The following is a 52671-nucleotide window of genomic DNA, read 5'->3' on the forward strand; positions in this document are numbered from 1 at the left end:
TCGTTTATCATCAGAAGTAGCATCTATCTTACGCGGTAAAAATAAAGTAACTTATACACCACACGTTGACACAGGTGACTATGTAATCATCATCAACGCTGAAAAAATCGAATTAACTGGTAAAAAAGAATCAGATAAAATTTACTATCGTCACTCTAACCACCCAGGCGGTATCAAATCAGTTACTGCTGGTGAGTTAAAACGTAATAACCCAGAACGTTTACTTGAAACTTCTATCAAAGGTATGTTACCAAGTTCACGTTTAGGTGAAAAACAAGGTAAAAAATTATTTGTATATCGTGGCGCTGAACACCCACACGCTGCACAACAACCAGAAAACTACGAGTTACGTGGTTAATTAAAAGGAGGAAATTACATTGGCACAAGTTGAATATAGAGGTACAGGCCGTCGTAAAAACTCAGTAGCACGTGTACGTTTAGTACCAGGTGAAGGTAATATCACAGTAAACGAACGTGACGTACGTGAGTACTTACCATTCGAATCATTAATCTTAGACTTAAACCAACCATTCGATGTTACTGAAACTAAAGGTAACTATGATGTATTAGTTAACGTACACGGTGGTGGTTTCACTGGACAAGCTCAAGCTATCCGTCACGGAATCGCTCGTGCATTATTAGAAGCAGATCCTGAATACAGAGGTTCTTTAAAACGTGCAGGTTTATTAACTCGTGACCCACGTATGAAAGAACGTAAAAAACCTGGTCTTAAAAAAGCACGTCGTTCTCCACAATTCTCAAAACGTTAAGATTGGAAACGAACATGTTTTTATCAAGCACTTCTCAATTTCGAGAAGTGCTTTTTTGTATACAAAAAAGCTAGAGATTCTTAAAACCTCTAGCCTTTGAATAATATTTTACCTTTTAAATACTTCTTCGACTACTTCTGTCATATCATTATGAATGACTAAATCTGCTTTTCTATCATATGGTGTTTTATCTCGATTTATAATGACTAAATTATCTCCGGTAAAGTTTGAAATAAATCCAGCAGCTGGTTGTACTACAAGTGATGATCCTAATACAATGACAGTATCTGCTTTTTGAATTTTATCAAGTGCTTTAAACACAGTAGGTTGATCTAACATTTCGCCATATAATACGATATCTGGACGAATGACTTCACCACATTTTTCACAGTATCTTAAATGATGATCCATTACATGTGATTTAGAATATTTTTCACCACATTTAATACAATAAAATCGATTCAATGTACCATGGATTTCATCAATATTTTGACTTCCAGCATCTTCATGTAAGCCATCGATATTTTGAGTGATTACACCTAATGACTTTCCTTCTTTTTCAAGTTCGGCAATCCATTCATGAACGATGTTGGGTTTCTTATCTGCAACGAGTAGGCGTTTATGATAGAAATCAATGAAACTTTCTTTATTATCATTAAGATGATCTATACTTAATAAATATTCTGGTGAATAGCCATCTTTTGAAATTTCGTCAAACAATCCTCCTATTGAACGGAAATCGGGAATACCACTCGCTACTGACACGCCTGCACCAGTAAAGAAGACAATTTTATTTGAGTTATCTATAATTTTTTTGAGTTTTTCAATTTTATTAGCCAAAGTTGTCACCTCATTAAAAGTATTAATTTACTGAATAACCTTCACTTTATATATTATAGTACACACATTTCAAAATAACATTTTATTAAATTCTGCCATAATTAAAAGTTATGATATAAAAATATTAGAGTTCAATCGCTCAATGGTATAAAATTAGTATGCGCTGAAAATCTTTAAACTACATGTCTAAAACGATTAGGCATTTTCAAAATAAAAAAATAGCAATTGGGGGAAGTGAGGAATTGAATGAATAAATACGATCGTTTAGATGAAATTACTAAACTCGTAAATCAAAAAGGAACGGTTAGAACTAACGAAATCGTTGAGGAACTTAATGTATCTGATATGACAGTTCGACGTGATTTAGCTGAATTAGAAGAAAAAGGACTATTAACTAAAATTCATGGCGGGGCGAGAAGTAATTCAGTCTTTCAATTTAAGGAGAAATCACATCAAGAGAAACATACACAGAATAAAGAAGAAAAACGAGTTGTAGCTCAAAAAGCTGCTAAACTCATTGAAGAAGGCGACACAATATTCTTAGGGCCAGGAACAACGATAGAATTTCTAGCTGAGGTAATGGAACATCAATCGTTGACGGTTATTACAAACTGTTTCCCGGTATTTAAAATATTGTTTAAAAAGCGTTCGATAGATTTCAAAGTGTATTTGCTTGGCGGGGAAATGCGAGAACTTACGGAATCGTTTGTTGGAGAAATGACGAATACCTTACTTAAAACGAAACGCTTTAGCAAGATGTTCTTTAGTTGTAATGGTATTAAAGAGGCAGATGTACTTACCTCTACTATTGATGAAGCTTATACACAACAAATCGCATTAGAACGATCGGTAGAAAAATATTTACTTATTGATTCTTCAAAAATTGGAAAAGAAGACTTTACGCAGTTGTGTAAATTAGAAGACTTAACTGCAGTTGTCCTTGATACCGATGATGAAGAAAGTGTTTCGAAATTACAATTACATACAGAAGTAATTTATTAAATAAAGAAATCCTAAGATTGTTTGAAAGTAAACAATCTTAGGATTTTTTAGTTTATAAAAGTTTAATTAAACACAGAAATACATTGTTTTGTTTAAAACAACTAAATATCAAACAATATTCAAACATTTATTGTTGATTATTTGTTTGTTTATGTTTATAATTTAATCGTAAAGATTTGAAAGCGCTTTTTCACACAACAAATAAACATAATGCTGTGGAAAGATATCATCTTAAAAAGGAGAATTACTATGACAATTATTATTGGTTCAGACGTAGATGGCAAAAGATTGAAAGATGTTGTTAAAACATTTTTAAAAGAAAACAATCATGATGTGCTTGATGTAACTGAAGGTAAAGAATTAGATTTTGTGGATTCAACACTAGCAGTTGTACATGAAGTTCAAAAAAATGATGAGAACTTAGGAATTGCAATTGATGCCTATGGTGCAGGAAGTTTCATGGTTGCTACTAAAGTTAAAGGCATGATTGCTGCAGAAGTTTCAGATGAACGTTCTGCTTATATGACACGTGGTCATAATAATGCACGCATGATTACTATGGGAGCGCAAATCGTTGGAGATACTTTAGCTCAAAATGTTGCAAAAGAATTTGTTAATGGTCATTACGATGGTGGACGTCACCAAATTCGTGTAGATATGTTAAATAAAATGTGTTAATTGGGAGGATAATAAAATGAAAATAGCTATTGGTTGCGATCATATTGTAACAGATACAAAAATGGCAGTTTCTAAACATTTAAAAGAACAAGGACATGAAGTAATTGATGTAGGAACATATGATTTTACAAGAACACACTATCCAATCTTTGGTAAAAAAGTTGGTGAAGCTGTAACAAGTGGAGAAGCGGATTTAGGTGTATGTATTTGTGGAACTGGTGTTGGTATTAGTAACTCAGCTAACAAAGTGCCAGGCGTAAGAACTGCATTAGTTCGTGATATGACTACAGCTTTATATTCTAAAGAAGAATTAAATGCAAACGTTGTAAGCTTCGGCGGTAAAGTCGTAGGAGAATTATTTATCTTCGATATCGTAGACGCATTCATTAAAGCGGAATATAAACCTACTGAGGAAAATAAAAAATTAATCGCTAAAATCGAACATTTAGAAGCACATAATGATAAACAAGCTGATCCTCACTTCTTTGATGAATTTTTAGAAAAATGGAACAAAGGTGAATATCACGATTAAAGGTGGACTATCATGATTTTAACATTAACACTTAATCCTTCTGTAGATATTTCATATCCTTTGGAACACTTTAATCTTGATACAGTCAATAGAGTGACAAATACAAGTAAAACTGCTGGAGGCAAAGGTTTAAATGTAACACGTGTTTTATCAGAATTTGGTGAAGATGTTTTAGCAAGTGGATTTTTAGGTGGTCAGTTAGGTGAGTTTATTGAACATCAACTTGATGAGAACCAAATACAACATTCATTTTTCCAAATTAAAGGTGAAACAAGAAACTGTATTGCTATCTTACATGAAGGTCAACAAACTGAAATATTAGAACAAGGCCCTGCAATTAGTGAAGAAGAAGCTAAAGGTTTCAAATCACATTTAAGTCATTTATTTAGCAAAGCTAATGCAATTGCTATGTCAGGAAGTTTACCTAAAGGATTGAACTCAGATTATTATGCAGAAATTATTCAATTAGCTAATCAACAACACATACCAACTGTCCTAGATAGTTCAGGTCAGTCATTAATGGATGTATTGTTAAGCGATAGTAAGCCTACAGTGATAAAACCTAATATTGATGAATTATCACAATTGTTACAAACCACTGTTACTACAGATATAAATAGTTTAAAAGAAGCAGTCACTCAACCCATCTTTGAAGGTATTGAATGGATTATCGTTTCTTTAGGTGGCGACGGTGCTTTCGCAAAACATCATCAAACGTTCTATAAAGTTAACATTCCAAATATTAAAGTAGTAAATCCTGTTGGTTCTGGTGACTCAACTGTAGCAGGAATTACGTCAGGATTAATTCATCAAGATTCTGATAAGGATTTATTAAGAAAAGCAAATACATTTGGCATGTTAAATGCAATGGAAAGCCAAACTGGTCATATCAATGTAAATAAATTTGACGAAATATTCCAACAAATTGAAGTTATAGAGGTGTAATTCATGACTAAATCACAACAAAAATTATCATCAATTGAGCAATTAAGTAATAAAGAAGGGGTTATCTCAGCTTTAGCATTTGACCAACGTGGTGCTTTAAAAAGAATGATGGCTGAACATCAAACTGAAGAACCAACTGTTGAACAAATTGAACAATTAAAAGTTCTTGTATCTGAAGAATTAACTCAATATGCATCATCAATTCTTTTAGATCCAGAATATGGATTACCTGCTTCTGATGCACGTAATAAAGAATGTGGTTTATTACTTGCTTATGAAAAAACAGGTTATGACGTAAATGCTAAAGGTCGTTTACCTGACTGTTTAGTTGAATGGTCAGCAAAACGTTTAAAAGAACAAGGCGCTAATGCTGTTAAATTCTTACTTTATTATGATGTTGATGATTCAGAAGAAATCAATGTTCAAAAGAAAGCATATATTGAAAGAATTGGATCTGAGTGTGTAGCAGAAGACATTCCATTCTTCTTAGAAGTTTTAACATATGATGACAACATTCCGGATAATAAAAGTGCTGAATTTGCGAAAGTAAAACCTCGTAAAGTTAATGAAGCGATGAAGTTATTCTCAGAAGAAAGATTCAATGTTGATGTACTTAAAGTTGAAGTACCAGTCAATATGAACTATGTTGAAGGCTTTGCTGATGGTGAAGTGGTTTATAGCAAAGAAGAAGCGGCACAACACTTCCGTGATCAAGAAGCTTCTACACATTTACCATATATCTATTTAAGTGCGGGTGTTACTGCTGAACTATTCCAAGAAACACTTAAATTTGCTCATGAAGCTGGCGCTAAATTCAATGGTGTACTTTGTGGACGTGCAACTTGGTCAGGTGCGGTAAAAGTTTATATCGAACAAGGCGAAGAAGCAGCACGTGAATGGTTACGCACTACTGGATTTAAAAATATCGATGATTTAAATAAAGTATTAGAAACAACAGCAACATCTTGGAAATCTAAATAATTAAAGGAGGTTAATGATATGAATAGAGAAGAGGTACAATTACTTGGTTTTGAAATCGTAGCTTATGCTGGCGATGCACGTTCTAAATTGTTAGAAGCTTTAACTGCTGCTAAAAATGGTGAATTAGATAAGGCTGAGCAACTTGCTGAAGAAGCTAATGAATGTATCGCAAATGCGCACAAAGCACAAACTAGTTTATTAGCTAAAGAAGCGCAAGGTGATGACATTGCATATAGCGTAACTATGATGCACGGTCAAGACCATTTAATGACAACATTATTATTAAAAGATTTAATCAAACACCTAATAGAATTATATAGAAGAGGGAGTTGACCCTGATGAATAAGTTAATAGCATGGATAGAAAAAGGGAAGCCGTTCTTTGAAAAAATATCTCGTAATATTTATTTAAGAGCGATTCGTGATGGATTTATAGCAGCAATTCCAATTATCTTGTTCTCAAGTATCTTTATCTTAGTAACTTATGTGCCGAATGTATTTGGCTTTACATGGAGTAAAACAATGGAAGGTATATTAATGAAACCTTATAACTATACGATGGGTATTGTTGGTTTAAGCTAAAAAAGAGCTGTAAACGTTGGTATGAAGCGGTTTACAACTCTTGATGATATGAATTGAATACGTTTTGAATACGTGATTACTAAAAACTAACATAATTTGCGAACTTTTCGGCCACTTTCTCACGCTGCTTTTCTGTAACGTGTGCATATATTCCCATTGTCGTTTGTATATCCTCGTGACCTAATCTATCTTGTACCTCTTGAACAGATAAGCCCGCTTCAAATAATAAAGAACAGTGTGTATGTCTAAAGCCATGTACTGTTATCCTTTTAAATTTATTCTTTTTACATATCAAATTCAAAGTTTCATTAGCATATACTCTATTTAGTCGTTTATTCGTTTCTACATTCGTGAATATTTCTTGATGTTTGCTAGATGTATTATGACCGTGTTTAAGAGATAACACACGTTGTTGAGTACGCCACTCTTTTAATACCTCTAATGTCTTACTATCAACACTGATCGTTCTAATTGATGAACGAGTTTTAGGCGTATCTATAAACTGTCTATGATTTAAGCCCTCTGCAAGTGTCTTATTCACGCTTAACGTCTGATTAGTAAAATCTATATCATTCCATGTTAACGCCATTAATTCGCCACGTCTGATACCCGTAAAGGCAAGGGTACGAAATAAAGCATGATGTAATACATTATCTTTTACAAGCTCTAAAAACTGCTGCAATTCATCACTTGTATAGTATTTCATTGTTTCGTGTTTCTGATTACTTTTCTTACGTGGTGCTTTTATGTGATTAAATGGATTATCAGTTATGATTTTTAAACTAATAGCATACTCAAAGATAGTAGACGCATATATACGCCCCTTTTTCGTTTCTGAATATGTTCGATACCATTCATTCAATACTTTTTGACAATGTGGCACGGTAATATCTTTAATAGCCATATTCTCAAAGTGTGGAAGTATCATCATTTTAAATGTTGTCATTGCTTGCTGATAGGTGCTTTCTTTTACTGTATTTCTATATTGTTCTAACCATAGTTCATATATTTGCTTAAACGTCATTATTTCAGTATTTAAGAAGCCGTTAGCTTGTACTTCTGTTTGCAGCTTAGCTTCTGCAATTTTGGCTTCTCTTTCAGTTTTAAAGCCACGTCTTGTTGTCCGCTTCTGCTTACGAGTAATCGGATCAACACCGAGATATGCAACAAACATATACGCCGTTGAGCCGTCTTTCTTTTTATATTTCTTAATCATTGTAAATCAATCCTTTCTACTTGCCCGCATGCGTTTGATTGGATTGAACACACCTTTGAGAGTGGTTACTCATTGGTGCGGTAATAGTATGTATGAACTCGTAAGCAGGAGTGAAATAATAAAAACTAATTTTTATTAATCATACTTATCAATTCATCTATATTTTGAGGATATGTTTCTTTAAAAACTAAATACATTGGTTTATCTTTAATTTTTTGATAGTAATAATTCGGATAATTATAAATGCGTTCACTTATTTTTAAAGATTTTAACTTTAAATCTTTAGCACGTTTAACTAAGTTGTTTTTATCAAAGCTATCATCTCGAGCATTAAATTCATTCATTATCTCAATGTATTCATTTGTAAATGAAATTAATTCTTCTAAAGTAATAGGTTTCAATTTGTCGTTATTAGATTTATCATTATTTAATAATTCTATATATAAATCTTTTACATATTCGTATTTAATAGAAGAAATATCTAAACCTCTTTTTTTTAAAATATTTACAATTTCTAAAGCTTCTTTGTATTCATCAATAGAAGAAAAATATATATCTCCTTCCGTATAATAAGCTTTTAGAACATAATCATAAATTTTTTGAAAATCTTGAAATTGATCAAGTGCTTTACTAAAACCATTGTGAAATAAATCTTCACTAAAATGTACAATTAAATTATATGAAGTATTTAAACTATCAGCATAAGTATGTAAATCGTCTAAATCAATCTTTCGATTGCCATTTTCATGATTGGAAATAGTATTTTGACTAAAACCGGTTAATTCGCTTAATTGATGTTGTGTCATTTTTTTAGATTTTCGAATTCTTTTAATTACTTGGCCTAGAGTGTTCTGTCTTTCCGCCATTTTCCTCAATTCCTTTCTATGAAATAATAGCATATAGAAAAAAATATCTCAATTTGTTATAATTAGTGTTGAAATTTATATCTCATTTTGAGATAATTTATTTGGAGGTGGTTATATGTTGACTAAAAAAGTAGAATTAAAACAAAAATATCTTAAACCTAAACAACAACTTAGAGAAATAAGATTAAAAAAAGAGTTATCTACTAGTTATGTAGCTCAATTAATCGGGTTAGATAGACGGCAATATGTAGCTAAGGAAAAAGGCTTATTTCCTTTTCACGATTATGAAATAGTTACTTTAGTAAATGAGTTAGATATTGATAAAGAAGTATTTTTTATTTAAATTTATATATCTCAATTTGAGATAAAAAGGAGGCTTATAAATGAGTGCACCGATTTTAAGTGAAGCCGCTTCAATCGAGTTAGCAAACGGTATATTGAAACTTGCCGAGCAAATCGCCCAGCAAAAAATAGAACAACAACAGAAGCGGTGGCTTACACAAACAGAAGTAAGAAAGTTATACAGATGTACACATAGTGATGTTACAGAGTGGGAACGTTTAGGACTTACTAAACGTAAACAGGGGCGAAGCTATTACTATGATCGTCAAGAAATAGAAAGATTTTTAGAAAGTCAAAAATATTAATGAAATCTTGCCCGCAAGCGAGTGAATAAAAGTAATAGTACTAATCAATTTCGGAGGTTTTAAATGATAAAACAAATTTTTAACGATACGGAAATTAGATTTATAGAAAAAGACGGGGAACATTGGGCAGTAGCGAGTGATATATCAAAAGCACTTGGATATACACATACACCGCATATGTTAAGAATGATTGATGATGAAGATGTGACTACTCACATTGTGGACAGCACATCACTTAAAAAGAAAGCTAGAAAAACTCAATTAGTAAATATAATTTCAGAAACTGGAATTTATGAAGCTATTTGGAACAGTAGACGACAAGAAGCACAAGAATTTAAAAAGTGGGTTAAGAAAGTTATTAAAACACTGCGACAAGCAACAGGCTTAAAAGATTATGAAGCTTTTCGCATGACTGACAAGCAAATACAAAAAGACGCTATGAGTAAGTTAAAAGAAGCAAATACAACAGCTAAGCGAGTAGATTACATTAAAGCAAACACAATATCAGATAAAGCAACATCAACGCTATATGGCTTTAAGAAGATGATTAAAAAAGGTGCAATGACACCTGAAATGTTAGCAACTCGACAAACAATATTAACTGATGTAGTTGATTTAATGGCTGCAAAAAATCGCTTTGGCTTAGATATTAAAGTGAGTGAAACGATTTACGGTAAATACAACAAACAAGAAGAAGCGGAGTGATAAAATGCTTAGGTTTCTGAATGAACTTATTTATATCTGTGTAATAACCATATTTTTAAATATGTATTCTGAATTACATTATGCGTTGGTATTTTTCTTATTCTCAAGCATGGTAGCTATTATCAAATTTGATATTCGAGATGAACAACGCTCGTATCTCTATAAAGCATATAGAGAACATTTACAAAACAGTAGAAGAATTTAAGTAGAAATGTATCAAAATAATAAACCGCTTCGATATGAAGCAATAGGAGGATTTATAAATGAATACAGAAATGTTTAAAGCATTTAAAGAATTAGAATATGCAGTTGAGAAAGTAGAATTTATAAAAGAAGAAATTAATAGATTAAATCAAGTAACAAAAGATTTAAGTGAGAAGATTAAAGAATATAGAAAAAACGAAGATAATAACGAAGCTAATGCAATTTCGACAGTGGTAATAGATATTGTCAAAATTGAAAATGATAATTTGTTTAAAAAAATGAATGAAGCTTTAGAAGAATTTAAGCAAAAAGCTCAAAGATTTGAAAATATATGCTTTTTCAATGGTATAAGTCTTCAATTTGGATTAAGTGATAAAGTTATTAAATTTGATAAATAGGAGTAGATAAAATGAGAGAATTAAATTTTTATATTGACGAAATGAAAACAGAAGTTATTGATGCAGATTTAAAAACAAAAATAAACACTGTAATAACAATGATTGGCGAACATATGGAAAGTAAAGAAAATTACATGGATAGTTTAATAGCTGACGGAAAGCATATGGAAGTGTATTGCGTTAAGGAATACTATCAAAATGACTATGTAGTAATGGCAGTGCTTAACTCAATTTTAAAAGATATAGATTTTATGCAAAAAGAAATAGCAACTCATCATAGTAATGCTTTAGATAAATTAGAAGCGTCTCCTATCTCCACCGACCAAAGCGAAATAGAAAACGCTGATAAGTAGTTTTGAAACAAACTAAAAATCTAACTGAAAGGATAACACTATGAGTGATATAAAACAATCAAACAAACAACCTAATTACTACTCTATTTTACCTGCAAACGTAAGATATGACAATCGTCTTAATGATAGCGAGAGAGTAATATTTGCAGAAATAACTGCATTTAGTAATGAATATGGCTATTGTACTGCTAGCGATGATTATTTCACTAGCTTGTACGGTCATAATGAATTAACGATATTAAACAGAATTAACCATTTAAGAAAACTAGGTTACTTAAAGATCACATATAAGTATATAGATAACGTATTACAAAGACAGATAGCACCAGTGTTATATGAAAGTGAGGGCGGTAACTATGAGTGATAGATTAATTGATGTTACAGGTGGATATGGAACAATTTATAAGCAAGTCATGAAAGAGCCTAAATTAAGTATCGAAGCTAAAGCGATATATTGCTACTTATCTTCTTATGCTGGAGGTAAAAACATAGCTTTTCCTAGTGTAAGCCTTATTTGTCACGAATTAAATATAAGTAAAAACCGCTTCTATAAGCATAGAAATGAATTAGTTGATAAACAAATTATTTCAGTAAAGAGAGAGCGTACTGAAAACGGGTTTAGCAAAAATATTTATACAATCAATCATCATTTCGTATGTCGCAGTTTTGAAGATATACAAAATGTAGACATACAAAACGTAGATATAAGAAACGTAGACATACAAAATAAAGACACTAAGAATAACAGTATTAAGAAAAACAATTATAAGAATAACAGGGAGAAGAAAAACAGTAGTAGTAGTTACGACACAACAACAGCTTACGACTTTCTTTTGGATAATTTTTTTGAAATGCAAAACACTAATAAACAAAAAGAAGTAAGCAATCTCTTACAAGATATTAAAGATAATACGCTAGATGTAGTAAAGGTAGCTACTAACTACTGTAAGGAAAATAATAAAGGGCTTAACTACTTTATAGCAGTAATTAAAAACTGGATAGCTGATAATGTAGATACTAAAGAGAAAGCACTAGCTAAAGTGACACCTAACAATAAGAAACATAATAAAACTGATGAAGTATTTGCAGCAATGGAAAAAGAGCTAAACACTAACGAAAATGAAAGACAAACAATACATGAAGCGGATAATGTTTTTACATTTTATGAAAATAATGGATTTGGTCGTCTTAATTCTACAATCGTAGAAAAGATAGACGCATGGAGAGAAGATTTCAACGGTAATGACGATATAGTCATTGAAGCGTTAAAAGAAGCGATTAACAATAACGTTTATAAGTGGGCGTATGTGAATAGCATTTTGGTTAGTTGGTATCAAGAGGGCATTAATTCAGTTAAAGATATTGAAGCACGTAAGAAGCAAAGAAATAAATTGAATAATAATAAATCATTTTTAGATCGTTTAGCAGATGATGAAGAAGAAAACTCACAATATAGCGAATTATTTTAAGGAGTGATTGCATGAAAAGTATTACTGATATTGACTTAATGAAGAAGTTACACAATAAAGTGATTGATATGCAACTTGACCTTAAATGTAGTAGATGTGGCAATAGATACGATTATTATAAGTTTGATAACGGACAAGAGGAGCGTATCGGGTGCGATTGCTTCATGATTGAGAAAGCAAAAGAAAGTACAAGTAATTATAAAGCAAAACAGAAGCGGTTAGATATTGAAAGAGTATTTAAACAATCAATGCTTAATGATGACTTATTAAAGGCTCATTTCGATAACTACAAACCTACTAATTCTGAGTTGTTAGAAGCTAAACAAATCATGCAGAAGTATGCTGCGAACTTCTCACTAGATAATCCAACTTCTTTATTACTTCATGGAACATATGGAATTGGTAAAAGTCATTTAGCAATGTCTATTGTAAAAGAAGTGAAGAAAAAAGGTTATACAGCTTTATTTATTGATGTAACAGAACTCATTACAGCATATAGAGATACCTATACAAAAACATCAGACGTGACAGAGAAACAACTCGATCAGCTTATTAAAGACGTAGATTTACTTGTGATAGATGATTACGGTACATCACTAACCAATTATGGATTAAGTAAGATGTTTAATGTAGCTAACTTGAGAACTGGAAAACACAATATTATTACTACTAACAATACAGCAAGAGAATTAACGTTAATTAAAGATAGTAAGAAGATATTTAGCCGACTAATGAAGAATACTCAGATACTTAAAATGCACGGTGCAGATTATCGGTTAAAAGACTTTCATTCATAAATAAAGTTACGGGCTATTATGTCCGTGACTTCTTTTCGTATTTAAGGAGGGGCTGAAATACCCCGTATAGTTAGTAAGATTTAAGTAATCGCTTGATAACATTTTTATAACCAAATTCTAGAAACTAAAAATTTAAAATAGAATTAATCATTTTAAAGCCTATTTTAGAGCATTAATTAAAAATTGATATAAGTTAATAGTATAAGTATATAAGTCTTCTAAAATGAGCTATTACAGTGCTTAAAATTGATTTTAGAACATCTTTAATTGAAAAGAGGGTTAAAGAGATATGAAAGTATTAGAAAAAGAAAATAAAGCAATCATTGACGCATGGAATGTATTATTTGAAGATAACGACTATCAAACGCTCATTAAAGAGTTAGATAGCTTTCTTGATGAAACTAAAGCACTTAGAGAAGCGGGATATAGTAATAGTGAGATAGACAAACAACAGTTATCTAAAATATATAAGTTAGAGAATGGATTTAAGGAATTTGCAGTAAGTAAATTACAAAGTATTAACGATCAATTATGTATTATGCAAAATGAAGCACTAGAGCAAGATATAGACAATCCACATGCTGAAATTATTAAGCGACAAGATTTACAAGCAAGACTATCACTAATAACTAATGATGAAGCGATTGCTCTTATAAAACACTTAGCACCAACTGACACTAAAATATATGAGATATATCTATATGAGAACTTAATAAATAACCGCTTCAATGAGTTGGAGAAGAAGCATATAGCAAAAGACTTCGAGAAACTTAAAGAAAAGGTGTTATATCCTTATTCAGATGAGATTGAATATAAAAGGTTAGTAAGTGAAAGAAACACGTTAAACACGCTTAAAATGAATTATTTAGGCATACCAGCAACTAAAGATGAAGCGGGCTATATTGGTGTACGTTCAGTTAAACAACGTTACTTAGATGTACTAAGCAATAATGAATAGGAGTGTATGAATGAATATTAAACGAGTGAAACATTGTTTATATTACCGTGAAGCAAAGATAACAGAATATGCACTATTAACTGAATTTAGTCCGCAGTTTATAAATTCAAAGATAAAAGGTATCAAATTGCAAATAGAAGCAATGTATTACTTAAATATCTCTCATTCATCTTCTAGTGATGTGTTTGGGTTTGTATCAGTATCATATCCATTAGAGAAACTTGTTATACATATACTAGAAGAAAAGGCTAAGCTAAACGCATATATTAAAAGATCAAGTAAGAAGCTAGCATTATTTAAAGAAGTGGTTAAAGGATATACTCCAAGTGAACAAAAAGAAATAATGTATTATATTCGTTCTAATGGTGCAGCAGTAGATAGTGAACTGATTAACCGTTTAAGATGTGATTTATATAAAGCCATTCATTCACATAAAGTGGGTGTTAAGGTGTGAAGTATGATAGAGAAGCGATTAAACGATTTGTAAAAGAATATCATAATACGACTACGATTGATGTTAAAGAGAGTGAGTTAAATATTGATAACTTCTTTGAAATTAATGATGAAGTTGAAGCGGTAGAAGTCAATGATAATATCGACAATCAAATCTTTTTTAATGAACTAGAGCAAATTGTAGATAGAGTGGGAACAGATAAAGAGTACTTTGTATTTTATTTATTGTGTCAGGGTAAGTCGTTAAACGAAGTAGGAAAGGTATTTAATCTTTCGGGAGAACGTATTAGACAAATGTATAACGGTTTGTTAGATAAAATTGTAAATGAAGCTAGTTAATCCCCCCACTCTAAACATTTAAAGCGTAAAAGTGTTATTGGAGAACGGCGAGGGGTGTCTACTCTCCAAATTTATTATTTTTTCACGCGTGAGGGGGTGGGGTATCAAATAAGAGTGTAATCCATCATGAAATTGTTGGAAAATGTTGGACAAATTCAAACAGGGGCGTTCAAATCCCCCCGCCTAGTATTGTTATTTTGTTATATCGCTTGTTCACTTTTTTTTCAGTGAAAGTATCAATAAGACTTTAAAAATGTGGGGAAATGTTGGGTATTTTTTATATAAGAGTGTTGAAAAATTTAGGAAAGGTTTTGAGAGATAACCTAGAAAATCCTAGCTTAAAAAGGGTACTTACTCAATTTCGAGTAGGTGCTTTTTGGTTAGACTTTTTTGTGTGACCAAAATTATTGCTCAAAAAAGAGTTTAAAAATATTTAAGTTAATCATTTTTGATTAAGTTAAGGTATTAGTCATTAATGTCTAAAAGTATAAAAGTATGCGATTATTTTTGGACGTGTACTTTTAATTTATGCTAAATAATGCAAATTTTTGAAGGGGTTTAATTGTCTTTAACGTGAGTTATATCAATGTATCTAGCAAATTTTAAAATTTAAAAATTAACATCAAGAAAAAGAGAGTAATTAAGCAAAGGAACGACATTAACGACGGGTTAAAAAAGAACATAGTCATTTTTGACTTTATACCTTTAATTAACTTTAATTTTCGAGAGATTTAAAACTATATAGAAACTATGAGCTTCTTAGTGTAGAAAATGATTATTAAGTTTAATAATTAAAATCAACTAAAATACTATATATTACTGCATTTCATATTAGGTTTTCTTAGGTAGTTGAATGTTAAGTATTGTTAAGCTGCTTTGAATAAGTGGGTGCTAAATGATGAAAAATGATGAAGAATTTTAAAGAGTAAAAGGGTTATAAAGTGATGAGAAAAGGTAGAGGTAATCGAGTTTTTAGTGAGTAGATAGTAAATTTGATTTCTATAAAAAATAAGACTATCCAATTTTGGATTGTCCTTTAATACATCTGAAATAATTAGCAGCGTCCAAATTTGGACTTTGCAAAAATCCAAAGGTAGAGCAAATATAAAATGTACAAGGTTTATACAAAGTAAGTAAAAAATAGTGCGATTTTGGATAGGTACAAAAATTTATGTAACGAAAAATCGGAAGGTTTTCGTAAGGTAGTCAAAAAATGGGAAGATTTTGGGAAGGTAGTAAAAAATAATAAGGTTATATAAAGGTTACAGAGAAATAAACGTAAGTTTTCGTAAGGTAGCAGTGTTTTTTAAGCCTATTTAAACCACTTAACGTATATTAGGTATAAAGTATCAATACCGCTATTAGAGGCTTTCTAAAACGCTCTCTGAAGCTTATAAGAGATAAACCGCTTCTATATGTTAAAACCTTACATTTACTTATTCAATACAAAGATTAATTAGCTTATATATTCTATAATTAGTACTAGGTACTAAAATGACTTTAAAAAACTTGAAATATAGAGGGGTATTACTTTGCTAACGATTGAAAGACACGATATTAAGAAATTAGAGGACTATATAGAACATATAGAGCAGTATCGCAAAGAAATGAAGTTTACATACTTTGAATTGCTAAATAATACTAATAGCGAAACAAACAACATAGGTATGAAAAATAAATATGAAAGATTATGTAATATTGTTAATGGTGTAGATCAACTCATAAATGAAGCGGACAACGAAACCAAAGAAATTATGCGTTTTAGATATTGGGAGTGTCCGATTGGTTGTTATGAGTGGCAAGATATAGCCGACTACTTCGGTATAAGTAAAACAAGCATGCTGCGTAAACGTGACGCTATAATCAGACGTTTAGCAACGCTTATAGGATATGTGTAAAGTTTAATTATGATTAAGTACTAAATAAGAGTTTAATTTGTTAGTATCTAAAGTAAAGGTTTGTTTTTCTGATTTTTAAATTTAGCTCATATTTGCGTTTTAAGAGCTGTTAAATAAAATATATATGAAATTCTCTAAATGCTCTAAAAAGTATCTTAAATTTGCAAATAAGGGTATTTAAAAGGAGAGATTTAAATCATGAAAATAAGTCAGTGGATAATAAGTTTAGTAGTTGGAATTTTGATATTTTTAGTTGTTTTTTTTATAGGAGATAACTCATTCTCTGTGGCTTTATTATGTGGAGTTGTTGGTTTTATTGGTAATGCGTTAATTGGTTGGAATGCTAGACGAAAAATGTAAGTCATGCATATATGTCGAGAAAATTTATTGATGTTGAGTGGAACTATTTTGGAATAAAGCAATTTTATTTTTTGAGAAGAAAACAAAAGGAGTTTTTACATGCAATTCGGAAATTACAAAATTGATTCGTTTTACTTAATTATGATTATAGGTTTTTTAGTTACTTCTTTATTTTTTCCATTTATGCTTTTATCTGTTCTTGTCTTATTGATTATTGGTTTAGAAAAAGTTGATAAAGAGGGTTAATTTTTGGTTTTGCTTTTTGAAACGAGTTTCTTCTTGTCTTGATACTATGTAGAAATCATTTTTTAAAAATATGAATAGATACTGATATATCAATGTTTCTCTTTGCTTTTTTATATTTTAAGAGACGTTAAATAGTTCATAAACTATATAGAATACCCTAAATGCTCTAAAAAGTATCTTAAAATTGCAAATAAGGGTATTTTAAAATTCAATAACTCTTGTAATAAAATATTAAAAAAAGGAGTTTTTTTATGAATGCTGGTTTGTTTTTGATAATTGCTATTTGTTGTGGTTTGTTACCAATTATAATTTCTGTAAACGAAAAAAATAAGAAGAATAAAAAGAGGTAGAACACGCATTTATACCGAGAAACTTATTGTACGTTGAGAAGAACTGTTAATTAAATTACAAATATATATAGTGAATGTACTATCCGACAATTCGTTGATTTTGGTTTAATAAAGCATTTAGAATAAAGCAATGTTGATTTATGAATTTTTGAGTAGAAGGGAGTTTTTTATGAATAGTAATTATATTTCTATCGCTTTTTTAAATGAAATACCATTGTTTGATCGTAACTTTTCTTTGATAAAACATGAATTTGAACAATGGAATCAAGAGTATGAGGCTTTTAATTTTGAGTTCAATGGAGTTGAATTTAAAAGTCGATTAGCTAAAAAAACTCCTAAAAAATCAGGTTATTTTGTTGCGTTTTGGTGCAAGAATGAAATTAATAAAAACAGACCTTTTAATTTTGACGAATCAAAAGATAAGTTAATTATTAATATTTTAGATGAATCTAAAAAAGGTCAATTTATATTTCCTAAAGAGCTATTAGTTAAAAAAGGAATTATTAGTTCGGAAAAACATAAAGGAAAAATGGCTATTCGTGTTTATCCTAGTTGGGAACAAAGTTTAAATAAAACAGCAGTTAGTACTCAAAAATGGCAAATCCCGTATTTTTTAGATTTTAGTAAGGGTTTTGATAAGAAAAAAATTAAGGAATTATATTTAGGTTGAGTTTGGTTTTAGAAACGAGTTTTTTCGTGTTTTGATGTTAATACTAAGATGAAAATAAATGTAAGTGTGACGTTTATTTATAAAAAGTAAGCGTTTTCTATTTACATTTAGAGCCTTTTATAAGATAATAACCGTAGCTACTAAAATTTACTACTCAAAATCGAGTATCCTTTAAAATGACTGTATCCGTTGGGTGCAGTCTTTTTGTTTATAACTTGTCAAAACTTTACATTTCATAAAGTTACAACCGTACTTAAAAGTCCGCTTGTAAGCAGTACCTTAAAATAGGGAAGTGGTTTAATAAGACAAAAAGGATACCTCGTATTAGTGATACCTTAGAATGCTGATACGTTAAGTTACCGTATTAGAAAAAACAAAAGCGAGCTTATTAATCAATAAAAAGCTAACGCACTAAGTTAGTGCATTAGAAAACGAAAATATTCGTTCTCTAAATTAAGACGAATACAGCCGAAATATCGGCTCAATAGAATTTAAATGGAAAACAGACATATTGGTTATCTAACCTGAAGTACTAGTTTAGTACTTCAGAAAAGCCGTTTGTGGCTTCTCTGCGTAGTCAAAATGGCAACGCATCACACGTTTATGATTTACGATCTCACGGCGCAAATGTGCGCAGTGAATCTCACAATCTAAATTTGAGCAATGAAACTATTAAAATACAAATAGTACAATGGTATGATAATGTAAAGTTAAAAAGGAGTATTAGCAATGGCAAAAGCTTTAATGTTAATCATAACTATTGTTTGTATAGTTTATATTGTGTATAACTTCATTAAAGATAAACCAGTCATTAATATTTTCTTTGTTGGGATAATACAATCAACTTTATTATTTCTAATCCGCTTCTTTTGGATAAAACAATCTTTTAGTAAATCATTTTTATCGTCTTTTGACTTATTTATGATTATAGTTGTAGTTATTTATTTGATATATAAATTAAGTAAGAGAAGAAAAGAAAAAGAGGATAAATAATTACTTATAATTACATATTCAACTTGAGTACGCAGCTTGTGTAATGATCTAGTAGTGAATTTCATTCCCAAAACATTGGGAATGAGATTGTAAATATTTTACTGATACTGTAAATATTGTAGACAATTAATAAATTTAATGCGTATAATGATATTAGAAGTTGTTCCCTTATGAAGCACTTCTATATTTTTCTATATGTGAGTCATTTTTTCTTTGCTATGTCCTTTGGGCATAGCTTCATATTTTATTGTAGACAAATATATAAATAATAAGATAATAGCAAAAGAGGTTTAATAATCTCTAAAATCCTTATATACATAGAGTTTTAACTCTACCTCGACTACATAGAGGCTAGCCTTAATTGGTTAGCTTCTTTTTTGTATAAAAAATCACTCTCAACTTAGCTTATAACGGACTAAGTGAGAGTGTAGATGAAAAGTAAGGAGTGAAACGTTTTTATTACTTTATTACACACAAACTAATGATTTTTATTATAATAGTGTGGCTAAATAAAAATTAGTGTGTAATAATGATAATTGAGATTGTCTAACTGGCGATTCTTTCCTTTCCATTAAGTATTTCTTCTCCATCGAAAATACTGTATGTTTAGGCAATCTCGACACTTTAAAAGCTTTCATAAATAGCATAACTCTTTAGGGGCGTAAAGCCCCTTTTTGTATGCGAAAAAAGTCTCACTAGTACATGACTAGTAAGACTAAGTTCAATGAAAGAAATGTTGTCTATAACTTATGTTAACATACATCTACTTCACTTAATAGACATACATTTTATTATAGCTGCTGTAACTGTTCGTGACGGTAGCTGCATGAACAATTCGTTCAGTCATGTATAAAAGGGAGTAGGGAAACACGACGCCTTTTATTAGTTGATCTAATTAAGGAGTGAACGAAACGTTCCCCCCTTATTCATGAGGTCGTGAAACGCTACCCCATAGATGAGTGAACAAAACGTTCCCCCATGTCTCGCAACTTGCGACGTTAGGTAAATGAATATAGCAACCGCTTCGATACGTAAGAACATTTCCAATTTAGGAATATATTGATACACGGGTGCAGTCCTAAATTAGGATTACAGCATTAACCAGCTTGTCGATTTGGCAATGTGGTTTAAAGGGGCTATGCTTCGCAGAATACCTTAAAAATCTTTAAAATTAAAATAATTATAAAGCGTTAGTAAAACTTTATATAAAAAAAGCCTTTCTATTCTTGTATATAGATAAGGCTTTACTTTTTATATATGAATATTCCCTTTAGGGAAACTATATTTCTTAGAAGGTTTAGGTGGTATAAACGCTCTAGACATAGTTAACAATCCGACCTTACCGCAAAGCATCACAACTATAATAATAAGTTCAGTTATACCGTGGTATTCGGAAGTAAAATTCATACTTAAACCCACTGTACCAAAAGCTGATACCACCTCGAACAATATTTTAATTAGTGGTACATTCGGATTAATAATAGTTAATAAGAAGGTAGTAGCTAAAATGAAAATTATAGAAATATTTACTGTTACAACAGATAGTTTAATATGTTTATCAGCTAAATCTCTATTGAACAAAGAAATGTTATTTTCTTTACGTATAGTATTTAATACATAAATAAAAATTATCGCAAACGTCGTTACTTTAATACCTCCAGCAGCACTGAGAGGGGCACCACCAATAAACATAAGCATCATTAATAATAAAGCAGTAGGAGTTTTAATGTTACCCATATCAATACTATTAAAACCAGCTGTTCTTGTCGTTACAGATTGGAATAAGGCATTACCTAATTTCTCGATCAATCCCATATTATTTAAAGTATTGGATTGCTCTAATAAAAAGAATAATATAGTACCAAAAATAATTAAAATACAGGTAGTTGATAGAACTACTTTTGAATGAAATGAAAGCCTATTAATTTTTTTGCAGTTAATTAAATCAACAATTACAAAGTGACCTAATCCACCTAGAATTATTAAAAAAGTTATGGTGATGATGATGACTGGGTCGTTAGAAAAGTCTATTAGATTATTTTTGAATAAGGCAAAACCAGCATTATTAAAAGCTGATACAGCAGTAAATAAACTTAAGAATAAACCACGCCCAACTCCAAATTTAGGTATAAATGACAGACTTAAGCATAATGCACCTATTAACTCTGTAAGAAAACTATAAATTGCTAAATGCTTAATTAGTTTTATAATCCCTCCAGCTTCATCTATATTCCATGTCACCATAATTAAAAATCTATTTTGCATTGAAACTTTTTTATTTAAGAATATAAATGCGAGCATTGTTACTGTCACAATACCAAGACCACCGATTTGTATTAACAGTAATATAACTATTTCTCCAAGTACGTTAAACTGAGATCCTATATCAGTTGGAGATAATCCAGTAACAGTAAATGCACTAGAAGCAATAAATAGAGCATCTATAAAATTTATAGGCTTTTTACCAGTATAGGGTAAATAAAGTAAAATAGCGCCTATAAGTGTTGTAGATAAAAAAAGCATTAGGTAAAAGTACAAAGATTTATTAGCTTTATTCATGATTTATACTCCAATAGTCAAATAGTCTATTTCAATAAACTGATAATATCATAGATAAAAAATAAAATATAATATATATAATACCTACCATTCCGAAGGTAAAAAGATTTAATACATAATTACGATTTTTAACATACGGACAAGTAAATATAATTTTAAAGTGTCACTTTTGAAGTGGCGTTTTTTATTTTGAATACGTTTTGAATACGTTTTGAATACGTTTTGAATACGTTATTTAAAAAATAATAGCAATCTATAATAAAGTTATATCTATAAAATACTGATAAATCAACGTTTATAAACAATTAGAAATACATATAAAAAGTACAAACTAAACGATGGGAATTGTAGGTTTCATTGTCGCCGGTACGACTGCCAAGTCATTGACCGATTCGTTTAACCGAAAACTCGAAAAAACAAATCAAATTAACTTTATTTCAACAATGATGGCAGCAATGTGTGGATTCTTATTCTTAGCTGCTGATCCAGCTAAAGAAGGTGGATTCTTAAGTGGCTTTATGGGAACTAAAGGTTTATTAACAGCCTTTCTTGCAGCATTTGTCACTGTAATTGTATATAACTTCTTTATTAAACGTGATATTACAATCAAAATGCCAAAAGAAGTTCCACCAAACATTTCACAAGTATTTAAAGACATCTTCCCGTTATCAGCGGTTATGATTATTCTTTATGCACTTGATTTAATTGTGAGAGGTACAGTAAATACTAACGTAGCAAATGGTATTTTAAAAATATTTGAACCATTATTTACTGCAGCAGATGGATGGGTTGGGGTAACAATTATCTTTGGTGCCTTTGCATTCTTCTGGTTCGTAGGTATTCATGGTCCATCAATTGTAGAACCTGCAATCGCAGCTATTACTTACGCTAACCTTGAAGCCAACTTACATTTAATTCAAGCAGGTGAGCATGCTGATAAAGTTATCACACCTGGTACACAAATGTTCGTCGTTACGATGGGTGGTACTGGTGCAACTTTAGTTGTGCCTTTTATGTTCATGTGGTTAACTAAATCGAAACGTAATAAAGCAATTGGTAGAGCATCTGTAGTACCTACATTCTTTGGTGTAAACGAACCAATCTTATTCGGTGCACCATTAGTATTAAACCCAGTATTCTTTATTCCATTTATCTTTGCGCCAATCGCAAACGTATGGATCTTTAAATTCTTCGTAGATGTACTAGGAATGAACAGTTTTAGTATTTTCTTACCTTGGACTACTCCAGGTCCATTAGGTATCGTGATGGGTACTGGTTTTGCATTCTGGTCATTCGTATTAGCGATTGTGTTAATTGTAGTAGACGTCATTATTTATTACCCATTCGTCAAAGTATATGATGAACAAATTTTAGAAGAAGAACTAGGTAAAAAAGTAACAAATAATGATTTAAAAGAAAAAGTGGCAGCTAATTTTGATACTAAAAAAGCAGATGCAATTTTAGCAACAGCTGGCGCAGACGATGCAACATTACAAGCAGATAATGGAAAAGAATCTTCACCTTCAAACAATATTACTGAACAAACAAATGTATTAGTATTATGTGCTGGTGGTGGAACTAGTGGTTTATTAGCTAACGCACTTAATAAAGCAGCAGAAGAATATAATGTACCTGTTAAAGCAGCAGCTGGTGGTTACGGTGCACATATGGATATTATGAAAGATTATCATTTAATTATCTTGGCGCCTCAAGTGGCTTCAAATTATGAGGACATTAAACAAGATACTGATCGTTTAGGTATTAAATTAGCTAAAACTCAAGGTGTTGAATACATTAACTTAACACGAGATGGCAAAGCAGCATTAGACTTCGTTCAACAACAATTTGAAAAATAATTTAGGAGATGAAAGTATAATGAAAAAATTACCAGAGGATTTTATTTTTGGTGGTGCGACAGCAGCCTATCAAGCTGAAGGTGCGACTCAAACAGATGGAAAAGGTCGTGTAGCATGGGACACTTATCTTGAAGAAAATTATTGGTATACAGCTGAACCAGCTAGTGATTTCTATAATAGATATCCAGTAGATTTAGAATTAAGTGAACAATTTGGTGTGAATGGCATTCGTATTTCAATTGCCTGGTCACGTATTTTCCCTAAAGGATATGGCGAAGTCAATCCTAAAGGTGTAGAATATTACCACAATTTATTTAAAGAGTGTCATAAACGTCATGTTGAACCATTTGTAACATTACATCACTTTGATACTCCATAAACGTTGCATAGTGATGGCGATTTCTTAAATCGTAAAACAATTGATTACTTCGTAGATTATGCTAAATTCTGTTTTGAAGAATTCTCAGAAGTTAACTATTGGACTACTTTTAATGAAATTGGACCAATTGGAGATGGGCAATATTTAGTTGGTAAATTCCCTCCTGGAATTAAATATGATTTCGAAAAAGTATTCCAATCTCATCATAATATGATGGTAGCACATGCACGTGCAGTTAAATTATTTAAAGATAATGGATATAGCGGTGAAGTAGGGGTAGTTCACGCATTACCTACTAAATATCCATTCGATCCTTCTAACCCTGAAGATGTTAGAGCAGCAGAACTAGAAGATATTATTCATAACAAATTTATTCTAGATGCGACATATTTAGGTAAATACTCTCGCGAAACAATGGAAGGTGTTCAACACATTTTATCAGTAAACGGCGGTAAATTAGATATAACTGAAGAAGATTATCAAATTCTTGATGCAGCTAAAGATTTAAATGACTTCTTAGGTATCAATTACTACATGAGTGACTGGATGAAAGGCTATGATGGCGAATCTGAAATTACTCATAACGCTACTGGTGACAAAGGTGGTTCTAAATATCAACTTAAAGGCGTAGGTCAACGTGAATTTGATGTTGATGTACCACGTACTGATTGGGACTGGATGATTTATCCTCAAGGTTTATACGATCAAATTATGCGTGTAGTTAAAGATTATCCTAACTATCACAAAATTTATATCACTGAAAATGGTCTTGGATATAAAGATGAATTTGATACTGAACGTAAAACAGTTGATGATGATGCACGTATCGATTATGTGAAAAAACATCTAGAAGTCATTGCTAATGCTATACGTGATGGTGCGAACGTAAAAGGTTACTTCATCTGGTCATTAATGGACGTTTTCTCATGGTCAAATGGTTATGAAAAACGTTATGGTTTATTCTATGTCGACTTTGATACACAAGAACGCTATCCTAAGAAAAGCGCATATTGGTATAAAGAATTAGCTAAAACTAAAGAAATTAAATAATTTTTAATTATAGTCTCCCTTTAATATCAAACAGATATTAAAGGGAGATTTTTTAATATATTGATGGCAATATCTAGAAGCTAGTTTATACTTATAAATAAAAGTAAACAGGTGGCGTTAAAGTTAATGACAAAAAGAAAAATGATTTATTTCATATTTACAATATTTATAATGACTGCATTAGTAACAGGATGTAGCCAAACTGAGAAACAACAATCACAAAATTCGTCAGCGCTTAAAAACCAAACTGTGACATTATTTATGCATGGATATGGAGGTAGTGAAAACTCTGAAAAATATATGGTGAAACAAGCAATAAATAAAGATGTGACTAAAGACGCCATTGTTGCCACTGTAGACAATCAAGGCAAAGTACATTTCAAAGGCACTATTTCAAATGATGCTCAAAATCCTATTGTTAAAGTAGTGTTCGAAGACAATAAAAATGGCGATGTTAATCAAAATGCGACGAATATCAAGAATGTCTTATCTGAGTTAAAAGTGCAATACGGTTTCACTAAATATAACTTTGTTGCACATTCAATGGGCAATTTATCATTTGCATATTTTATGAAAGATTATGGTAATGATAAACAATTACCCCAACTTCAAAAAGAAGTTAACATTGCAGGTACATATAATGGTGTACTTAATCTTAATGAAAAGGTTAATGAAATTAGTGTAGATAAAAATGGTAAGCCTAATAAGTTGAATGATAACTATAAAGAATTATTAGGATTGAAAAAAATTTATAAAGGAAAAAATATCGATGTTTTAAATATATATGGCGACTTACAAGATGGCACACATTCAGATGGACGTGTCTCAAATAGTTCGTCTAAGTCATTAAAGTATTTATTACAAGACAGTCCTAAATCTTATAAAGAATCTAAGTATACTGGTCCATCAGCACAACACAGTCAATTACACGAAAATAAAGAAGTAGCAAATGAAATCATCAAGTTCTTATGGAATAAGTAAGGAAATAAAAAAGAGTAGATAACGCAAAAGATTAAAATTTAAGCGTTGTCTACTCTTTTATTAACCTTTAAAAGCAAACTTCAGCTAAATGCTTAATTAACGCTATTCTATTTTCTTCACCAAATACATGGGGCAATATCATCATTTCATCTGCAGTAAATGTTTGCTGCATATTATGCAATTGCTCTGCAACTTCGTGAGGTAAGCCACTCAGAATTCTTTTTTTATTTTTTTCAATTTTAACAAGTTCTCTGTCAGAATATTGACGATGATGGGCAGTTTCAATAGAAGGATAAGACATAGGTTGCTTTAAATAATTGATACGCATTAACCATAAATGAAGCGCATCGAGTAAATTATCAACTGTTTCCACCTTATTTGCAGTTACAACAAAGGTTGCCATAATAACATAAGGCTTTTTATTACTTGTTTCTTTATGATATAAATCAAAGTGCTTACGGTAGTGAGCGATGACTTTGTTTATTTGTGTCGAAGGTTGTCCCATATGAGCAATGACTAAGGGTAATCCTTTTCTAGCAGCGAGTTCAGCACTTCGTTCACTCATACCTAGAATATATAATTGCGGATAACTTTCAATAAATGGCGTAGCTTGTAGTGACATGAAGCGGTGAGGCTGCTTTGTATCATCAGTAAAATATTTGATTAAGTCATCTATTTGTTGAGATAACTCTGGCTTCTTAGTTTTAAATTCATTCAGTGCTTCGTTCACATTTTTAAAGCTAGGAGAACGGCCAAGCCCCATATCAATTCGGTGGGGATGACGTGCTTCCATAATCTTAAATTGTTCAGCAACTTTATAAGCGCTGTAGTGGGGCAACATCACGCCTCCACTGCCAATATGGATACGATGCGTATGTTCTAATAACATCATCATCACCATTTCAGGCGCACTTGAGGCTACTGAAGGTACTTGGTGATGTTCAGCAATCCAATAGCGCTCATAACCAAGCTGATCAGCTAAGGTTGCTAATTCGATAGTGTGATTGAAAGCATCTTGAGCTGAACGGCCTTCGAATATAGGCACGTAATCTAAGATTCCTAATTTCATATTAAGCAGGCTCCCTTTTCCATAAAAATATTGATTTCACATCATTTGTCATTATAAGTGGAAAGCATGATGATTGCGATTAAATTGTTCATAGTACTATACTGTAAGCAAATATTGAAAGGAGTTTTAGGTGATGAAGAATGAACAAGTATTACTCGCTCAATATCCAGAAGGTATGCCACAAGATGATACATTTAAATACGAAGATATCGATGTAGCTGAATTAGGGAACGATGAAGTTCAAGTAGAATCGATTTATGTTTCAGTAGATCCTTATATGCGAGGCAGAATGTCTCAAGCTGATTCATATGTAGAACCATTCGAAATAGGTCAACCTATTGAAAGTCATATCGTGGGCAAAGTAATCAACTCTAACTCTAATCAATTTCAAGAAGATGACATTGTTGTAGGAATGTTACCATGGAAACGCATCAATACTATAAATGAAGACAAAGTCGATAAAGTTTCAAATACAGATATACCATTACATTTATATTTAAGCACGCTAGGTTTAACTGGCCAGACAGCTTATCATGGTTTGCTTAATATTGGACAGCCTAAACCAGATGAAACGGTAGTGGTTTCTGCTGCTTCTGGTGCTGTAGGTGCAGTTGTAGGACAGATTGCTAAATTGAAAGGTGCCCATGTGGTAGGCATTGCTGGTGGAGATAAGAAAGTGAATTATCTTACGGAAGAACTTGGCTTTGATGCTGGTGTAGATTACAAGAAAGACGATTTTGCTGAAGCTTTAGCTAAGGCAGTGCCAAATGGTGTGGATGTTTATTATGAAAATGTAGGCGGAGGAATTGGTGACGAAGTATTTAAACATCTTAACCGTCATGCGCATATTCCAGTATGTGGAACGATTTCAAATTATAATCATCCGGAAGATGATCAAGGGCCACGTATTCAAAGTACCCTGATTAAGAAACAAGCGATGATGCGAGGATTTTTAGTAGCAGAATTTGCTGATGATTTTGAACAAGCTGGTAAAGAACTTGCACAGTGGATTCAAGAAGGTAAAATTAAAACTGAAGTATCAATTGAAGAAGGATTCGATAAATTACCGCACGCCTTTCGTAACTTGTTTACTGGAGATAATTTTGGTAAGCAAGTGGTCAAAGTTTCAGACGCCGAGTAATTTGGTTTCCCTTTTCAAAAAGCAACAGTAGATTGAATAAAAGGTGGCTAAGAAGTAATGAAAGTAATTGGATTTGAACAACCATTTAAATTAGAAGAAGGCAATTTATTTAAAGAATATGAACTTGAAACGCCTCAACCGAAAGCACGTGACATACTCGTAAAAATTCAAAGTATCAGTGTCAATCCGGTAGATACTAAACAGCGTATCACTCCTGTTGAAGACGCGCCAAGAGTGTTGGGATTCGATGCAGTAGGAACAGTTGAAGCGGTCGGATCTGAAGTTGAGTTATTTGAAGTAGGAGATCGAGTATTCTATGCTGGCACACCTAATCGACATGGGTCTAATGCGACTTATCAAGTTGTTGATGAACGCATCGTGGCGAAAGCACCAAGTAATTTATCGGCTGAACAAGCGGCTAGTTTACCTTTAACCGGGCTTACCGCTTCGGAAACGCTATTCGACGCGTTTGGTATTTCAACTCATGCTAAAGAGAATGAAGGGAAATCACTATTAATAATTAATGGTGCTGGTGGTGTCGGAAGTATCGCAACACAAATTGCTAAAGCATACGGTTTACAAGTCATTACTACTGCTTCACGTGACGAAACGGTAGAGTGGAGTAAAAAGATGGGTGCTGATATTGTATTAAATCATAAGCATGATTTAGCAACGCAATTAAAGCAACATGATATTGAAGCGGTAGATTATGTGTTTTGTACTTTCGATACAGAGATGTATTATGACACGATGATTGAGGTTGTGAAACCGCTTGGCCACATTGCGACGATTGTTGCTTTTAAAGAGAAACAAGATTTAAATGCATTGAAGGCGAAGAATATCAGCTTTACCCATGAATTTATGTTTGCAAGACCTATACATCAAACGGAAGATATGATTCAGCAACACAAATATTTGAAAGATACTGCTGAAAAGGTAGAACAAGGTACGTATCAGCCTACAACTACTAACACGGTTTCAGGGCTTACAGTGGAAAATTTATATAATGCTCATAAAACGTTAGAATCTAATTCAATGATTGGGAAATTAGTTATTAATGTAGAAGAGTAAAGGAAATTAACAATCTATATAGAATTATCTTGAATATGGCGTTTATTATTATGCAATTAGGCAATAGTAATAAACGTCATTTTTTATTGATAAATGGCATTAAAAATTAAATAACAATTTAAAGAAAGGAGTTTATGATGGATGAAAAATAAATCCATTAGTGTGGTATTTTGGACGGCATTAGGTATTTGTACATTGTTTGTCTTATATGGTGCATTATTACCGAAACAGTTAGAAACGGTAACGCAAAATATTACATCATTTATAGCCGTCAACTTTTCATGGTACTACTTATTACTCGTTTTAATGATTTTCTTTATATGTGTGTATCTATTATTTTCTAGATATGCGTCAATTACTCTTGGGAAAGAAGGAGAAGATCCTGAATTCTCTTTACCTTCATGGTTTGCAATGCTGTTTAGTGCAGGAATGGGAATAGGCTTAGTATTTTGGACGACAGCCGAACCGCTCAGTCATGCATTTACATTGACACCGATACATAAAGCAGGCACTCAAGCTGCTATTAACGATGCATTTCAATTTGCATTTTCCACTGGGGCGTCCATGCGTGGGCTGTCTATGGCATTGTTGCTTTAGTCTTCGCTTATTTTAGTTTCCACAAAGGGTATCCTGGATTAGTGAGTGCCACATTAGTTCCTATCTTTGGTGAGAAGCGAATGAAAGGGCCAATTGGAGGCGCTATAGACGTACTAGCGGTTATAGCAACTGTTACAGGGGTAGCGGCTACGTTAGGATTTGGCGCACTTCAAATTAACGAAGGGCTCAACTTCTTATTTGGCTTACCAAATAATTTTGGTACTCAAGTCATTTTAATTATTATAGCCACTATTTTATTTACATGGTCGGCTTGGTCTGGTATTGATAAAGGAATTAAAACATTAAGTAATATTAATATGTTATTAGCATTTATTGTCTTAATCGGTCTATTTATTGTAGGACCTACTTTATATATATTAAATACCTTTACTAATGGATTGGGTAACTATATCTTTAATTTCTTTAGTATGAGTTTACGTATCCCTATGAATGGGGGAGAGAAATTTCAGTGGTTACAAAATTGGACAATCTTCTATTGGGCATGGTGGGTCTCATGGGCACCATTCGTTGGTATCTTCATCGCTCGTGTGTCTAGGGGCCGTACGATTAAAGAATTTATATTAGGGGTATTGTTCGTGCCAGCACTTGTATGTTTCTTCTTCTTTGCAGTATTTGGTGCTTCAGCTGTTTATCTACAAGACAAGGGGATTGCGAATATAGCCAAAGAAGCGACAGAAACAGCAACATTTGCGACGTTGGAACATTATTCACTAGGATTTGTTTTAAGTATTATTACTTTAATAGTCATCATGATATTCTTTGTTACTTCAGCTGACTCAGCTACTTATGTACTAGGCATGCTAAGTTGTAAAGGCGATATTAATCCTGCTTCTTTTGTAAAAGTAAGCTGGGGTATCATACTTGCACTATTTGCGATGATCATGATTTACACAGGTGGTACACAAGCCATTCAAAATTTGCTTATCATTGCAGCATTACCGTTCTCACTTGTAATTATATTTATGATTTGGGCACTCTTTAAATCTTTATCGAATGATCATCCAAGGCATTCAAAACAACACTTTCTACAGTATAAAAATTCTAAAGAAAAAATAAAGAAAAAATAATTATAAATTTTATGTTTTTATTGTACTAAATTTGGGAATATCATTTTTAGACAGTAAACTTTAATGAATTTTAAAAAAGAATAAAATAATTTAAATTTAGTGTTTTAAAAAACATTTAAAGGGTACTTAATCTCTATAATTCATTTAATAGTTCAACAATAACTAAGGAGGTGCATGACGAGGTGAAAAGATTAAAAAACTTTATCCTCGGCCTATTAATAGTTGCTATTGTTGGATTCCTATTGTTTATGTACATAAAAGATAGTCGTATTTCTCAATACCAACACTACTTCTTACAATTCAATTGGTTCCAACCACTATTAATTGGTTTAGCTGCTCTACTTATATTGATCGGTTTAATATTAGTACTCAGCATTTTCAAACCAACATATAGAAAACCAGGTCTATACAAAGACTACAATGATGGACATATTTATGTATCACGTAAAGCAGTCGAAAAAACTGCATATGATACGTTAACTAAATATGAAGATGTAAGACAACCTAATGTGGTTACTAAGCTTTACAATAAGAAAAATAATTCTTATATCGATATTAAAGCAGACTTCTTAGTACCAAATAGTGTACAAGTTAAGTCTTTAACTGAAAGTATTAGAGCTGACATTAAACATAATGTTGAGCATTTTACTGAAATGCCAGTTAGAAAATTAGAAGTTAATGTCAGAGATCAAAAATCTGCAGGACAACGCGTACTGTAAGGGAGGGATAACATGGCTGATAATAATAATCAAAATGGACAAGATGCTGGTCAACAAGTTATTGACTTCATTAAAGCTTATAAATGGCGTATCATCGGTTTCTTCGCATTTTTAATTATAGCAATCTTATTCCTAACTTTAGGATTCTGGAAAACAATTTTAATCATTGTTTTATGTTTAATCGGAATTGGCGTTGGGTATATTAAAGACCGTACACAAGATTTCATGAACTTCTTAAATAGATGGAGTTAGATTTATCTAGTTAAGAATTCATATAAATAAAAAACAAAGTTTTAAATTAATAAAAAGGAGAATGTTTATCATGGCAGTAGATAACAATAAAGCTAAACAAGCATACAATAACCAAACTGGAGTTAACGAACAAGAAAGAGAAGAACGTCAAAGAGAAGCTCAAGAACGTAGAGAAGAACGTAACGATCAACGTTTCGAAAACAAATTAACTTTCTCTGATGAAGTTATCGAAAAAATCGCTGGTATCGCAGCTCGCGAAGTAAGAGGAATCTTAGACATGAAAGGCGGTTTCGCTGATAATTTCACTAACGCTTTCTCAAGCGGTAACAACGTAACTCAAGGTGTTTCTGTTGAAGTTGGCGAAAAACAAGCAGCTGTAGACTTAAAAGTAATCTTAGAATACGGCGAATCAGCTCCAAAAATCTTCCGTAAAGTAACTGACTTAGTTAAAGAACAAGTTAAATACATTACTGGTTTAGATGTTGTTGAAGTTAACATGCAAGTTGACGATGTAATGACTAAAAAAGAATGGGCTCAAAAAAATGATAAAAACAGAGACAACAACAATAACAACAACTCTGAAAGATCAGGTTTACAATAATAAGTAATAACCTTTAAACCTTAAGGCGTTCATTGTCTTAAGGTTTTTTTAGGTATGAAAAAACAGGAACGAAGATACCTTCGTTCCTGTTTGTATTTGCTTAACGATGTAATGGGTTGTCTACTTTAATATAAGTATAATGATGTGCTTCATCTTCTAAACGCATCGTTGTCACACATTTATAATCAATCGTTTCAGCGAATAAAGTAGAGGATATTGTATTTAAACGTTCCTCTTCAACATCATTTAAATCTACTAAAATTTGCTGAATGATATCACTAATTTGACGCCACATAGTCTCCTCAAATGATGTATCTTCAATTACTTTAGCTACAGTTAATACAAGTTCGCCTAAATGATTTTGTACAGTAGAATAGAATGCTTTGTTAAATACTGAAGTTTTAGAATCAGTAAGAATTCTAGATTTTTCATGGAAATCATCTGTAGCATAGCCGCTTGCATTAAGTTGAGCTTCATCAATACGTAAGCCTTCAAAATCACGAATATATATAGTATTTAAACTACCATCTTTATTAAATAAAGCAATTGAATTCTGTAAATGCGCTTCAAGTGCAATTCCGTATTTAATGTATAAAGGAAGCACAATGCCCAATAATTGTGTTGAATAGTCACGTAGCCATAATTGAGCTGCTTCTTCAAAACTGTCTATCCCTTCACTTTGTCGGAATAATTGAATAAGACTCACAATAGGCGTTTCTTCGTTATATTTATAATTCGCAACTAAACTTGATGGAATCATAGGAATACTGTCATTAGCAATTAATTGATAAATATTTTCTCGGAAAAGGGTGCCTAACTGTTCACTACGATCAGTTTGAATGTCCTCAGGGTCATTTATGTTATAGAAATGTATACCTGCTAACTCATCTAATATTTTAATGCGATATTCATGAAATACACTATCATTATTTAAAATGTCATTTAATATCTTTGTTACTAAAGGACCGTTATGTGTTGTTTGCTCCGATAACGTTCTAATCTCCCCAGTAATATGTACATTCGTTGATAGTTTAATATGAGGTAATTGCTTTGGATATTTAGGCATCAATGTTCTGAATGATAAGCCGGCGTAATATGGCAAACTCATATTTAAAGGAATAATGAGTTGTTGCTCAAGTTCTGACTGATATTGCACCTTTAAAATATAATCATATTGCCAAGGATGAACAATCATCAAATGATATTGTGATAAATTGATACTTTCATCTAGTTCCTTAGAAATTTGAGCGTATAATTCAGGTAAGATAGATTCTATCTCATTGTTATAGCTATTAGATAACGCTTGAGTATTAGCGATACTTTCATGAATTAAGACACATTTTAAATGAATTTCTTTACCGTATTCAGAGCTATAATAGATGTTTTCTTGAGCACTTAATCCTTTACGTAATTTTGCGCCAGGATGAAGCGGATGACCTTCAATTACAGCTTGTTCAGAACGCAAGTAACTGTCTTCGTGCGTAGAAATGATATCTAGAAGTGGTTTGTTCATGTCACGCATATGATAGGCTTGATAAGCTAATGCAAGTGCCATATTCGCTACACTATTATCTAAATCATCTTTAAATTGGTCACTAGCCTCATTATTGAGCGTTGGGTCTTCGATTAAGATATTATCTAAAACTTCAAGTGGATGCATCACTCGCGTAAATTCGCTTTGTTCCTCCTTTGATTCAAAGAAAGGTCCTACCACATCTACTCGACCGAATGCATGTCGACCTTCAACTTTTCCATATATGTATTTTTTTGCTTTTGGAAAATGAATACATAATACATCTTCGTCTTTATCAATAGGTAAACGATCCAACTTACTCACTGACATGATTAAACTATTATCTTTAGCATTCACTAAATTCTCACGGTATGAAGAAATAATTAAACGTTGTGAAATCTTATCACGACTTGCCAACAAGTTATCTTTAAAATCACCTAATAATTGAGGATAATTTTGTTTTAAGAATGCATAAGCAGCTTGCTCCTCCTCAGTTAATTGAATATTAAAGTTATTGATATTAATTATGTTAATCATAAAACACCTCAAAATTATTTTACAAAAATCAAAAAGATTTGTATAATCCATATTATCGATAATGATATTCATTATCAATTATAAAGGAGTAGGTGACACACTGTGGCAAAATTTTTCTTTTCCAGTTCCTTTTTATTATTTCTGGGAAATTGGATAGGACAAATTGGTTTAAACTGGTATGTACTTACTAGTTATCATAACGCAGTTTATTTAGGTTTAGTTAATTTTTGCCGACTCGTACCTATTTTAATACTAAGTGTATGGGCAGGTACACTTGCTGATAAATATGATAGGGGATTATTGCTTAGAATTACAATATCTTCTTCTTTTTTAGTGACTGCACTATTGTGTGTTTGTACCTTTACTATCTCCCATATTTCAATTATAGTGATATTAATTTATGCTACTTTACGTGGCATATTGAACGCGGTAGAAACGCCAGTAAGACAAGCATTGTTGCCTGATTTGTCTGAAAGATTGAATACGAGCCAAGCCGTTTCTTATCATTCATTTAAAATTAATATTTGTCGCTCGATAGGTCCAGCAATTGCAGGAATTATTCTTGCTGCGTATCATGCCCCAGCAACATTCTTAGCACAAGCGATTTGTTATTTAATGGCTGTGTTATTTTGTATACCGCTTCATTTTGAACGGGTTAATAACGATGTCAGTAAGACTAAAGAATATTCATTGAAGTTCGTATGGCAGTATTTTAAAACAAATGCGCAAGCATCCAGGATTTTTATAACTTCATTAATTATAATGGCAACTGGATTTTCTTATACGACCTTGGTACCCGTACTCGTTCATCGAATATTTCCTGGTAAATCTGAAATATTTGGTATTTACATGACATTTTGTGCAATCGGTGGTATGATTGCTACACTTTTATTACCCATTATTTTGAAAAAGATAAATACTGTAAACATGTATTATTTAAGTTCGTGTTTGTTTGGTTTAGCATTGTTAGGTGTAGTCATACAAAATGTAGTAGTAGTGTTTATTAGCATGGCACTTGTAGGATTATTTAGCCAATGGGCGCGTACATCAAATAGAATTTATTTTCAAGAGCAAGTGTCTCCTGAAAATCGTGGAAAAATATTAAGTATCGTCATGATGGATAGAGGTATGATTCCTTTGGGAAGTCTATTAATGACAGCTCTATCGGATTGGATGGGTGTCTTAACTACCTTTATCGTCATGGGCTTATTTACAACTGTTGTAGCCTTAACCGTTCATTTACTGCAAAGAACAACTAAAGTGGAGGAGTCGAATAATGCAAAGTGATTGGGAATTAGCAGATAAAAATTTACAATACCGCGTCTTAAATGCATTAGTTAAAGAAAAGATATGGGCATCCTCAACAAGAATTACAACTCAAGATCATCAGCTTGAAATACAACTTTATGGATGCGTACTGACAATTCATTATAAACATTTAAGCGAAATGGTTCGATATACTTTCGAGGGACCAATAACTTATAGCTGTGGAAAAAATAAAGTAGAAATAACGTCGTTAGAGAATTTATTAGATGTTTTAGAGCAACATTTTGAAGTTGAGATAAGCGAGCGTTTACGTGCAGAATTATTACATAGTAGAGATAGCTTTATTGAAGTATACAAACATTTCAATAATCGCAAAAAACATATCCAAGATAGTTTGAAATTTTCACGTATGCCGATCACGATTAATTTCTTTGCTTGGTTACAACATTTAAGTGATTCGAATGACTTTAATGACTTAATGTATTCTGAAAGCTTAGTGATTGAAGGTCATCCAACACATCCGTTGACAAAAACAAAATTACCTCTATCAATGGAGGAAGTTAAGCAATATTCACCTGAATTTGAAAAAATTATTCCATTAAAAATCATTTTATTACATAAAGATTATGCAAAAATAACGTCTATAGATGGAAATAGCTCATTTATATTGGAAGAAGTGATTCCGGAATATCATTCAAAACTAAGAAAATTTATTCAAACCTTTCATCTTTCGCTTGATGATTACCAAGTTATATTTGTTCATCCTTGGCAATATCAACATACTATTTATCATCAATTCGAACAGTGGATTAAAGCTCAAATTTTAATTGCTACACCATTTGATATAGAATCGAAAGCAACGTTATCATTTAGAACAATGTCGCTGACCAATAAACCGTATCATATAAAATTACCAGTCAATGTACAAGCGACTAGTGCTGTAAGAACGGTATCAAGTGTAACGACAGTCGATGGTCCAAATTTAAGTATGGCATTGCAAGAAACACTTAATCAATATCCACAACTCAAAGTAGCACTTGAACCTTTTGGTATATATGCTAATACCGAAGATGATCGCGCACGACAATTGGCATGTATTATTAGAGAGAAACCCTATATTGCTAATAATGGTGCAACAATCGTTACAGGGGCATTAGTAAATCCTAATCCGGTTGATGGAAATATTACCGTTGATAGCTACATTGAATGGGTAAGTGGAGAAATAAGTAAACAGAACATTTCTCAATTTATGAGAACATACTGTCGCCAATTGGTCACACCATTAATTGCTTTAATTCAAGATTACGGCATCGCTTTAGAAGCACATATGCAAAATACAATTGTAAATCTTGGACCTCAATTTCAAATGAACTTTGTCGTTCGTGATTTAGGAGGTTCTCGTATTGATTTAGATACCTTGTATAAGAAATTAAAGGATATTAATGTGACGAATACTAGTTTAATAGCGTCCTCCATTGATGAAGTTATAGCGAAATTCCAACATGCTGTAGTACAAAATCAGCTTGCGGAATTAATTCATCACTTTTCAAAAAACGAAAGTATAAGCGAAGTCGAATTATTTAATATTGTACAAGAAGAAATTGAGCTTGCAATAAGTGATGATAAGCCACATGCTAAAACGTTAAGACAAATCTTATTTGGATCAACTATCACGGTTAAAGCGTTGCTTCGTATGAGAATGGAAAATAAAGTTAAAAAATATCTTAATATAGATCTTGATAACCCGATAAAAAAAGAGGTGAATTAAGTGGCAGATATCTCAATTAATTTATCTAAAATTGCATATAATGCTGAAGTCTTGCACAGTATACTAGCAGAACAAGATATTCATTTGACGCCAGTCGTAAAATGTATTGCTGGTGATACGAAAATATTAGAAACATTGATTGACTTAGGATTTAATCATTTCGCGGAATCGAGATTAGAAAATATCAATTCGGAACTTCAGAATAGATGTAGTTATTTATTATTAAGACCGACACCTAAAAAACGATATTTAGAATTAGTTGAAAACGTGAAAATGAGTATTCAAACTGAAATTCAAGCAATTCGCGATATCAATGACATTGCTGGTCAACTTAATAAAAAACATCAAATTATAATAATGATAGATTGGAAAGATGGCCGAGAAGGTGTCTTAACTTATGATATGCTTGATTACATAAAAGAAATAATTGCAATGAAACACATCCAATTTATAGGTATCGCTTTTAATTTTATGTGTTTTAAATCCTTAGCACCTACAGAAGATGATATTTTTGCGATTAATCAATTTGTGCAAGCAATTGAGAATGAAATAGGCTTCCGATTGAAAATTATATCTGGTGGCAATTCAAGTATGCTACCACAATTAATGTATAATGATTTAGGTCGTATTAATGAATTAAGAATAGGTGAAGCATTATTTAGAGGCGTAGATACAACGACTTATCAACCCATTCCAAGATTATTTCAAAATGCAATTACGCTTGAAGCGGAAATAATTGAGATTAAACCTCGTTTATTAGAGGGGAGTCAATGTTATTTACAAGCCATATTGGATATAGGCTATATTGATACAGTGATTAATAAAATCATCCCACTTAATGATAAAGTTAAAATCATTGGAGCTACAAGTGATCATTTAATGATTGATTTAGGAAACCAAGATTTTTATCAAGTTGGAGATACAATTTCTTTTAGCCTTGAATATGAAGCATTATCTCAAATCATGTATCATCAAAAAATATCTAAAACATATGTGAAAGATCAACACATTCAGTCTTTGATCGAGCAAGTAAGTAGTGCTTCATTAGCTATTTATTAAAAAATGATGTCATGCAATATATCAATTTGAAAATATTTTCATATTTGATACATTTAGTCATTAGTCAGTTTTCAATACTGATTAATGGCTTTTTTGAATTTATCCGTAATATTATTTAACACTTTTCAAAGATAAAAAATAAATGATTTATATAAAAAAATTAAAAAATCTTTCAAATGATATTGACATTGATAATCGTTATCAATAAACTAGTTATTGTAAACCTATACATATTAAGGAGTGGGAGTAATGAAAGGTTTCAAAATTGCCGGAATTGCCGCATTGTTATTTGCATTAGTGCTTGTCACTGCATGTGGTAATGTAAGTAATAATGGTTCTAAGGATTCTGATAGCAAATCCTCATCATCGAAAGATTCGATTGAAATTAAGCATGAATTAGGTACAACTAAAGTCCCTAAAGATGCTAAAAAAGTAGTAGCTTTAGAATTCTCATTTGTAGACGCATTAGCAGCTTTAAATGTAAAACCTGTTGGGATAGCTGATGATAATAAACCAAATCGTATTATCAAACCTTTAAAAGATAAAATAGGTAACTATACATCTGTAGGTGCGCGTAAACAACCAAACTTAGAAGAAATCAGCAAGTTAAAACCAGATTTAATTATTGCAGATAGTAATAGACATAAAGGTATTTATAAAGAGCTAAGTAAAATTGCTCCAACTATTGAGCTAAAAAGTTTCGATGGAGACTATAAAGAAAACATCGATGCCTTCAAAACTGTAGCTAAAGCTTTAAATAAAGAAGATGAAGGTAAAAAACGTTTAGATGAACATAAGAAAAAATTAGCTGAATATAAAGATGAAATTCAATTTGATAAAAATGAAAAAGTCTTACCAGCTGTAGCTTCTAAATCAGGATTGCTTGCTCACCCAAGTGAATCTTATGTTGGTCAATTCTTAACTGAACTTGGCTTTAAAGAAGCATTAACTAAAGATGTAACCAAAGGTTTAAGTAAATATTTACAAGGACCATACTTACAGTTAAATGCTGAAACATTAAAAGACGTAAATCCTGAACGTATGTTTATTATGACTGACGGTGCAAGTCCAAAAGAACCATCTTATCAAGAAATGAAAAAAGATCCAGTTTGGAATACTTTAGATGCAGTTAAACATGATCGTGTAAGTATCGTAAACCGTGACACTTGGGCGCGTGCACGTGGTTTAATATCTTCAGAAGAGATGGCTAAAGAACTTGTTGAAATTTCTAAAAAAGATAAAGAGAAGTAAGGTGGATGAACAATGACTATGAAATCAACTGATAGTCAATCCGCTAATGAAAGAGCAACTAAGAAACGCACTACACTCACGTTTATTGTGAGTGTGTGCTTTCTTTTTATTTTTGCTTACTTTAATTTAGCGATTGGTTCTTCAGACATTCATGCTAAAGATATTTATGATTACTTTTTTACTTCAGTAAATAATAAACAAACATTTCTTATTCATAACGTAAGAATGCCAAGAATGATTGGTGGGTTAATCATAGGTGGTGCACTTGCGCTTGCAGGATTATTAATGCAAGCTATAACTAGAAATCCATTGGCCTCTCCTCAAATATTTGGCGTCAACTCAGGTGCCTCTTTTGTTATTGTTTTAGTAACTATTTTAATTCCATCTTTAGGGAAATACGCTACTTTATTTGCTTTTATAGGTTCATTTATTGGTGGACTAACAGTATATTTACTATCCGGTTCAACAAAAAAGATTACGCCAGTTAAATTGGCATTAGCAGGTATGGCCATTCATTTATTCTTCAGTAGTTTAATGCAAGGGATTATTATTTTAAATGAAGATTCTAATACAACTGTAATGTTCTGGCTAGTTGGGTCATTAAATGGATTAAAATGGACGTCAGTGCTATCAATCATGCCATGGCTACTTGTGGCATTTATCACTACATTATTAATGGGACGTCAATTAACCATTATGGAATTAGGGGACGATATTGCTAAAGGTTTAGGACAAAAAACGCAACTTATTCGTATCATCATAGGTCTTCTTGTTATTGTGTTAGCAGGTGCTTCAGTTTCAATAGCAGGGCCGATTGGTTTTGTTGGTTTAATTGTCCCTCATATAGTTAAACGTTACGTAAGCAAAGATTACTTTATTATGGTGCCACTAACTTTTCTAATAGGTGCAGATTTATTACTTTTATCTGATATGCTTAGTCGCCTCATTACCTTCCCATACGAATCTCCAGTAGGTATTGTAACGTCATTTGTAGGGGCTATTTATTTCTTATTAATTACACTTAGAGGGGTGAAACGAATATGACAAGACGAAATTTATCTATTCGTTACGCCATTGTTATTATTTGTCTAATTATTAGTATTTTTATAAGTTTATGCGTTGGCTCTACTATGTATAGCCCAATGAAAGCATTAAAAGGTATATTCACGCTTGATGACTTTATATTAAATGAATACCGTATACCTCGGACATTATTAGGATTAGTAGTAGGTAGTAGTTTAGCTATTTCTGGTGCGGTAATTCAAGGTGTAGTGAGAAATCCATTAGCTTCACCAGACGTTATCGGTATTACTAAAGGTGCCAGTTTAGCTGCTATTATCGTCATAATGGTATTTCCAACTGCTCCACTTATTGTGCTACCCATAGGCTCATTCATTGGTGCATTAGTCATTAGCTTAATTTTGTCATTTTTAATTTCAAAATTTAATATCAAAGGCTCTACACTTGCATTGATTGGATTAGCTATAGGTGCGATTTGTACTGCAGTAGTACAATTTTTATTAATTCGTAATCCTATGGATGCAAATAATGCATTAATTTGGTTAACTGGTAGCTTATACGGTCATACAATTGAGAACTTTTATTCTATTATTCCTTGGTTTATTATTACATTACCATTAGTACTTGGTTTAAGTTATCAATTGGATATCCTAAATTTGGGAGATAATATTGCAGTCGCATTAGGAGCTAAAGTTCAACATCTTAAGATGATTTTACTTATATTATCTGTCATGTTAGCCGGGGCATCTATTTCAGTAGTTGGTGGCATTAGTTTCTTAGGACTCATTTCTCCTCATATCGCTAGATCACTTGTAGGGCAACGTTATTTCCATGTTGTTATCATGTCTGGTTTAATAGGTTCAGTACTTATCTTAGTCAGTGATGGATTAGCTAGAGGCATCCATCCGCCATTAGATATTCCTGTAGGAGTGATTATCGCTATTATAGGTGTTCCTTATTTCTTATTTTTACTTAGAAGAATTTAATATTGTCTTTCATATAGCTAATTCCTTTATAAATTTAGAGGAATTAGCTTTTTTATATTGCACGCTTTTTGAAAATGAGATATAGTATAGAACATATTGTTTATAAAAATACAAATAAAGACATATTTATATAATTTATACAGTATAATTTAGCTTTTATTCATAAATTATGAATATATAAACATTTTCTATATAAAGAAAGAAGGGACAAAATTGAAGGGATACTCAAAACAAGAGATTGTTAAAGGTCGAACTAAGTTTATAGTAATGTCCATCATAGGGATTATCTTATTTCTAATTCCTGTACCTACAGTGCAAGATGGTGAAAAACAAACAACATTACCGGTAGCCTTTTTAGCATATATGCTTAAGAACGTATTAGGTAATGCAATGCCACTTATCATTCTTTTTATTATTACGCTTTCAGGAATATTGACTTTATTATTTTCTTTAATTTTAAGAAACAAAGTTAAACCAGGGAGTTTAATTGAAAGTGCATTTAAAGTAGGACCAGTGTGGTTATCGTTGCGTATACTAGCTGTATTTTTAGCATGGATGACGTATCTCAAACTAGGGTCTAAAGTCATTTATTCTGAAGATACAGGCGGTCTTGTATTTAATGATTTATTACCTACATTAGTTGCTGTGTTCTTATTTGCAGCATTATTCCTACCATTTCTAATGGAATATGGTCTATTAGAATTTTTAGGACCACTTTTCAGACCAATTATGCGACCATTATTCACATTACCAGGTCGTTCAACTGTAGATAATTTAGCTTCTTTTATTGGAGATGGCACAGTTGGTGTGCTTATAACAAGTCGTCAATATGAACGTGGTATCTATTCTAAAAGAGAGTCAATCGTTATTTCTACGACGTTTAGTGTAGTGTCGATTACATTTGCAATTGTTATTGCTGAAACAGTTGGATTACAACATAAGTTCTTCGCATTTTATTTAACAGTAATCGTATCTTGTTTTGTGGCCGCTATCATTATGCCTAGAATCTGGCCTTTAAATAAAATACCAGATGAATTTACTAAAGAAGTGTCTGAAGAGACGCGTCTTGAGAAGTTACCTGAAGGGAAAAGTGCGCTTAGACATGGTTTTGATGAAGCGACAATCGTTGGATTGAATGCGCCAGGTTTCAAAGAATTTATGAAATCTGGATGTAAGACAGTGATAGACATGTGGTTTGTTATTTTACCGGTAGTGATGAGTATCGGAACGTTAGCAACTATTATAGCTAATTATACGCCTGTGTTTGAAATAGTAGGTAAGCCATTTATTCCTATTTTAGAGTTACTTCAAATTCCTGAAGCTACAAAAGCTTCTGAAACATTATTAATTGGGTTTGCTGATATGTTTTTACCTTCAATTTTAATAGCAAATGCCCATAGTGAAATTACAAGATTTGTTATAGGTGCTTTGAGTATCTCTCAACTGATTTACTTATCAGAAGTAGGGGGCGTTATTTTAGGATCAAAAATTCCAGTAAGTTTAGGTAAGCTCTTCGCAATCTTCTTAATTCGAACAGCAATTACGTTACCAATTATTGCGCTTATGGCACATTTATTACTTTAAAATAAAAAGCATTGAAGTTAATCGGGTAAAGATGATTAACTTCAATGCTTTTATTAATTTAGTGTAGATAAAACGTTGGCTTTTACAATTTCACTTTTAATAACTGGAGATGATTCAGAAGATGATTGTCCTCTATTTTTATGTGCTTCTTTAAATGCATCGCTCTGTGTCCAAGCTTTAAAATCTTCCTCAGTTTCCCACCAAGTATTAACATACATATCTTCACTATCTTCATCAGTATTTACTTGCCATACTTCAATTTTATGAAATCCTTTTAACGCTTCGATTTTGCCACCTCTAGTGAAGCGGGGAGCCATTTTTTCAGCGAAGCCTTTTTTTACTGTAATTCTATTAGTAACTACAAACATATTGATTACCTCCTTAAGTATTTGGTCTCATTCTAGCTTTGTTTACTAAAAATTAAAAACTTAGCACTATGAAAAAACTGTCGACTTAAGATAATGAGTCGACAGTTTTCATACCATTAATTGATAACTTTGCGAAAGAAATAAATTATAGTTTGGGTTATTTAGTTAATTCGTTATAAACTTTTTGGTCATTATGAGTATAAATAATGTATTCGTGATCATCAGTGTCAATGATTACTCGATTTGTTTTACCAAATGTAGAACCAATTCGAGAAATATTTTTAGACTCTAGATCTGGCACTGCATGAATGTCTTGGTCTTGAGAAATATTTTTAATTTCATTAGTAGGAATTTTAATATCTGCTACTCTCCATTGAATTCTAACTTCATTATCATCTTTCTTAACAGTCATTGCCATTAAAGAACACATCCTTTATGTAAGTTATGTCTCTATAATATACCAAATTGAAATCGTTTTCAATTATTTATGTGATACTTTATTTTATTTATGACACACTATATTGGTACCCCGAAAATATGTTCGTATTTTTATTGATTTTATGTTAAAATATCGTTAATAAAGGAGAAGATACATGACAGGTAAAACACATATGTCTGCTGGTTTATTAGTGGGTGCTTTAACAACTGAACATTTTCAAACCGATCTTTTTTCAACTGTAACAGTCATATGCCTAGCAATAGTTTCAAGTCTATTTCCTGATATATGTCATACTAGAAGTAAAATAGGGAGACAATTTAAACTATTGAGCTTTTTTATAAATCTTATCTTTGGTCATCGAACCTTTACACATTCTTTATTATTTATGGGAATGATAGGTTTTTTACTTATTCTTATACAAACTCCCCCATACTATTTAGTTTCGATTATCGGTGCAATTGCATCTCATGTTATACTTGATATGTTAACACCTAGAGGAGTTAAATTACTTTATCCTATTCCATTAACTATTAAATTCCCTTTTACTTTTAATACGGGTGGACTTTTAGATGCATCATTAGCAACCGCTTTGAGTATTGGATCTCTATACATATTTTTTCAAACGTTTCTAAATGACATCTTAAAGCATATTAGCTACTCATTTTTAGGGTAATTAAAATAGTGTGATAACATAGTTTAATTTATAATGACTATATTATTAGAAATTGGGTTAGGATGACTAACAGGGTTAAGTTTTATCGAGTATTTTAAATGTTTATCATACTTGTTTAAAATCTAAAATCATTGAATTGCCTATAAGGAGAGTAAAAATGTTAGATCAAAGTAAATTAGAGAAATATAATCAGGAACATTTAAGTGAATATGAAAAGTTAATGAGCAATAATGAAAAAGAACAGCTAGAAAGCAAAGTTGAAACATTAGATTTAGAATTTATTCAAAACCTTTATCAAGATCTTTATGTTAATCGTAAAACAATTTCTGATGTTTCATCAGTATCAGAAGTTGAATTTATGCGTAAAGCAGAATTAACAGAACAAGAACGTGAAAAATACGAACGCAAAGGTATTGAAGCAATAAGAAATGGTGAGTTTGCAGTATTATTAATGGCTGGCGGTCAAGGTACGCGCTTAGGATATAAAGGTCCTAAAGGTTCTTTCGAAATTAAAGGCGTAAGCTTATTTGAACTTCAAGCTAGACAATTATTAAATTTAAAACAAGAAACTGGTCACTTATTAAATTGGTATATCATGACTAGTGACATTAATCATGATGAAACGCTAAAGTATTTCGAAGAACATAATTATTTCGGATATAATCCAGATAATATTCACTTTTTCAAACAAGATAATATTGTGGCATTAAGTGAGCAAGGACGTCTTGTATTTAATGAACAAGGTTATATTATGGAAACACCTAATGGTAATGGTGGTGTATTCAAATCTCTAGAGAAACAAGGCTATCTAGATAAAATGAAATCAGATGGTGTTAAGTTTATCTTCTTAAATAATATAGATAATGTCTTAGTAAAAGTTCTAGATCCATTATTTGCGGGCTATACAATTGTAAACGATAAAGATGTGACATCTAAATCAATACAGCCTAAGGATGGAGAAAGTGTAGGACGACTAGTTAATAAAGATAATAAAGATACTGTATTAGAATATTCTGAGTTAGATGAAGAAGTAGCTAATACATTTGATAACGCTAATATTGGTATTCATGCGTTTAAATTATCGTTCATCAAGGAAGCGGTAAATGAGGATTTACCATACCATTTAGCTATTAAAAAACTAAAACAATTAGATGATGATTTCGGCGTAATTGAACAACCTACATTAAAATTTGAATTATTTTACTTTGATATTTTCAGATATGCGAAAGATTTCATAACACTACAAGTTCCTCGTGAAGAAGAATTTTCACCTTTAAAAAATAAAGAAGGTAAAGATAGTGTTGAAACAGCTACTGCTGATTTAGAACGAATGAATTTGATTTAATAAGGATGGTGGAAGCAGATGTCTAATACATCTAAGAGTACAAAAGATACCGTTGTTGAATCATTTAAAGACATCATTCCTCTATCTTTTGGAGAAGAAATAGGTAACGCAGCTTCACATGGAGCTGCTGCCTTATTAACATTATTTATATTGCCATATGCGGCGGTACATAGTTATAACGAACATGGCACACTAAGCTCAGTTAGTGTTTCGATATATGTGATTAGTATATTTATGATGTTTATCTCTTCAACTATTTATCACTCCATGCAAAACTATTCTGCGCATAAATACATATTGAGAATTATAGATCATAGTATGATTTATGTAGCTATTGCAGGAACTTATACACCAGTGCTTTTAACTATAGTAGGTGGATGGATAGGATGGCTCGTATTTCTATTATTATGGGGCACTACTATATGGGGGATATTATATAAATCTATCTCCGTCAGAGTTAATCAAAAACTTAGTTTAATTGTGTACTTAGTAATGGGATGGGTTGGCATTATCTTTTTACCAATCATTATTATGCGTACATCATGGCTCTTTTTATTATTTATTGTACTTGGTGGGATTGCCTATACAATTGGGGCATGGTTTTACGCTCAGAAGCATCGTCCATATTTCCATATGATTTGGCATATATTTATTGTAATCGCCTCATTTTTACATTTAATTGCTATTCTCTATTTCATGTAAAATGGGTGAGTAACTCAAATGCGTGAATTTGAGTTTAGTTAAAAATTAAATATATGTTATAAGACTGATGAGCATAGGCCATCAGTCTTATTTTTATGCGAGACGTTCAATTTTCATTGCGTTTAGCTACTATCTAAGATTATGCTATTACATGACTTTAAAAAAATGTCTCTAAAATTAAGGAGGTTGAATAGATGAATGTTAAATCTATAGGCATAGTAGTTACGTTAGTATTGACAATGTTTATGGCTGCGATTGAAAGTTCAATTATATCATTAGCTATGCCAACGATACGTAAAGACTTACATGCAGGACCTGAAATATCTTTAGTATTCACTGTTTATTTCATCGCTTTAGTAGTAGCGAATCCTATTGTAGGAGAACTATTAACTCGATTTAAAATTTTATATATTGCAATGGTAGGATTACTTTTATTTGGTATTGGTAGTTTAATGTCAGGTATGAGTGGCACATTTTACATGCTTATAGTTTCAAGAGCTGTTCAAGGTATAGGCGCAGGTGTCATGATGTCATTAACGCAAATCGTACCGAAACTCGCTTTTGAAATTCCTTTCCGCTATAAAATTATGGGCATTGTAGGTAGTGTATGGGGTATTTCGAGTATAATTGGTCCATTACTCGGAGGAGGTATTTTAGAATTTGCAACATGGCATTGGTTATTCTTTATCAATATTCCAATTGCAATCATTGCCATTGTTTTAGCATTCCTTACATTTCACTTTTCAGATGAAACGGAAGTTCAAACAGGTCGCTTTGATGTGAAAGGATTGTCTCTGTTCTATATCTTTATCGGTTTATTAATGTTTAGTATTTTAAATAAATCTATGCTTACTCTAAATTTAGTCGCATTCATTTTAGCTGTAATTGTAGCTATTGCGTTATTTAAACTTGAAAGTAAGACTGCTCATCCATTTATTCCTATAGCTGAATTTAATCGTTCAGTCTCATTAGTATTTATAACTGATTTACTAATTGCGATGTGTTTAATGGGATATAACTTATATATTCCTGTTTATCTTCAAGATCATTTGAAATTATCTCCATTACAAAGTGGTTTAGTGATCTTTCCTCTTTCGGTAGCATGGCTTACTTTAAACTTCAACCTAGCTAGGGTAGAAGATAAATTATCTAGAAAAGCATTATATATCGGCGCGTTTACTTTATTACTCATTAGTAGTATTATTTTAATCTTTGGTTCAAAAGTACCGCTTTTAATAGCAGCCACAGTTATATTAGCAGGTTTAAGCTTTGGATTTGTTTATACAAAAGACAGTGTCATCGTACAAGAAGAAACAAGTTCAAAACATATGAAGAAAATGATGTCATTTTACGCGTTAACTAAAAATTTAGGCTCATCTGTAGGTTCTACTATTATGGGATATTTATATGCTATGTCTACTGGATTAATAGATGGTAACTTACACAATATACTTGGTGCAGTATCAGTAGTATCAATAGTATTAATTATTATTTGGACTACATTATACAAGAATAATCTACAAAGCACGCAATAATGCGTAGTGATGTTAAATTAAAATTAATTAGTATTTGATATTGAGGCAACCAGTGAATTCGTTCATTATGAATTCACTTCTGGTTGCTTTTTTATTTTGAAATCAAGCTTCTTATGTATGAAAATGAATTATTTTACTGGAAAATTAAGTAATATATTATGTTTTATATACCATAAGTTTAAACTCTTTAAATTTTATATTAGCCATCATAAGTGATAAAATATGCGTGTAAAACTAAAATAGGAGGGCAATATTAATGCGTTTTTTAAAAAATAAATTTAATAATATTGTTGTGACGATTGTTGTCCTCACTATATTTATAATTTCAGGTGGAATATTTTTAACGTTTTTAGGATTTGGTTTATTTGGTATAAGTCGAATCCTTATTTTTTTAAAGTTAGGATATTTCACTTATAATAAAAGCTTTTTTGATAATTTACTCTATTATGGCAGTTACATCGTTTTTGGATATTTTATTTTATTTGCGATTGAACATTTAATGGATTATTTCAGAAAACAATTACCAAACAATCCTTATTTTAACGGTGCAACGTATCATTTGATATCTTATATTGTGACTACAGTAATGTTTTACTTTATTATCCATATACATTATGTATATATAAAAATTGAATTTTGGGTAATTGCAGTAATCATTGGCGTATTATATATTTATAAAATTATATTTTATCCTGATAGTGAGAATTTAAATGAAAATAAATAAATATAAGCATTTAATTTGCGAAGAGAAAGAATGTTTGTTTGAATATTTAATCACTGATTAATAAAAAGGAGATTATGAGTAATGGCAAATATTGAAATATCGAAGCATAAAAGAAATTTAATCGTTGCCGTTATGCTTTTAAGTGCATTTATAGCCATTTTAAATCAAACGCTATTGAATACAGCGTTACCTCATATAATGAGAGAATTGCACACTTCGGAGAATACGGCTCAATGGTTAGTGACGGGTTTTATGTTGGTTAACGGAACAATGATTCCTTTAACGGCATTTTTAATGGATAGAGTTAAAACTAAACCACTTTATTTAGTTTCAATGGGCACGTTCTTAATAGGTTCTATTATTGCAGCGATTGCGCCTAACTTTGGTACATTAATGGTTGCTAGAGTGATTCAAGCAATGGGCGCTGGTATTATCATGCCCCTTATGCAATTCACATTATTTACTTTATTCACTAAAGAAAAACGTGGCTTTGCAATGGGACTTGCAGGTTTAGTTATTCAATTTGCTCCAGCAATTGGTCCTACATTTTCAGGATTAATCATAGATAATGCCAGTTGGAGAGTACCATTTATAGTAGTTGTCGGCATCTCCTTAGTTGGATTTATCTTCGGTGCTATTTCCTTAACAAGTTATAATGAAACAAAACAAACAGAATTGGATAAACGTTCTGTCATCTATTCTACGTTAGGTTTTGGATTAATGTTATATGCCTTTAGTAGTGCAGGAAATATTGGATTTACAAATCCAATTGTAATTATTTCATTTATCATAGGAATGATTATCGTAGGCATATTTATAAGAAGACAATTAACAATTTCTAACCCTTTATTAAATTTATGGGTATTCAGAAGTAAAATATTTACATTTAGTACCATTACTTCAATGATAGTAATGATGTCAATGGTTGGACCAGCTCTCCTGATACCATTATTTGTACAAAATGGTTTAGGGCTCTCAGCCTTTATGTCCGGTATGGTTATTATGCCTGGTGCTTTATTAAATGGTTTAATGTCAGTTTATACCGGCAAAATTTATGATAAATATGGACCTAGAATATTAATTTTAACCGGCTTTACTATATTAACTATTACTACCATTTTCTTAGCTTTCTTAAAATATGATACATCTTATACATTATTAGTAGTTGTGTATGCTATTAGAATGTTTGCAGTATCACTTTTAATGATGCCTATTAATACGGAAGGTATTAATGCTTTGGAAAATAAAGACATCTCACATGGTACTGCAATTATGAACTTTGCACGAGTAATGGCAGGTTCATTAGGTACTGCATTAATGGTGACATTTATGAGTATGGGGGCTAAGTTATTAAGTCCTGATTCAACTCAACATGTAAGTAAAGAAGTACTTCAACGTCAAAGTGTTGCAGCAGGGGTCGATTTATCATTTGCTATTGTTTCAGTATTAGTGATAATAGGATTTGTATTCTCATTATTTATTAAAGAAGATAGACATCTATCTCAAAAAAATAAAAATACACGTGATTTGTAACGTTAATATTAAAAGAAGTTAGTATGAAATGATGAGCTAACTTCTTTTTTTGTTTAATTAAAAATAATATACTGAATGAGATAGTCACAAGGAATGTGCATATTTGTTAAAATATACATATAAAGAACACTAAGGGGGATTTACATTGTTAACGGTAGATCAAGTAAAAGAAATAGTTGGAGAATTAAAAGATCCAATTATCGATGTACCTCTTAAAGAAACAGATGGTATTGTCGAAGTTAAAATTAAAGATGAAATTGAACATGCAAGTGTTAAGGTTGCGATTGCTCAATTAGGAGGACAGCCTCAATTAGATTTACAAATGGCAATTGTTAAAGCACTTAAAGAGAATGGAGCAAAAACAGTAGGTATACGTTTTGAAGAACTCCCTGCTGAAAAGGTTGAACAATATACAGGCAAAAAGAAAGAACAACCTAAAACAATTGAAGGATTATTATCACAAGATAATCCAGTTGAATTTATAGCTATAGCATCTGGTAAAGGTGGCGTAGGTAAATCAACTGTTGCTGTTAATTTAGCAGTTGCTTTAGCACGTGAAGGTAAAAGAGTAGGTTTAGTGGATGCTGACATTTATGGTTTCAGTGTTCCAGATATGATGGGAATTGATGAAAAACCAGGAGTTGAAGGTAAAACAATTATTCCAGTAGAACGTCATGGAGTAAAAGTAATTTCTATGGCTTTCTTTGTAGAGGAAAATGCTCCAGTTATTTGGCGTGGTCCAATGCTAGGTAAAATGCTGACTAATTTCTTTGTAGAAGTGAAGTGGGGAGAACTTGACTATTTATTACTTGATTTACCTCCAGGAACTGGGGATGTAGCATTAGATGTTCATTCAATGTTACCAAGTAGTAAGGAAATTATTGTAACAACACCACATCCAACAGCAGCATTTGTTGCAGCGAGAGCTGGCGCTATGGCTAAACATACTGAACATTCAATCTTAGGTGTTATTGAGAACATGAGTTACTTTGAAAGTAAAGAAACAGGCAATAAAGAATATGTATTTGGCAAAGGCGGAGGACGTAAATTAGCGGATGAATTAAATACGCAACTATTAGGAGAATTACCTCTTGAACAGCCTACTTGGAATCCTGTTGACTTTTCACCATCTATATATCAAGAAGATGATCGTTTAGGAAAAATATATAAACAAATAGCTCAAAAAGTAATTGCATCTACTATTAAGAAATAAAAACTAAAAAAGTGTAATTTAAACGCATAAAATATTTAATTTTATGCGTTTTTTCTATTGCAATTTTTTTAAAACTTGTTAGAATATTTTTTTGTGAGCAACAGAAGTACTACAGTTGTTCAACAATAAAAAATAATAAAAATTATTATTGACTTATATCTTTCAATTTGATATGATATAAAAGTCGTCAAAAAGAATGTAAATTCTTTTAAGAGTTTGTTAAAAAGGTGTAAAACTTACCATTGCAAACATCAAAATGATGATTTAAAATAATGAAAGTAATCAAAAAAGTTATTGACTTTTGAAAATAAAAGTTATATAATTAAAGAGATTGTTTTTAAATGAACATTGAACATTGAAAACTGAATGACAATATGTCAACGTTAATTCCAATAAATGTAACTATAAGTTACAAACACTATTTAGTTTTATGAGCTAATCAAACATCATAAATTTTTTATGGAGAGTTTGATCCTGGCTCAGGATGAACGCTGGCGGCGTGCCTAATACATGCAAGTCGAGCGAACAGACGAGGAGCTTG

Annotated in this window: 53 protein-coding genes, 1 rRNA gene and 4 pseudogenes (1 of these 58 running past the window's edge); 49 read left to right on the forward strand and 9 right to left on the reverse strand. The window is 31.6% G+C overall.

The window, feature by feature from the left end; translation table 11 throughout:
* On the forward strand, positions 1-358 hold the 3' portion of the coding sequence (gene rplM, locus E2558_RS07500; RefSeq protein ID WP_103329027.1) for a 50S ribosomal protein L13. The gene continues 80 nt to the left of window position 1, outside the view; only the last 358 of its 438 coding nucleotides appear in the window; its start codon lies off the left edge, out of view; it ends in the stop codon at positions 356-358.
* Positions 359-377: 19 nt separating this feature from the next.
* Positions 378-770, forward strand: a complete 393-nt coding sequence (gene rpsI / locus E2558_RS07505; protein ID WP_011275150.1) for a 30S ribosomal protein S9 — start codon at positions 378-380, stop codon at positions 768-770.
* Positions 771-878: 108 nt separating this feature from the next.
* Here rpsI and E2558_RS07510 read toward each other — a convergent pair whose 3' ends face one another.
* Positions 879-1610, reverse strand: a complete 732-nt coding sequence (locus tag E2558_RS07510; protein ID WP_126565792.1) for an NAD-dependent protein deacylase — start codon at positions 1608-1610, stop codon at positions 879-881.
* A gap of 246 nt (positions 1611-1856) precedes the next feature.
* Between E2558_RS07510 and E2558_RS07515 the strand changes: the two genes are divergently transcribed.
* The 7 genes and pseudogenes from E2558_RS07515 to E2558_RS07545 all read left to right on the forward strand — a co-directional run.
* A complete protein-coding gene (locus E2558_RS07515; protein ID WP_126565791.1) occupies positions 1857-2612 on the forward strand; it encodes a DeoR/GlpR family DNA-binding transcription regulator in 756 nt (251 codons plus the stop codon).
* Positions 2613-2861: 249 nt separating this feature from the next.
* Positions 2862-3290: a galactose-6-phosphate isomerase subunit LacA gene (lacA, locus tag E2558_RS07520; protein WP_126565790.1), complete on the forward strand. Its 429-nt coding sequence runs from the start codon at positions 2862-2864 to the stop codon at positions 3288-3290.
* Positions 3291-3306: 16 nt separating this feature from the next.
* Positions 3307-3822, forward strand: coding sequence for a galactose-6-phosphate isomerase subunit LacB (lacB, locus tag E2558_RS07525; protein WP_126565789.1), 516 nt, complete (start codon positions 3307-3309; stop codon positions 3820-3822).
* 12 nt (positions 3823-3834) lie between these two features.
* The gene (locus E2558_RS07530; RefSeq protein WP_126565788.1) at positions 3835-4767 is read left to right on the forward strand and encodes a tagatose-6-phosphate kinase; all 933 of its coding nucleotides are present in this window, start codon (positions 3835-3837) and stop codon (positions 4765-4767) included.
* A gap of 3 nt (positions 4768-4770) precedes the next feature.
* Positions 4771-5748, forward strand: coding sequence for a tagatose-bisphosphate aldolase (gene lacD, locus E2558_RS07535; RefSeq protein ID WP_126565787.1), 978 nt, complete (start codon positions 4771-4773; stop codon positions 5746-5748).
* A gap of 18 nt (positions 5749-5766) precedes the next feature.
* Positions 5767-6081 (forward strand): PTS lactose/cellobiose transporter subunit IIA, encoded by a 315-nt coding sequence (locus E2558_RS07540; RefSeq protein ID WP_103297703.1) that lies wholly within the window; start codon positions 5767-5769, stop codon positions 6079-6081.
* 5 nt (positions 6082-6086) lie between these two features.
* Positions 6087-6317: pseudogene (locus E2558_RS07545) on the forward strand (PTS transporter subunit EIIC); the annotation flags it as partial.
* Positions 6318-6408: 91 nt separating this feature from the next.
* On the opposite strand, the gene E2558_RS07550 reads toward E2558_RS07545, so the two are convergent.
* Complete coding sequence (locus E2558_RS07550) at positions 6409-7545, reverse strand: site-specific integrase (RefSeq protein WP_126565786.1); 1137 nt, start codon at positions 7543-7545, stop codon at positions 6409-6411.
* Positions 7546-7670: 125 nt separating this feature from the next.
* The gene (locus tag E2558_RS07555; RefSeq protein ID WP_126565785.1) at positions 7671-8411 is read right to left on the reverse strand and encodes a helix-turn-helix domain-containing protein; all 741 of its coding nucleotides are present in this window, start codon (positions 8409-8411) and stop codon (positions 7671-7673) included.
* Positions 8412-8526: 115 nt separating this feature from the next.
* Here E2558_RS07555 and E2558_RS07560 point away from each other — a divergent pair, with 115 nt between their 5' ends.
* From E2558_RS07560 to E2558_RS07630, 16 genes are all read left to right on the forward strand, one after another.
* The gene (locus E2558_RS07560) at positions 8527-8754 is read left to right on the forward strand and encodes an XRE family transcriptional regulator (protein WP_126565784.1); all 228 of its coding nucleotides are present in this window, start codon (positions 8527-8529) and stop codon (positions 8752-8754) included.
* A 40-nt stretch (positions 8755-8794) separates the two neighbouring features.
* Entirely contained in the window at positions 8795-9058 is a 264-nt protein-coding gene (locus E2558_RS07565; protein WP_126565783.1) for a helix-turn-helix domain-containing protein, read from the forward strand.
* 63 nt (positions 9059-9121) lie between these two features.
* Positions 9122-9763, forward strand: coding sequence for a BRO-N domain-containing protein (locus tag E2558_RS07570; protein ID WP_126565782.1), 642 nt, complete (start codon positions 9122-9124; stop codon positions 9761-9763).
* 4 nt (positions 9764-9767) lie between these two features.
* Positions 9768-9968: a hypothetical protein gene (locus E2558_RS07575; protein ID WP_081254660.1), complete on the forward strand. Its 201-nt coding sequence runs from the start codon at positions 9768-9770 to the stop codon at positions 9966-9968.
* A 58-nt stretch (positions 9969-10026) separates the two neighbouring features.
* On the forward strand, positions 10027-10365 hold the full coding sequence (locus tag E2558_RS07580; RefSeq protein WP_126565781.1) for a hypothetical protein: 339 nt from the start codon (positions 10027-10029) through the stop codon (positions 10363-10365).
* An 11-nt stretch (positions 10366-10376) separates the two neighbouring features.
* Positions 10377-10718 carry a hypothetical protein gene (locus E2558_RS07585; protein WP_126565780.1) on the forward strand — a complete coding sequence of 114 codons (342 nt, stop codon included), beginning with the start codon at positions 10377-10379 and terminating at the stop codon, positions 10716-10718.
* Positions 10719-10758: 40 nt separating this feature from the next.
* Positions 10759-11082: a helix-turn-helix domain-containing protein gene (locus E2558_RS07590; protein WP_126565779.1), complete on the forward strand. Its 324-nt coding sequence runs from the start codon at positions 10759-10761 to the stop codon at positions 11080-11082.
* Complete coding sequence (locus E2558_RS07595; RefSeq protein ID WP_168210224.1) at positions 11075-12187, forward strand: DnaD domain protein; 1113 nt, start codon at positions 11075-11077, stop codon at positions 12185-12187. The genes E2558_RS07590 and E2558_RS07595 overlap by 8 nt, the downstream gene beginning before the upstream one ends.
* A gap of 11 nt (positions 12188-12198) precedes the next feature.
* Positions 12199-12984 (forward strand): ATP-binding protein, encoded by a 786-nt coding sequence (locus tag E2558_RS07600; protein WP_126565777.1) that lies wholly within the window; start codon positions 12199-12201, stop codon positions 12982-12984.
* A 289-nt stretch (positions 12985-13273) separates the two neighbouring features.
* Positions 13274-13942 (forward strand): hypothetical protein, encoded by a 669-nt coding sequence (locus E2558_RS07605; protein WP_126565776.1) that lies wholly within the window; start codon positions 13274-13276, stop codon positions 13940-13942.
* A gap of 10 nt (positions 13943-13952) precedes the next feature.
* The gene (locus tag E2558_RS07610; protein ID WP_064207399.1) at positions 13953-14396 is read left to right on the forward strand and encodes a hypothetical protein; all 444 of its coding nucleotides are present in this window, start codon (positions 13953-13955) and stop codon (positions 14394-14396) included.
* On the forward strand, positions 14393-14734 hold the full coding sequence (locus E2558_RS07615) for a sigma-70 family RNA polymerase sigma factor (protein WP_126565775.1): 342 nt from the start codon (positions 14393-14395) through the stop codon (positions 14732-14734). The genes E2558_RS07610 and E2558_RS07615 overlap by 4 nt, the downstream gene beginning before the upstream one ends.
* Before the next feature lie 1532 nt (positions 14735-16266).
* Positions 16267-16632: a transcriptional regulator gene (locus tag E2558_RS07620; RefSeq protein ID WP_126565774.1), complete on the forward strand. Its 366-nt coding sequence runs from the start codon at positions 16267-16269 to the stop codon at positions 16630-16632.
* Positions 16633-16830: 198 nt separating this feature from the next.
* Positions 16831-16992, forward strand: coding sequence for a hypothetical protein (locus tag E2558_RS12340; RefSeq protein WP_168210225.1), 162 nt, complete (start codon positions 16831-16833; stop codon positions 16990-16992).
* Between the two features lie 765 nt (positions 16993-17757).
* Positions 17758-18258 carry a MepB family protein gene (locus E2558_RS07625; RefSeq protein ID WP_070548272.1) on the forward strand — a complete coding sequence of 167 codons (501 nt, stop codon included), beginning with the start codon at positions 17758-17760 and terminating at the stop codon, positions 18256-18258.
* 729 nt (positions 18259-18987) lie between these two features.
* Entirely contained in the window at positions 18988-19251 is a 264-nt protein-coding gene (locus tag E2558_RS07630; RefSeq protein WP_126565773.1) for a hypothetical protein, read from the forward strand.
* 491 nt (positions 19252-19742) lie between these two features.
* Here the strand turns inward: E2558_RS07630 and E2558_RS12345 are convergent, their stop codons facing one another.
* Both E2558_RS12345 and E2558_RS07635 read right to left on the reverse strand, forming a co-directional pair.
* Complete coding sequence (locus E2558_RS12345; RefSeq protein ID WP_168210220.1) at positions 19743-19889, reverse strand: hypothetical protein; 147 nt, start codon at positions 19887-19889, stop codon at positions 19743-19745.
* A 613-nt stretch (positions 19890-20502) separates the two neighbouring features.
* A complete protein-coding gene (locus tag E2558_RS07635) occupies positions 20503-21810 on the reverse strand; it encodes a TrkH family potassium uptake protein (RefSeq protein WP_126565772.1) in 1308 nt (435 codons plus the stop codon).
* Positions 21811-22145: 335 nt separating this feature from the next.
* Between E2558_RS07635 and E2558_RS07640 the strand changes: the two are divergent.
* From E2558_RS07640 to E2558_RS07650, 3 genes and pseudogenes are all read left to right on the forward strand, one after another.
* Positions 22146-23666 (forward strand): annotated as a pseudogene (locus tag E2558_RS07640) (lactose-specific PTS transporter subunit EIIC); the annotation flags it as partial.
* 16 nt (positions 23667-23682) lie between these two features.
* Positions 23683-25095 (forward strand): annotated as a pseudogene (gene lacG / locus E2558_RS07645) (6-phospho-beta-galactosidase).
* A gap of 126 nt (positions 25096-25221) precedes the next feature.
* Positions 25222-26076 carry an alpha/beta hydrolase gene (locus E2558_RS07650; RefSeq protein ID WP_126565771.1) on the forward strand — a complete coding sequence of 285 codons (855 nt, stop codon included), beginning with the start codon at positions 25222-25224 and terminating at the stop codon, positions 26074-26076.
* Between the two features lie 67 nt (positions 26077-26143).
* On the opposite strand, the gene E2558_RS07655 is transcribed toward E2558_RS07650, so the two are convergent.
* Positions 26144-27145 (reverse strand): LLM class flavin-dependent oxidoreductase, encoded by a 1002-nt coding sequence (locus E2558_RS07655; RefSeq protein WP_126565770.1) that lies wholly within the window; start codon positions 27143-27145, stop codon positions 26144-26146.
* A 133-nt stretch (positions 27146-27278) separates the two neighbouring features.
* Between E2558_RS07655 and E2558_RS07660 the strand changes: the two genes are divergently transcribed.
* From E2558_RS07660 to E2558_RS07685, 6 genes and pseudogenes are all read left to right on the forward strand, one after another.
* Positions 27279-28286 (forward strand): NADP-dependent oxidoreductase, encoded by a 1008-nt coding sequence (locus tag E2558_RS07660; RefSeq protein WP_126565769.1) that lies wholly within the window; start codon positions 27279-27281, stop codon positions 28284-28286.
* Positions 28287-28343: 57 nt separating this feature from the next.
* Positions 28344-29357 (forward strand): zinc-binding alcohol dehydrogenase family protein, encoded by a 1014-nt coding sequence (locus E2558_RS07665; RefSeq protein ID WP_126565768.1) that lies wholly within the window; start codon positions 28344-28346, stop codon positions 29355-29357.
* Between the two features lie 141 nt (positions 29358-29498).
* Positions 29499-31042: pseudogene (locus E2558_RS07670) on the forward strand (BCCT family transporter).
* A 182-nt stretch (positions 31043-31224) separates the two neighbouring features.
* On the forward strand, positions 31225-31761 hold the full coding sequence (gene amaP / locus E2558_RS07675) for an alkaline shock response membrane anchor protein AmaP (protein WP_126565767.1): 537 nt from the start codon (positions 31225-31227) through the stop codon (positions 31759-31761).
* A 12-nt stretch (positions 31762-31773) separates the two neighbouring features.
* Positions 31774-32013 carry a DUF2273 domain-containing protein gene (locus tag E2558_RS07680; RefSeq protein ID WP_103329012.1) on the forward strand — a complete coding sequence of 80 codons (240 nt, stop codon included), beginning with the start codon at positions 31774-31776 and terminating at the stop codon, positions 32011-32013.
* A gap of 70 nt (positions 32014-32083) precedes the next feature.
* Entirely contained in the window at positions 32084-32614 is a 531-nt protein-coding gene (locus tag E2558_RS07685; RefSeq protein WP_126565766.1) for an Asp23/Gls24 family envelope stress response protein, read from the forward strand.
* Positions 32615-32714: 100 nt separating this feature from the next.
* On the opposite strand, the gene E2558_RS07690 is transcribed toward E2558_RS07685, so the two are convergent.
* Complete coding sequence (locus tag E2558_RS07690) at positions 32715-34652, reverse strand: IucA/IucC family protein (protein WP_371869274.1); 1938 nt, start codon at positions 34650-34652, stop codon at positions 32715-32717.
* Positions 34653-34766: 114 nt separating this feature from the next.
* Between E2558_RS07690 and E2558_RS07695 the strand changes: the two genes are divergently transcribed.
* From E2558_RS07695 to E2558_RS07725, 7 genes are all read left to right on the forward strand, one after another.
* On the forward strand, positions 34767-35951 hold the full coding sequence (locus E2558_RS07695; RefSeq protein WP_126565764.1) for an MFS transporter: 1185 nt from the start codon (positions 34767-34769) through the stop codon (positions 35949-35951).
* A complete protein-coding gene (locus E2558_RS07700; protein ID WP_126565763.1) occupies positions 35938-37698 on the forward strand; it encodes an IucA/IucC family protein in 1761 nt (586 codons plus the stop codon). Before E2558_RS07695 ends, E2558_RS07700 begins: the two co-directional genes overlap by 14 nt.
* On the forward strand, positions 37699-38757 hold the full coding sequence (locus E2558_RS07705; RefSeq protein WP_126565762.1) for an alanine racemase: 1059 nt from the start codon (positions 37699-37701) through the stop codon (positions 38755-38757). It abuts the gene before it with no gap.
* A 249-nt stretch (positions 38758-39006) separates the two neighbouring features.
* Complete coding sequence (locus E2558_RS07710) at positions 39007-40008, forward strand: ABC transporter substrate-binding protein (protein ID WP_126565761.1); 1002 nt, start codon at positions 39007-39009, stop codon at positions 40006-40008.
* A 12-nt stretch (positions 40009-40020) separates the two neighbouring features.
* The gene (locus E2558_RS07715; RefSeq protein WP_126565760.1) at positions 40021-41052 is read left to right on the forward strand and encodes a FecCD family ABC transporter permease; all 1032 of its coding nucleotides are present in this window, start codon (positions 40021-40023) and stop codon (positions 41050-41052) included.
* Positions 41049-42014, forward strand: a complete 966-nt coding sequence (locus E2558_RS07720; RefSeq protein ID WP_126565759.1) for a FecCD family ABC transporter permease — start codon at positions 41049-41051, stop codon at positions 42012-42014. Before E2558_RS07715 ends, E2558_RS07720 begins: the two co-directional genes overlap by 4 nt.
* Positions 42015-42281: 267 nt before the next feature.
* Entirely contained in the window at positions 42282-43598 is a 1317-nt protein-coding gene (locus E2558_RS07725) for a YjiH family protein (RefSeq protein WP_371869273.1), read from the forward strand.
* A 53-nt stretch (positions 43599-43651) separates the two neighbouring features.
* Here the strand turns inward: E2558_RS07725 and E2558_RS07730 are convergent, their stop codons facing one another.
* Positions 43652-43966: a heme oxygenase gene (locus E2558_RS07730; RefSeq protein WP_126565757.1), complete on the reverse strand. Its 315-nt coding sequence runs from the start codon at positions 43964-43966 to the stop codon at positions 43652-43654.
* A gap of 157 nt (positions 43967-44123) precedes the next feature.
* Entirely contained in the window at positions 44124-44384 is a 261-nt protein-coding gene (locus E2558_RS07735) for a SunI/YnzG family protein (protein WP_126565756.1), read from the reverse strand.
* A 175-nt stretch (positions 44385-44559) separates the two neighbouring features.
* Between E2558_RS07735 and E2558_RS07740 the strand changes: the two genes are divergently transcribed.
* The 8 genes from E2558_RS07740 to E2558_RS07775 form a co-directional block, all read left to right on the forward strand.
* Positions 44560-45078, forward strand: coding sequence for a metal-dependent hydrolase (locus E2558_RS07740; RefSeq protein ID WP_126565755.1), 519 nt, complete (start codon positions 44560-44562; stop codon positions 45076-45078).
* 157 nt (positions 45079-45235) lie between these two features.
* Entirely contained in the window at positions 45236-46423 is a 1188-nt protein-coding gene (locus tag E2558_RS07745) for a UTP--glucose-1-phosphate uridylyltransferase (RefSeq protein ID WP_126565754.1), read from the forward strand.
* A gap of 18 nt (positions 46424-46441) precedes the next feature.
* A complete protein-coding gene (trhA, locus tag E2558_RS07750) occupies positions 46442-47125 on the forward strand; it encodes a PAQR family membrane homeostasis protein TrhA (protein WP_126565753.1) in 684 nt (227 codons plus the stop codon).
* Positions 47126-47319: 194 nt separating this feature from the next.
* Positions 47320-48660, forward strand: coding sequence for a multidrug efflux MFS transporter SdrM (sdrM, locus tag E2558_RS07755; RefSeq protein ID WP_126565752.1), 1341 nt, complete (start codon positions 47320-47322; stop codon positions 48658-48660).
* Positions 48661-48916: 256 nt separating this feature from the next.
* Positions 48917-49384: a SepA family multidrug efflux transporter gene (locus E2558_RS07760; protein ID WP_126565751.1), complete on the forward strand. Its 468-nt coding sequence runs from the start codon at positions 48917-48919 to the stop codon at positions 49382-49384.
* Between the two features lie 81 nt (positions 49385-49465).
* Positions 49466-50917: an MDR family MFS transporter gene (locus E2558_RS07765; RefSeq protein WP_126565750.1), complete on the forward strand. Its 1452-nt coding sequence runs from the start codon at positions 49466-49468 to the stop codon at positions 50915-50917.
* A 145-nt stretch (positions 50918-51062) separates the two neighbouring features.
* Positions 51063-52130 carry an Mrp/NBP35 family ATP-binding protein gene (locus E2558_RS07770; protein WP_126565749.1) on the forward strand — a complete coding sequence of 356 codons (1068 nt, stop codon included), beginning with the start codon at positions 51063-51065 and terminating at the stop codon, positions 52128-52130.
* A gap of 456 nt (positions 52131-52586) precedes the next feature.
* Positions 52587-52671 (forward strand): 16S ribosomal RNA (locus E2558_RS07775); the annotation flags it as partial.

Origin of the sequence: Staphylococcus pragensis (assembly GCF_004785665.1) — a bacterium.
Taxonomy (GTDB): Bacteria; Bacillota; Bacilli; order Staphylococcales; family Staphylococcaceae; genus Staphylococcus; species Staphylococcus pragensis.

What these genes read in the sequence shown, in the direction of transcription:
- E2558_RS07515 (WP_126565791.1), top strand. Translation starts at nt 1,857, where the DNA reads ATGAATAAATACGATCGTTTAGATGAAATTACTAAACTCGTAAATCAA.
- lacA (WP_126565790.1), top strand. Translation starts at nt 2,862, where the DNA reads ATGACAATTATTATTGGTTCAGACGTAGATGGCAAAAGATTGAAAGAT.
- lacB (WP_126565789.1), top strand. Translation starts at nt 3,307, where the DNA reads ATGAAAATAGCTATTGGTTGCGATCATATTGTAACAGATACAAAAATG.
- E2558_RS07530 (WP_126565788.1), top strand. Translation starts at nt 3,835, where the DNA reads ATGATTTTAACATTAACACTTAATCCTTCTGTAGATATTTCATATCCT.
- lacD (WP_126565787.1), top strand. Translation starts at nt 4,771, where the DNA reads ATGACTAAATCACAACAAAAATTATCATCAATTGAGCAATTAAGTAAT.
- E2558_RS07540 (WP_103297703.1), top strand. Translation starts at nt 5,767, where the DNA reads ATGAATAGAGAAGAGGTACAATTACTTGGTTTTGAAATCGTAGCTTAT.
- E2558_RS07550 (WP_126565786.1), bottom strand. Translation starts at nt 7,545, where the DNA reads ATGATTAAGAAATATAAAAAGAAAGACGGCTCAACGGCGTATATGTTT.
- E2558_RS07555 (WP_126565785.1), bottom strand. Translation starts at nt 8,411, where the DNA reads ATGGCGGAAAGACAGAACACTCTAGGCCAAGTAATTAAAAGAATTCGA.
- E2558_RS07560 (WP_126565784.1), top strand. Translation starts at nt 8,527, where the DNA reads ATGTTGACTAAAAAAGTAGAATTAAAACAAAAATATCTTAAACCTAAA.
- E2558_RS07565 (WP_126565783.1), top strand. Translation starts at nt 8,795, where the DNA reads ATGAGTGCACCGATTTTAAGTGAAGCCGCTTCAATCGAGTTAGCAAAC.
- E2558_RS07570 (WP_126565782.1), top strand. Translation starts at nt 9,122, where the DNA reads ATGATAAAACAAATTTTTAACGATACGGAAATTAGATTTATAGAAAAA.
- E2558_RS07575 (WP_081254660.1), top strand. Translation starts at nt 9,768, where the DNA reads ATGCTTAGGTTTCTGAATGAACTTATTTATATCTGTGTAATAACCATA.
- E2558_RS07580 (WP_126565781.1), top strand. Translation starts at nt 10,027, where the DNA reads ATGAATACAGAAATGTTTAAAGCATTTAAAGAATTAGAATATGCAGTT.
- E2558_RS07585 (WP_126565780.1), top strand. Translation starts at nt 10,377, where the DNA reads ATGAGAGAATTAAATTTTTATATTGACGAAATGAAAACAGAAGTTATT.
- E2558_RS07590 (WP_126565779.1), top strand. Translation starts at nt 10,759, where the DNA reads ATGAGTGATATAAAACAATCAAACAAACAACCTAATTACTACTCTATT.
- E2558_RS07595 (WP_168210224.1), top strand. Translation starts at nt 11,075, where the DNA reads ATGAGTGATAGATTAATTGATGTTACAGGTGGATATGGAACAATTTAT.
- E2558_RS07600 (WP_126565777.1), top strand. Translation starts at nt 12,199, where the DNA reads ATGAAAAGTATTACTGATATTGACTTAATGAAGAAGTTACACAATAAA.
- E2558_RS07605 (WP_126565776.1), top strand. Translation starts at nt 13,274, where the DNA reads ATGAAAGTATTAGAAAAAGAAAATAAAGCAATCATTGACGCATGGAAT.
- E2558_RS07610 (WP_064207399.1), top strand. Translation starts at nt 13,953, where the DNA reads ATGAATATTAAACGAGTGAAACATTGTTTATATTACCGTGAAGCAAAG.
- E2558_RS12340 (WP_168210225.1), top strand. Translation starts at nt 16,831, where the DNA reads ATGAAAATAAGTCAGTGGATAATAAGTTTAGTAGTTGGAATTTTGATA.
- E2558_RS07625 (WP_070548272.1), top strand. Translation starts at nt 17,758, where the DNA reads ATGAATAGTAATTATATTTCTATCGCTTTTTTAAATGAAATACCATTG.
- E2558_RS07630 (WP_126565773.1), top strand. Translation starts at nt 18,988, where the DNA reads ATGGCAAAAGCTTTAATGTTAATCATAACTATTGTTTGTATAGTTTAT.
- E2558_RS12345 (WP_168210220.1), bottom strand. Translation starts at nt 19,889, where the DNA reads ATGAAAGCTTTTAAAGTGTCGAGATTGCCTAAACATACAGTATTTTCG.
- E2558_RS07635 (WP_126565772.1), bottom strand. Translation starts at nt 21,810, where the DNA reads ATGAATAAAGCTAATAAATCTTTGTACTTTTACCTAATGCTTTTTTTA.
- E2558_RS07650 (WP_126565771.1), top strand. Translation starts at nt 25,222, where the DNA reads ATGACAAAAAGAAAAATGATTTATTTCATATTTACAATATTTATAATG.
- E2558_RS07655 (WP_126565770.1), bottom strand. Translation starts at nt 27,145, where the DNA reads ATGAAATTAGGAATCTTAGATTACGTGCCTATATTCGAAGGCCGTTCA.
- E2558_RS07660 (WP_126565769.1), top strand. Translation starts at nt 27,279, where the DNA reads ATGAAGAATGAACAAGTATTACTCGCTCAATATCCAGAAGGTATGCCA.
- E2558_RS07665 (WP_126565768.1), top strand. Translation starts at nt 28,344, where the DNA reads ATGAAAGTAATTGGATTTGAACAACCATTTAAATTAGAAGAAGGCAAT.
- E2558_RS07680 (WP_103329012.1), top strand. Translation starts at nt 31,774, where the DNA reads ATGGCTGATAATAATAATCAAAATGGACAAGATGCTGGTCAACAAGTT.
- E2558_RS07685 (WP_126565766.1), top strand. Translation starts at nt 32,084, where the DNA reads ATGGCAGTAGATAACAATAAAGCTAAACAAGCATACAATAACCAAACT.
- E2558_RS07710 (WP_126565761.1), top strand. Translation starts at nt 39,007, where the DNA reads ATGAAAGGTTTCAAAATTGCCGGAATTGCCGCATTGTTATTTGCATTA.
- E2558_RS07715 (WP_126565760.1), top strand. Translation starts at nt 40,021, where the DNA reads ATGACTATGAAATCAACTGATAGTCAATCCGCTAATGAAAGAGCAACT.
- E2558_RS07720 (WP_126565759.1), top strand. Translation starts at nt 41,049, where the DNA reads ATGACAAGACGAAATTTATCTATTCGTTACGCCATTGTTATTATTTGT.
- E2558_RS07725 (WP_371869273.1), top strand. Translation starts at nt 42,282, where the DNA reads ATGTCCATCATAGGGATTATCTTATTTCTAATTCCTGTACCTACAGTG.
- E2558_RS07730 (WP_126565757.1), bottom strand. Translation starts at nt 43,966, where the DNA reads ATGTTTGTAGTTACTAATAGAATTACAGTAAAAAAAGGCTTCGCTGAA.
- E2558_RS07735 (WP_126565756.1), bottom strand. Translation starts at nt 44,384, where the DNA reads ATGGCAATGACTGTTAAGAAAGATGATAATGAAGTTAGAATTCAATGG.
- E2558_RS07740 (WP_126565755.1), top strand. Translation starts at nt 44,560, where the DNA reads ATGACAGGTAAAACACATATGTCTGCTGGTTTATTAGTGGGTGCTTTA.
- E2558_RS07745 (WP_126565754.1), top strand. Translation starts at nt 45,236, where the DNA reads ATGTTAGATCAAAGTAAATTAGAGAAATATAATCAGGAACATTTAAGT.
- trhA (WP_126565753.1), top strand. Translation starts at nt 46,442, where the DNA reads ATGTCTAATACATCTAAGAGTACAAAAGATACCGTTGTTGAATCATTT.
- sdrM (WP_126565752.1), top strand. Translation starts at nt 47,320, where the DNA reads ATGAATGTTAAATCTATAGGCATAGTAGTTACGTTAGTATTGACAATG.
- E2558_RS07760 (WP_126565751.1), top strand. Translation starts at nt 48,917, where the DNA reads ATGCGTTTTTTAAAAAATAAATTTAATAATATTGTTGTGACGATTGTT.
- E2558_RS07765 (WP_126565750.1), top strand. Translation starts at nt 49,466, where the DNA reads ATGGCAAATATTGAAATATCGAAGCATAAAAGAAATTTAATCGTTGCC.